Below are 57,671 nucleotides of genomic sequence, written 5' to 3' on the forward strand. Positions count from 1 at the left end.
CGTGAAGTCAGGCCGCTTTGAACAGCTCGTAGCGCTCCAGCAGTCGGTCGGTATCCGGACGTTCACGCCGCGATCGAGGTAGGACCATCAGTGGCTTTCCGTGATGGTCCTGCAGCCCGTGGCGCAACATCGGCCCATCGATCTCCGCCAGCAAGCGGTGGTGGATCTCCACGGTGTGGTCGGGGCGGATGCCGAGGATGTTCTGGTCGTAGGCCGCATGGTGGAGCTTACAGAGCGCCAGCCCGTTGGTGATGACGGCGTCACCGTTCGGTTGGGAGTCGGGAATGATGTGTGCGGCGTCCAGGAGCTCACGGTGGTTGAGCGAACAGACAGCGCAGCGCGTCTCGTACGCCAGCATGACCTGACTCGCGAAGAGCGGTTGGTGCAGGCGGCGCCGGGTCATCGCGACGAGGTGCTGCCGCAGTGCCGCTTCGACCGTGCTCCCCGGCTGGATCTTCCGCTGCGCTTCCGTGAGCGCCAGGACGAATTGCGCTTGCGCCGGTTCCTCGGCAATCAGATACACAGGGAAGATGGCCTGGAAGATGCCGGGGCGGATCCCGCAGAACCATAACAGGGGCGCCTGCTGGTGCATCGCCGCGCGAAGACCGGCGTTCTCTGCGGCGCCGCCCTCATCCCGTCGCAGTTTGTAGCGGTGCAGCCCGTCAGGGCCTTCCGAGTCGTCGTAGGGTCGCCAGGCTGCGCCTTCCGGTGCTGCGGTCAGGATGCTCAGTGCCGCCGACCACCCGCGCGGCTTGCGGATTCCCCGTCCGGCGTCAACCAAGGGGAAGCGGCTGCCGTCGACCTCGAAGTCGTCCCTCAGTTGGACACGGCTGACCGGCACCGTCCCGTCAAGAGTCACCTTGCTCAGCCAGTCCAGTGCGGCTGCTCTGATGTGCTCCTCGCGAACTCCGTCAACCACCAGCTGAGCCTGCCTTCGAGCTGGCTCACCCACAACCACATCGCTCTCGTGGCGTGTCGTCCCACCGTCCGCAAGCTAGCTTGCGTGCCGCCCATGCGGCGCGCGGGCCGCATGTTTGGTCTGCCATGCTCGAGCCCGTGCATGACAGACCGATCCTGGGGCTCTTCGCGGGGATCGGGGGTCTTGAGCTCGGTCTCCGGCAGGCTGGCTTACGAGGTCCCACCGAGTTGTACGAGCGATGGGTCCCAGCGCGCGCAGTCCTGTCGCATCAGTTGCCTGAGGCGAAGCTGAGTCGGGACGTCACGGAGCTCAGCGGCTTCGACGAAGCCGCGATCGTCACGGCGGGCTTCCCGTGCACCGACCTCTCCCAAGCAGGGCGAACCACTGGGCTGGACGGCGAGGCCTCAGGGTTGATCCGCCGCATCCTCCAGCTGTTGGCGCAGTCCAGCCCCGAGTGGGTCCTCATCGAGAATGTCCCGAACATGCTCCGTCTGGGCCGAGGAAGCGCCATCCAGGAGATCACGGCGAGTCTTGAGGCAGCCGGTTATGCCTGGGCCTACCGAACGATCGATTCTCGTTCGTTCGGATTGGCACAGCGCCGCAAACGCGTATACCTGCTGGCCTCAGCAGTTCACGACCCGGCAGCGGTTCTCTTCAGGGAGGACGATCCCTCGGAGGAACCAGACGGGGCCGCCCGCGGGGCATGGCGAGACAGCGCCTATGGCTTTTACTCGACCGAGGGCAACCGCGGCGTCGGTTGGGCTGTTGACGCTGTACCGACGCTCAAAGGTTCGACGACGGTCAGCATCGCCAGTCCTCCCGCCGTATGGGTTCCTGGACATGAGTCCGGGCGACGGATCGTGCGGCCTTCGATCGAGGCAGCGGAGGTGCTCCAAGGTTTCCCGGCTGGCTGGACTGAGTCAGCGCCTCCGCGGGACCGCTGGAAGCTGGTCGGCAACGCAGTGAGCGTCCCCGTGGCTGCGTGGATCGGTGAGGGCCTGCTGAGCACAAGCAAGGCCGAGGCGGCGATCGACGGGTACGACAAGTCTCCTCACGTGCCGGGTTCATCGTGGCCCCGTGCAGCGGCGCATGTGGACGGCAAGATCTGGGACGTCGCCGTATCCGAGTGGCCACGCTCTCCCACCGGTGAGAACCGGCACCTGGTGACCGTGCTCGATCGCTACGGCAGCGAGCCGCTGTCCTATCGGGCGACGAGGGGCTTCCGAGACCGTCTGAAGCGGAGCAACCTCAGGCACAAGGCCGAGTTCATGGCTGCGCTCGACGAGCACGTGATGCTCACGGCGCGCTGACCTCGTCCGAACTGGGCGTACCGCTGTGCACGACGGCGAGGACGCTCGCTGTGACGTCCGGAGGCGGCTCGTGCTCCCAGAACCGCAACACCGTCCAACCCAGATCGTGGAGTTGGGCAGTGACATCAGCGTCGCGGGCTCGGTTGGCGGCGATCTTCTCCGCCCACCAAACAGCGTTGGCCTTGGGAGACGTGCCGTGCAACGGACAGCCGTGCCAGAAGCAGCCATCGATGTAGATGGCGACCTGCGCCCGGGTGAAGGCGATGTCGATGGTCCGTCTGCGCTGACCCGGAACTGGCCAGGCCACCCGGTAACGGAGTCCAGCCGCGTGCAGCAGGCGGCGCACGGCCATCTCCGGTCCGTTGTCGCGCTTCCGGACGGCGCTCATCCGCCGCGACATCTCGGAGCTGGACGACCCGGGGTGCGGGCCGGGCTGGGGAGTCCTTGCCGGCACGCATACCAGCCTCGCACGCCGACGCACCTGAATCCGCTACTTCCGCAGCTGACTCGGTCAGGCGGTGTAGTCCACCAGGTAGTCGCACTCACGCAGACGGTCGAGGTGGGACTTGATCGACTTGGCCACGGCAGCGTCTCGTAGGAGGACGCCGCACTCCAGGTTCGCCTCGGCAGCCGCCGCGGAGAAGTTCGCGCTCGTCACCAGCGCTGCCAGGCCATCGACCATCACCAGCTTGGCGTGCTGGACGGCCCACTCGCCGTCGTTGGGTTCGCGCAACGTCCAGATGCGAGCTCCGCCGAGCTTCGCGGCGAGCGCCGCAGCGATTTGTCCTTGCTGTTTGCGGTCGACGACGACAGTGACCTTCACGCCCCGCTCGAGCGCCTGGCGCAACGCCGTGACGTATGCGGAGCCCATCCCTGCCGAGTAGGTCGCGGCGTAGACGTACGTCTGTGCCTCGTTGATCAACGAGGACACAGCGAGCGTCGTGTGCCCCTCGCTGTTGGGGAGACTCGGTGACGTCCAAACGAGCTGCGGTCGCACCGCCTGAGCCACACCACCGAGCGCCTCGAGGACGACGCACACGGCGCCGACATCGCCACCGAGATCCGTGAGGACCGCCTCAAGGAGCTCGTGAGCGCGGGCCCGCCGCGACGGGTGCACACCGCGGACGGCTTGGTGCAGCAGCCCATGACCGAGCACCAGGTTCGCCTTGAGCTTTCGAGCCTCCTCTTTCGTCACGAAAGCCCCGAGCTCGGCCGCCGCCGTCACCACGCTCCGTCCGGCAGCAGGACGGAGAACAGCCCGGGCGTGGCGACGCTGTCATCGGCGACCAGGTCGAAGACCATCCGCCGGTCGAGGAAGCGGTTCGTCCGCTCGCAACTCGTCTCGCTGACGAAGAGGCAGAAGTGGCATGCGGCGCCGTGGAGGAAGTCCTCCTTGCCACGGGGCGCTCGGTGGGAACAGATGGGGTCCGACGAGCACCGGGTGCCTCGGCCAAGGGCGCTCAGCACCACGGCCCGAAGTTTCTCCGGTTTGGCCAGCTCCACGAGGCCACCGAGCGTCCCCTCGCTGTCCGAGGACGTGGTGCTGATCAGGAGGCCGGCCGCCGGCGGGACGTCGCCGTTCTCGGGCCAGGCAAAAATCCGCTCGGTGAGGCTGGCTGAGCCGTAACCGCTGGACATGGCCATCTCCCGGATGAGCAGGTGCGACAGCGTGTGGATCGCCCAGTACCGCGGTGAGGGGAAACGCCCGTCAGGATTAATCTCGGCGGCGGTCTTGCTGGTCCGTCGTAGGAAGTTCAGTCGATGTGCCTCGCGGTAGCGCTGCCACACCGGACGGACCAGCACGTCGGCTTCCCACGCAGCGACGCGCTCCTCATCGAACTGCAGGAAGACGCCCTCGCCACGATCTTCGGTCGCCGGAACCCACGCCGGAGCACCCGTGCGGGTCAAGGGTGCGACGCGATCTGACGCGTCGTCGATGCGGTCGAAGGCATCGATCCGGGTGAAGCCGATGAAAGCGTTCACCTTCTTGAGCCGTTCAACCGCTACAACACCCGTCACCAGCGGCTCCAGCTCTTCGGCGACCTTCCGTGACGCCGCCTTGAAATCGGAAGAACCGCTGTACTTCGTGAACTTCGACCGGTCGCTCAGCACGGTCCACTCGGGTGCTAATAGGGTCTGAGGATCACGACGAGCAGCTGCCTGATCGGTGTGGGCCTCTTCAATCGCCTGACCAGTGGCGATCTGGAAGGCATCCCAGAGGACGACGTTTTCGACGTCCTCCAGGCCCGCGAGGCCGTTCATACCAGCGAGGAGCTTCAGCGAGTCCATGCCCTCGGGGCCGTGGATGGCCTGCAAGACCGGCTTCGGCAGAGACTTGATGGCCGGAGCCAGTTCGGATGCCGATGCCTGGTCCTCCCGAGGAAGGGAGAGGGCGCTCACGGTATTCGAGAACCACTGGTTGGCGGCGCCGAGGAGCATGAGGCGGCCCTGCTCTTGGCACTTGAAGAACGCGTCGAGGTGGGGGTGTCGTCCGCGACAGCGAGGCAGCTTGGTGTCAGCTCCGCGGGCGGTCGCTTCCAGCATGCCGCGCTTCTGCTTGCACGCCTGGCAGGTCATCCGGACATCCGGACCTAGGTTGCTCTTCCACTCCTGCATCCGTAGGCGCGGCCGGGCAGCGGCGGGGCACTTCTCACCGCGGTGCACCCAGGCGACGTAGGGGAACTCGTCGAGGTGACCCTTCTGACAGGCGATGAGGTAGCGGGCCGGTACGGCCGTGCGGTCACGGGGCTTGCGCTTGGTGGCGCCCTCTTCGGACCACCCGCTGCACTTGACGTGTACGAACTCCGCCTTGTCCGGCCGGAACGGGTTGGTGTTCCGGTACTCGAAGCTGACGCCGTCCGACACCTGCCCGAGCAGACCGCAGCCCGTGCACCGGAGCCACTGCGGAAAGATCCGACCAGGGATGCCTAGGTCCGTCGCCGAGTTTTGCTGACCGATCTCAGCGGACGCCCACGGGGGCTTGCGAAGCTCCTGCACCGTCTTGCCGAGATGGGCCTGGACGACCTGCAGCAAGCGGGGTTCGACGATCGTCTCCGGAGGCGTCGGGCGCCGCCGGTAGATGCGTTCCCAGTCGTCCAACCCGTGCGGCATGACTGACAGGTGCGGCAGGTCGACCGTCGAGCCGATGCCTTGCGTATAGAGCAGCGCGGACGGTCGGACGGCGCCGACCTTGGCCCGGTTCTTCGGCTTGTTGTCCTCGACGTCCGCGATCGGGTCGAGTTCCTGCTCCACGCTCGCCAACACCGGCTCGGGTGATGCCCCGGAGAGGTCGGAGACCCCCGTCGCGTCGTCCGACACGGTGGTCATGCGTCCTCCTCTACAGGTGGCGTGAAGTCCCATCCCGGCGCATCGACGGGCTCCTTCGCGGCGAGCCGGTCCGGGCTGGGGCTGACGAGCAGGTTGATCTCCGGCTGCACCTCGCGCATCGAGTTCGCGACCACGAACACCTTCTCCGAAGCAGTCGTGGCCCGGACCTCAGGGCTGATGAGCAGGGGGCGGGTGAGCTGGTTCTTGTCGGTTGACCGCTCATACACCAGCCCACCCGACTCCTCCTTGGCCCGGCCGAACCAGCGGTCCTTCCGCTGGATCAGCTTGGCTCGGACGCGCTCGTCGAAGTCGGGCTCGAGGTAGGCCCGCGAGGCTCGCTCCGTCAGGCGCTCGATGACCTCGTCCAGACGCTGGCTCTCGTCGAGGATCCGGCCGGCGCCCAGCTCCGGAGACAGCGAGTCGGGCCGGCCGACGTCCATCACCCGCGCTGCGCTGACGAGTACGCCCATGAGCCCGCGCTCCAGGGCAGCCTCCGAGAACGGCGTCACGCTGAGCGCCTCCACCTGGGCGTAGAAGGTCTCGTGGTAGTGCCGGAACTGTTCGAAGTGCGCCATGTCGCGCGGCCTCGCCCAGTTGGCGAGCGACACGACCAGACCGGGCTTCGAGGCATCGCGTCCCACGCGGGACGACGCCTGGATGTACTCGGCGGTGTTCTTCGGCTGCCCCACCACCAGCATGAGGCCCAAGCGCGGCACGTCGACGCCGACCTGCAGCATCGACGTGGCGAGCACGAAGTCGTATGGCCGCCGGTCGTACCCGCCCTTAACCTTCCCGTCCTGCATCGCCTTGCCGAACGCGGCCTTGCCGGCCGTGCTCCAGCGCTCCGGGTCGAACTCCAGGGCCAGCCCATCCAGCGTCGCGCCGATCTCGGACGCGGAGATCCGGGATGTCAGCTCGCCGATGGCAAGGCGCGAGAAGTCCGTCGTCCGGCGCGGGAACGGCTCCGTCTTGCCCGACACACGCGTGGTGACGTCATCGTCGAGATACCGACGCATGCCGGCCAGCTCACGGGTCGCGCTGAAGTAGGCGACCGAGGTCATGTACGGGTCGGCTGCCTTGCCGTGCTCGTCGAGCAGCTTCTGCCCGGCGAGCAAGAGGACCTCCGCGATGCGGATCTCGGCGAGCGTGAGCCGGATGCCGTGCGCGGCGACACCCACGTACTTCCGTCCGGGCAGGTCCTCGGTGACCGCCAGCTCCTGGGAGAAGTACGTGTGCCGGACGTCGAGCACCTGGGGCGGGAAGACGTCGACGCTGCGCCCGTACAAGTTGCGGACCTGCTCGTCGGCCTTCCGCACCGTCGCCGTGGAGGCGACGATCAGCGGTAGGACCGCCTGGCCGGCGTGGGACCACGAGCAGAGCACGTCGACGACGTTCTCGAAGACGCCGACCGCTGTGCCCAGCGCTCCGGTGATCAGGTGCAGCTCGTCCTGGATGATCAGGTCCGGAGGCCGCAGGCGCGGCACCGGCCGGACCTCCACGGCCGGGTAGGCGACGCCTCCCTTCGTGACCGCGTTGTGCTTCTGGCCCTTGCAGGAGTCGCCGCGGGCGTCGGGGTGGCGGTAGCCGTGCCGCTCGCAGTGCTCGGCGACGTAGCCGAAGAGGCTCGCGGCCTCCCCCTCGCGCGCCAGCCGTGCGAACTTGTCGACGGTGGCGAGCAAGAACGTGGGCGGATGGCGATAGATCTCCTCGTCGACGGTGAGGATGGGCAGCCCCTCGTCCCCCGGTCCTCGCCCGGAGAAGGGGCACTCCTCCGCGTCGTCACCGCAGTAGACGTGGATCCGCTGCGTGGTGGCTACCGCCTCGACGTCGCTCTTCGGATCGATCGGCGTCCCGCACCAAGGGCAACGCTTGATCTGCAGCACGGTGAGGCCGTGGGCCCTGCCGTCCTCGGACTTGGCCAGCTGCACCTGCGCCTGTGCTTCAGCGAAACGCTTCGGGCTGACGCTGCTACCGACCCACAACCCGATTCGAAAGGGCTCGCTGCCCCATGTCGCCTCGTCTTCCTGGCGAATCAGCTCGGTAGCGCAGACCAGTGCTGCGGCGCGCTGGAACTGCTGGGAGGTCAGGAGACGAAGGGTGTAGCGCATGAGGACGGCGACGCCGTCACCGCCGTCGAGCCTTTCGTCCTTGCCCTGGAGGGAACCCTGCAGCCGCCGTATCGCGAACGTGAATGCGGCCAGGCCGAGATATGCCTCCGTCTTGCCGCCACCGGTAGGGAAAAAGAGGAGCTCGACGCGGGCGTCGGCGCCGCTGCGGTGGGGCTCGGACGGGTTCACGAGCGAGGGCAGCTGCATCAGGATAAAGGCGAGCTGGAATGGTCGCCACGAGGCGGCCTTGTCACCGTCAGTTTCCACCTCGGCCAGGGCCTCGGCCACGGTGACGCCGGCCTTCGCAGCCCTCTTGGCGGCGAGCTGGGAACGGATGCGTTGGTCGCGCATCGCGCGGTTCATGAACCGGAACGCCTTTAGGGTGTCCGGGTCGCTCTCCAGGAGCGCGAGGCCGGCCTCCAGTCTGGATGCAGCGATGCGCGCGTCGCCGATCGCTTCGGACGCCGTCTCCTTGAGGTGGTCGGGCAGGGAACCAGCCGTCTTCGCCTGGTCCTCGTCTAGCCACGTGACGTACCCGGAGACCATCGGCTCGAGTGCCTGGCGGATGTCGCCGGCCTCGATATCGGCCAGGACGCGCATCGCAGTCACGGTCTGACCGGCAGTGCCCGCGACTGTCTGGGGGACGTCGGCCGTCGGCAGCCACGTGGTCATGACCTTGGTGGCCCGTCGTTGGTCGCCCGCTTCCTCCCAGTCGACGGAGCAGGTGCGGCCGACCGCGTACTCGAGCTTGTGCTTGTACTGCAGGTCCAAGCGGCGCCGTTCTGGGTCTTGCTCCTGGTAGCTCGGCTCGGAGACATCGCGGCTGGGCAGGAAGCAGGCGGAACCGTCCATCGCCTCGACGCGGAGCTCCGTCTGGAACAACCAGTCACCGGGCGGCGCGTCGACTCCCGTCACCCGGTCGTTGCTCAGTGCTAGCTCGACGATCAGACGATCGCCCAGTGGGAAGACCTCCACCCGGAGGCTGACGTCCTGCTCAAGCTCGATGACCCCGCTGCGGCGGGTCGTCGTACCCGCGATGATCAGTTCCTTCGTGACCTCGACGGGCGTCCGCCGAAACCAGGTCCGCTTACGTTCGGTCTCCTCATTCAGGCGCTGAAAGCTCTCGTACCGCCCCCACGACGCCGAAACGGCGAGTGTCTTCTCGCCCTCCTGAACCTGGAAGCGCAGTCCCATCAAGGACGGATGCGTCAGCGCCCCCCTGGGGCCGCTGTCCTCTTCGTCGTCCGAATCCGCGGTGGCGACGTCCTCGTCGGTCGGCACGGGGACACCGGGTTGACCAGGATGTTTTGGGTCCGCATCGCTGACGGCCTGCACCGGAGCGCCATTGACTCCCTGACTCTCGACGTCGTCAGCGTCAAAACTCAGACGCGCCAGGGACGGATCGATGGTGACCGGTGCGAGACCACCAACAGCGTAAGTGGCCCGGGGACTAGCCGGTATCTCCTCGTTGCAATCGCCCCTCGGCCCCAGCAATTCCTGTCGAATGAGGTCAAGCAGTTCCCCACGGACTGCTGTGGATGTGGAACGGGTCATCAGAAGGCCTTTAGAGCATTCGAAGGAGTATTACCTGCTGCGTCAGCGCGACGATGGTTTTCTTCAAGCAGTCGGTCCAGGATTTCATCCCGGATCGCCGGGTTCACAGTGAACCTGCGAATCTGACGATATGAGTGGAACCCATGACTGGGGTTCAAGTCCGTCCAACCATAGGCGAGTGCGACCGCGCGGTCGATGTCAACATGTAGCTGCCGAAGCAGGCCGATGGAGCCGCCCTCTTCAACGGCAGGATCGTTGATCCTGTTGTACAGGGATGTCAAGCCAATGCCGTCATCGTGCATGATCGCTTCCCGTTCCCGATGCAATTCTTCGCCGAGACGAGTGAGTTCCGGGGTGGATGCCGGCCTCGGGAAGGTGTCGAAGATGTCGGATGGTGTATAGCGAATGTTTAGTCCGAGTGTGGAACCATGCTTGATAGCCCAGTTGAGGTGGGCGCCAGACGAAAGAATTGCGAGATCTGCGAAACTATCCGTGGCGAACACCACCAAGGCGTCACTGAAGACGACAGAGCTGGAAACACGCAAGGGCATGACGGGGTAGGAGTGTCGGGTAATGGCCAGGACGTACTGAGACCTGGAGATAGATTGATACAGGCCCGGACGTGCGTTCCAGAACTTCCACCACTCATCAACCATTCGAGGGTATTTGACCCTGTCCTTCTCAAGCCTGACAGGCTTGACTCGGTCCTCCAGAAGTGACCACACCTCTGGCCACTGCCGAGCCTCCTCTTCTGAGCGCTCTCCGAAGTCGATGATCCATCGCGAAGGTGATGCGTCGGGTCGCGAGTTCAAGTCGTCGCCGTTGAGGTATGGCTTCACTACTTCGGGAAAGCGAGCGAAGTCGCGTCCAGCGTATTCTGGCTGGTCCAAAACAAATCCAGAACCAAGTGCGAACGTTCCGATGTAGGCAACTTGTCGGTTCTCGATAAGACGTAGTGCTGAGCCGTGAACGCGGGACTGGGGCTCAAGCATCGACGAGATGGCCATACAGGGGACGCTGTTCGCCCATAGTTGGACACCCTGGTCAGGGGAGTCGTAGCCGCCCCAAACTGCAGCGTATTCGAGTGTTGCAGATTTCGCGGGCCAGCGGGCGCTCTGTATTGCGCGAGTAATCGTTAGCCCGCTGGCGACAAGGCGGTCCAGGCCGACTTGCCGCGTGTCGCCCTGGGCAATGGTACTGGTTGCGATGAGGCCAATTCTTCCCCCTTTGCGGAGTAGACCCCACGCTCGGAGAAAGAAATAGGCGACGAGATCGACGTTGCCTGAGGTCTGCTCCGCAACCTGATTAATGAGCCAATTCCGGAAGTCTGCCCCCAGTGCTGTCGAAATCTTTTTTCCGCCGAGAAATGGCGGATTCCCTACGATCGCATCGAATCCGCCATGCTCGATCATGACGTCAGGGGCTTCGAGTATCCAGTGAAGGGATTCCCACCGCTGGTAATCCGTCGCAACGGTGGGGGTCAGCCCTTGCTCGACGATGTGGTCAAGCGTGGAGGCTTCCCCGGCACTCGCGTCGGCCGGGAACGCGCGAATGAGAGCGCCTTCTAAGGCGGTGTACGCGTCTTCTAATGCGTTACCAGGTTTGCCGCCTAAGCGCAGTCCAGTAGCCACGATTCCGTCCGCGATAAGGCGCAGTTTAGCGGTGGCCTGCTCAGACTGCTCAAGCAGGCGACGTTTGCCATTGCGGGTGCGCTGCGGGTCGTCCTGGTCGACCGTCGTTGCGAGCTGGTGGCGGATGCGGGTCACCTCATCCAACACTGATTCGGCGTCGACGAAGGCGTTGAGCTGTCGGGCCTTCTTCGCCTTAGGGTCAATGTGTATATACCGGAGCTGGTCGATGGTGGTAATGCCCAGCAGTGAATTGCCGCGGAAGATCTTGTCGTCGACGAAGGAGAAAGGCTTGCTGGGATCGAGGGAAACAAGCCAGAGGGACAGCTTGCACATCTCGACGGCCATGCCGTTGATATCTGCGCCGTAGAGGCAGTGCGCGATGACCTCGCGGATCGCTCGGGTGCGGAGGCTGTCGTCGACGAGATCGCCGCCGATGATGCCCTCTGCGGTCCAGGCTTCGACGAGGCGATCGGCAAGGTAGCGGGCGGCGGCGACCAAGAACGCGCCGGAGCCGGCGGCGATGTCGGCGACCTTGAGGTCGAGAATCGCCGAGCTCGACTTCAATCGCCAGAAGTCCTCATCGTTGGTCTGCAGCGGCCCGGGCTCGTAGACCAATGGTTGGAGAGCGTGGAGCACGACCTCCTCGGCCAGCGACCGCGGCGTGTAGTGCGCGCCGGCGTTCTTCCGCGACGGCGTCTCGGACACGATGAGGCCACCGCGCGGGACGACGTACGGCAGGTCACGCAGGTCGCGGCGGGTGTAACTCGACCAGTCCACGAGTGCGGCGAGCAGATCTAGGTCGTGGCCGGCGACGGGCTTGAGGAGCCGTTTCATCTCCGCTTCGTCTACCGCGGCGTCGTAGAGCTTTGCGAGCCTGGACGCGGACACCAGTTTCGCTGCGGGCTGTGTTTCTTTGACCCAGTCGGTCAGCCGCATCGCGAAGTCTTTGGCTCCAGTCGACTCGTCGTAGACCCCGGCGAGGGTGTCGAGGTCGATCTCCGGCTCCTCGCCGTCCTTGCCGACCAGCCCGAGCACCACCTCGTGCTCGACCTCCCGGCAGGTGTAGCCGAGCAGGCCTTCGTAGATGTAGCCGATCTGTTCGACGTCGACGTCCCGGAACGATATGCGGCGCGCCTGGCCACCGACCTTTGCTACCTGCACTGACTTCAACACGTGCAGCATGGTGCGGTCCGACACTCGTAGACGGAGGCCGCCGTCGGGGCGTTCGTCCGCCATCCAGGGGAACCGCTGGGGGTCGAAGAGCGATCCGCCGTAGGCCGGCATCCGGACCTCGTCGAAATTGGCACCGCCGTAGAGGGCGGTGCTGACGGCGAGCAGCCGGTGCCAGACGTCGGAGGAGTGGTCGAGGTTCTCTTCGCCCTCCCGCTTCGCGCGAGCCTGCAGGTCGTCGAGCAGGTCGCTGATCCCGTAGGCGGCCCGGTACAGCTCCGGGGTCGGCAGCATCCCGCGCTCTTCGGCGAAGAGCAGGAAGACCACCCGCATCATCACCGTGACCGCGGCCTGGTAGATCTCGTCCGGGTCTTCGCAGAGCGGGTCGACCGACCCCTTGGCTCGCGCGGCGAGCCTGGCCTCGGAGAAAGACTGGACGAGCAACTCGACCGATTTGCGGACCTGGACGCCGAGCGCCTCGGTGATCTCCTCAGCCTCGAGCACGCTCCGCTCGAACAGGCGCGGCAGCCGGCGCTCGGGGTTTTTGTGGCGCAGCGTCGACGCGTTGACCAACGTTAAGAACGCATCGCGCAGCTGCGGCTCCTCGCGCCAGGTCAGGGCATCCACCACGCCCGAGCCGGTGGTGGTGCCCTCGCCGGTCCACACGAGCGCCCACCAGCGGCCGTCGGTCACCACACCGACCGCGACGTCCGCCTTGCGCAGCAGCGCGGCCATGCGGTCGACCTGGCTGGCCGACCAGCCGTCCAGACCCGCCGCATGGAGACTCTCCGTCGGAGGTACGACGCGGAGCAGGCACACCAGCTCGCCGTCCCGGCCACCGAGCCCACCGTCGGTTCGCACCGTGATCGTCTCGCCGGGGGACCGGACTACCAGATCACCCGAGAGGTCCACCGCCGCGATCCGATGGGGGCCCCACAGCGCGAGCTCGTCGAGGACGACGTCGATCCAGGAAGCGACGGCGCGGCCGTACTCCTCGACCGAACCGGACCGGGACCGGTCGAACGCCGTCTCCCAGGCGGCGTGATTTTCCTTGAACGCGACCAGTCGGTCATCGACGTCGCTGAGCCGGTCCATCCCGTCGGGCCAGATGTCCTTGAGGACGGGAAGGGAGAGGAAGGGCCCATCCGTCTCGACCTGGGCCAGCCAGTCCTGGTGCAGCTGTGACACGCTCGGCGGTCGACGTCTCATCGGACCGACACCCCCTGCTCCGCGTCGGCCGGGCTGATGGCGAAGAGGATCGCGGCGGGGAACGGCCACGGCTTGACGTCCTCGTAGCGGGTCTCGACCGCTCGCCGCTCGCGGCGGCGCTCCTCGTCGAGCTCGTCGAGCCGCACCCTCATCTGCCTTAGGTCCCTCTCCGACTGGCGCTGCTCCACGTCGAACAACATTGCTTCCGCGTCCTCCTGCAGCTTCTCGGCCTCGGCGATTGACTCGCGCAACGTCTGGCTGAACCGGGTGAAGATGGCATCGACCCGGGCGAGGTCCTCTTCGCGCCGCTTCACGAGCCGCGCTTCGACATCCCGCGTCCGCTTCTCCACCCGGGTCCGGATGGCCTCCTCCACGCGAGCTCGCAGTCCTGCTTCGTCGTCGTCCCAGGCTGTGCCGAGCTCTTTCTGGACGCCGTCCGGCGCCTCGGTCAACTCGTCGCCGTCCAGCGCTCGGGCCAGGAGCTCTTCGGCCTTCTCGACCCCGACCTGCTGCCGGCGGGCCAGTCGCGTACCGGCCAGGAAGACCTCCTCGTGCAGCCGGATGCCGCCGCGGCCGACGAGGACCAACCGGACCACCGCGGCGGCGAACGACTCATCCAGCCCCGGGACAACGACGGCGCTAACCCGGCTCAGGTCGGACTCCCCGCCCCACAAGGCCGATCGCAGCAGGCGCGTGGACCGCTGGAGCAGCGGGTGGCCGAGGTGGGCGTGGACGACGTCGGTGGTGCCGCGGGCGACGTCCTGGTCGAACGTGATGGGACGCAGCCGGTCTGGCTCCAGCCGGCTGGCGAGGCCCCGCGTCACCGGTTCCCAAGAGCGCGCCAGGTCGGGGAGCTCGAAGACGGCGTCGTCATCTTCTTCCGCGTGCGTTGGGATCAATGGGGGCTGCATGTCGAGCTCGAGTGCCGTCTCGACCACTCGACGGAGGTTCATCGGTCGGAGGTGCAGGCTCTCGCGGTCCTCGTGCAGCTGCGTCTCGAGGGCGGTCAGCTCGGCGTTCACCTGCCGCTGACCAAGGAGCATCTCGTTGATCGCTCGGTCGCCCTTGGGAACGTCCTTCTCCGAGCGGCTGGCCATGACGGAGCCGGCGAGCTTCCGCTGGATGTCCGGGGCGATAATCTCGTTCGCGGAACCCAGGTCGAGCTCCACCCGGGCGATCTTCGTCGCCACGAGCGCCAGGAAGTGGACGTCGGACGCCAGGCCGGACCGACCGCCGACCGGCTGGAAGTGCCGGATGTCGGGCTGGTGGTCCTGGCCGTAGCGGTCGACCCGACCGATGCGCTGCTCAAGCCGGTTGGGGTTGAACGGGATGTCGTAGTTGAACAGCCGATGGCAGTGCGACTGGAGGTCGATGCCCTCCCCGGCGGCGTCGGTCGCGAGCAGGACGCGCACCTTGGTCTTGCCGGGCGGCTCGTTGAACTCCGCGCGGGTGATCTCGCGCTGCTCGGGGTCGGTGGATCCATCGATGGTCGCAATGCGCTCGGCGTCGTAGCCGTGCTGCAGGAGGTTGTCCCGAATCCACGTCAGCGTGTCCACGTACTCGGTGAAGACGACGATGCGCTCGTCCAGCCAGTGATCACCCGCGAGCAGGACACCGTCCAGGTGCCGGACGAGCGCGGCCAGCCGGGAGTCTACGGTGCCGTCGAAGTCGTGGCCCCAATGGCTCAGCCAGCGGAGGTCCTCGACGTCCTCATCCGTGAGGGGCGGCAGCTTCCGCCGGGTGCTCGCGAGGGTGAGCAGCTCCGTCTGGTCCGACCTGCCCTCTTCGAGGTCGTCGGCGTCGACGCCCAGGACGTCGTCGTAGTCGCCAGACAGGTCCGCGTCGACGCCTCGCAACCGCGTCTGCAGGTAGACGTCGACGGTCCTGGCAAAGGCGACGGGGGAGGAGAAGAAGCGCTTCTTCAGCAGCAGTGTCGCCAAGTCGCGCGCCTGCTTGGCCGCGCCGCCGCCCGTGACCACCGCCTTGTCACGCCGGCGGGTGAAGGCAAGGAGGCGCTCGTACGCCTCCTCCTCTGAAGTGGCCGGCTCGAAGGGGAGGGCGGTGACCTGCCGCTCCTTGAACCCCTTGGCTTCCTTCAGGTCGCGCTTCAAGCGCCGGACCGCCACCTCGCGGAGCGCCGAGCGGTCGATGTGGGAGCCGCGGACGAAGCGCTGCGGGTCGATCATCTCCAGCAGAGCGGTGAACGACTCGACATAGCCGTTGTGCGGGGTGGCGCTGAGGAAGAGGCGGTGCTCGCTCTTCTCGGCGAGCTCGCGGACGGCGTGCGTGCGCTGTGAATCGACGGCGTAACCGCGGCGGGTGATGTTGAGCTTGTCGACGCGCTGCGGGCTAGAGGGCGCCACATGGTGGGCCTCGTCCACGACGAGGATGTCGTAGGCGAACCGGCGGGCGCCCTCGCGCTTCGCCGTCTGGGCGTACACGTCGCGCAGGAGGCGTTGAGCGCGCTGGCCAGGGAGCCAGGACATCGAGACGATGATCCGCGGGAAGAGCGTGAACGGGTTGGCGTGCAGCCCGTGGCTGCGCCGGACTTCGCGCATCGTCTCGGAGTTGATGATCGTGAAGTCGAGTCCGAACTTCTCGATCATCTCGTCCTGCCACTTCAGGGCGAGGCCCGCGGGGCAGACAATGATCGCTGTCCGGGCGCGGTGACGCAGGAACAGCTCCTGGACGACAAGGCCAGCCTCGATGGTCTTGCCGAGGCCGACGTCGTCGGCGAGGAGCAAGTTGGCCCGGGTCTCGCGCAGTGCTCGGCGTAGTGGTTCGAGCTGGTACGCCTCGACGTTCGCGCCGCTGCGGAAAGGCGCCTGGACGACCTGCGAGTCGGCCGAGGTGATGGCGCCCCACCGGAGCGCGTCGATGAAGGCCGCGAGTCGGCTGGGGTCGTCGAAGCGTTCCGGATCGAGCGTCATCGGCAGACCCAGCTCCGGCCTCAGCGAGCGACCCTGCTCAAGCTCCCAGACGACCTGGAGCTCCTCGCCGAGTCGGTCTTCGTCGAGGGACTGGAGGGTGACGGCATGCTGGAGGCCGGTCGTCGCGTCGTCGGCGCCGCTACGGGGGAGGCCCTGAACCCGTACGTCCGTGACCGCCCACGTCGCGCCTCGGACCATCGCAATCTGACCGGCTTCCGGCACGGAGCGGGTGTCCAGCTCAGGCGCGGCCTCCTCTGCGGACGGACGGACGGCGCTGTCTTCGATGACTGCCACGAACTGGACACTAGTTTCGGAACGCCGACGCGTCGTCCCTCGGGGTGAATGAGCGTGTCTTTGGGGCCACCGTGACTGGTGATCCATCTGAAGCCGTTGGCTGGTCGCGACGGTTACCCCTTTGGATCAGCTCGTCGCGCCGCAACAGTCATTGGTCCGGCCGGGGACCTACGCTCCGCCGTGCTCAGGCCTTCAACTCTCAGGAGCGATTCATGACTGCTGCACCGCCGCGTGTCGACGAAGACTCGAGCATCGCAAGGGCCGGCGAGAAGCTCGTCGAGCAGTTGCTCAAGGTGGGCCTCAACGGATTTGGCCCCTTCAAGAGCGCGGAGGAGAGCGCGGCTGAGGCGCTCAAGGGTCGGACGCCCGAGGAGGCCGTCAAGGCGCTAGTGCGCAACCACTGCGCCATTGCAGGCGCGCAAGGCTTCATCACGAACGTGGGTGGCCTTGTGACCCTGCCCATCGCCCTTCCGGCGAACATCGGGGCGGCCTACCTCGTCCAGACTCACCTGGCGGGTGCCATCGCTGCCGTGCACGGTCATGACCTGGACGCCGAAGCGGTGCGGTCGGCGATCCTTCTCTGTCTGGTCGGGAACGCGGGTACCGAGGTGGTAAAGCGATTCGGCATCAAGGTGAGCTCGAAGTTGACCATCACGATGATCGAGCGCATCCCCATCGAGGTCATCCGCCGCATCAACAAGCGTGTCGGATTCATGCTCATCGCCAAGTTCGGCACCAAACGTTCCGTGGTCACGCTGGCCAAGTGGGTTCCCATGGTGGGCGGGTTCATCGGAGGCGGTGTCGACACGGCGGCCACTTGGGCTGTTGGGGCGTACGCGCATCGCGCTTTCCAGCGATCGGATGGGGAGCCGGTAGGTGGCGCGGGTGCGGTGTGACATCTGCGGGCTGGAGCACGATCGGAGAACTCACCAAGCGCCGCGCATCCAAGAGCTCGATGCGGCCGCCCTACGGGCGGACCATGAGCGGCACCGGCGGAGCAAGGGGACTGCCCCCGGTTCGGTTGACTCCTTGCCTGTGAGGCTGCGGCCTCGCTGGAAGGATCAGCATCGTGCCCAAGCCGTATCCGGCGGAGTTCCGTCGTGACGTCATCGCTGTGGCCCGCAAGGGCGAGGCGTCGGTCGCTCAAGTGGCCAAGGACTTCGGCATTTCGGAGACCTGCCTGCAGCGCTGGCTGAAGATCGCCGACCGCGAGGACGGCCTCGCTCCGCCGACCTCGAGTGATCGTGGTGGGGGCGGGTCGACCGATGACTCGGCGGAGCTGCGGGAGCTGCGCCGGCGCAACAAGCTGCTCGAGCAGGAGAACGAGATCCTGCGTCGGGCGACGGCCTACTTCGCCCGCGACGTCCTCCCAAAATGATCTACCCGCTGGTCCGTGAACTCGCCGCCGAGAAGATCCCTGTCGCGGTGACCTGCCGGGTGCTCGGCTTCTCCAAGCAGGCCTTCTACAAGTGGCAGGCCAACCCGGTGAGCCAGCGCGATTGGGACGACGCGCACCTGATCAATGCCGCCTACGACATCCACCGCGACGACCCTGCCTTCGGCTACCGGTTCATCGCCGACCAGCTGCACGAACGCGGGCTGGTCGCCGGGGAGAACCGGGTCGCCCGGCTGTGCTCCCAGCAGCGGATCTGGTCGATCTTCGCCAAGAAGCGCGGCCTCAACCGCAAGGCCGGTCCGCCGGTGCACGACGACCTGGTCGACCGCCAGTTCACCGCCACCGCGCCCAACACCGTCTGGCTGACCGACATCACCGAGCACCCCACCGCCGAGGGCAAGCTCTACCTCTGCGCGATCAAGGACCTGCATTCGGGCCGGATCGTCGGCTACTCGATGGACGCCCGGATGACCGCCGCACTGGCGGTGACCGCGCTGCGCAACGCCATCGCCCTGCGGGCGCCGGCCGGCACGATCGTGCACTCGGACCGCGGCAGCCAGTTCCGCTCCACTGCATTCGTCACCGCGCTGAAGAACCATGGCCTGACCGGCTCGATGGGCCGGGTCGGCGCCTGCGGTGACAACGCCGCGATGGAGTCCTTCTTCGCCCTGCTGCAGCGCAACGTCCTGGACCGCCAGCGCTGGGCTACCCGGGAAGACCTGCGGTTGGCGATCATCACCTGGATCGAGAGGACCTATCACCGCCGACGGCGGCAGCGCCGCCTGGGACGACTCACCCCCATCGAATTCGAGACACTGACCCAGGCCGCTCACGCGGCCTGATAGCCCCTACCAAACCGGGTCAACTGAAGTGGGGGCAGTCCCCTGCCAATCCCGTGGGCTGATGCCGTACGCCTGCCGAAACCGCCGCGTGAAGTGGCTGGCGTCGGTGAATCCGCACGCCCGAGCGGTGGCAGCGATCGACCGTCGCCTGCCGGTGGGGGAGACCAGCTGCGCGCGGGCCTGCTCCAACCGCAACCCGATCACCTCCTGCTCCAGGCTCAATCCCGCATCGCTGAACAGCCGGTACAGCTGCCGCAGCGACACGTTGTGCGCTGCGGCGATGGTCGCTGGCGTCAGCGCCGGATCCGTGAGTTGCTGGCCGACGTAGGTGCGCACCCGGGTCAGCAGCGTCTCCTCGCGCACCGCCCCGCGGTTCCGCTCCCCGCCGGCGGCCGACACGATCAGCGCCCGCACCAACTCCGCAGTCGCCGACCCGAGGGCCAGAGCGCCGGCGTCGGCCGCGAGTTCCTCGGCTCGGCCGCACACCTCCTCCAGGTGCGTGCGCACCAGGCCGTGCAGCGGGCTGGCGCGCAGCCGCGGGACGGCCCGGCGGATGACGTCCACCGGCAGCGCGAGCTGCTCGTGCGGCACCATCAGCGACCGCGAGCCACCGCCCACCGAGCAGCCGAACGCGTACGGCGCCGTCAGGTCGACGAGCATCAGGTCGCGCCCCTGCACGAGCTGCTCGTGGTTCAGCTGCGCGTACTCGCCGGACCCGCGCGCCTGGTAGGCGATGGCGATGACGGCCGGGCCGTCCTGCTGCACGTGCCGCGGCGTGCGCACCAGCCCGAACGGTGACGCGTCGGTGGTGAACACCGCGGTCCGGCCCAGCGGCACGAGGTGCATCCGGGCGCGCACGCGTTCGGTTGGCGTCCGGTGCTCCACGCGGCAGGGCAGGGAGGCCTCCGCCATCGCCGCACGGAAGGCCTCGGCCCGGTCGGCGCGGGGCACGGTGCGCGTGTCGAGCAGCAGCATCGGCGGACCCCCGGGGTGTCACCGCCGAGCGTGGCAGAACCGCACACCTCGGAGAAGCGGTTCCGGCACGCACAGACCACAGTCCTGCACGCACAGCCGATCCGCCGCCGGTGCGCGCTGCCATGGTCCCTCGTATCTGCCGTCCACGAGCGAGGAGACCGCCATGACCGCGTCGCCGTCCGCCCCCGACACCATCGTCCTCATCCACGGTTTCTGGGTGACCCCGCGCAGCTGGGAGCACTGGAAGAGCCACTACGAGGCCCGCGGCTTCCGTGTGCTCACCCCCGCCTACCCCGGCTTCGAGGCGGAGGTCGAGGCGCTCAACGCCGACCCGACGCCCATCGCCCAGGTGACCCTGCCGCAGATCGTCGACCACCTCGCCGGCGTGATCGGCGCCCTCGACCGCCCACCGGTCCTCATCGGGCACTCCGCCGGCGGCACCATCACCCAGCTGCTGCTCGACCGCGGCCTCGGCGCGGTCGGCGTCGTCCTCAACTCCGCGCCCACCGAGGGCGTGCGGGTGCTGCCGCTGTCGCAGCTGCGCTCGACCTGGACGGCCTTCAAGAACCCGGCCAACCGGCACCGCGCCGTCCCGCTCACCGAGGAGCAGTGGCACTACGCCTTCACCAACACCTTCGACCCCGACGAGTCGCGACGGCTCTACGAGCGGTACGCCATCCCGGCGTCGGGCTCGATATTGTGGAGCTCGGTGCTGGCCAACATCATGCCCGGACCGCAGGACGCCCACGTCGACTACCGCAACGACGCCCGCCCGCCGCTGCTGTTCGTCTCCGGCAGCGAGGACCACATCATGCCGCCGTCGGTGCAGCGCTCCAACGCTGCGCACTACAAGGGCGACACCATCACGGAGGTCCGGGAGGAGCCCGGCTACCCGCACCTGCTGCCGGCCGCGCCCGGCTGGGAGCGCATCGCCGACGAGGTCCTCGACTGGGCGCTGGCCCACGCCGCCGGGCCACAGCCGGTGATCGGCGCGCAGTGAGGCTCACCCACGTCGGTGGGCCCACCCTGCTGATCGAGGTCGCCGGCTGGCGGATCCTCACCGACCCGACCTTCGATCCACCGGGACGGCGCTACGACTTCGGCTGGGGCACCGGCTCGCGCAAGGTCGCCGGCCCCGCGCTGCAACCGGCCGAGTTGCTCCCGGTCGACGTCGTCCTGCTCACCCACGACCACCACGCCGACAACCTGGACGACGCCGGACGCGCGTTCCTGCCCTCGGTGCCGGTGGTCGTGACGACGGCGTCCGGCGGGCGGCGGCTGGGGGCCCGTGGCCTCGCGCCCTGGGAGACGACCGTGTTGTCGGCCCCCGGGCGCCCGGACGTCGAGGTGACCGCCACGCCCGCGCGGCACGGTCCGCCGCTGAGCCGCCCGGTCGCCGGGGACGTCGTCGGCTTCTCCCTGCGCTGGGAAGGCCAGGACGACGGCGTGCTGTGGATCTCCGGTGACACCGTGCCCTTCGCCGGACTGCGCGAGGTAGCCGAGCGGCTGCGGGTCGACGTCGCCGTCCTGCACCTGGGTGGCGTGCGCTTCCCGGTCACCGGGCCGCTGCGGTACTCGATGACCGGCCGACAGGCGGCCCGGCTGACCGCGCAGCTCGACGCGCGGGTCGTCGTCCCGGTGCACTACGAGGGCTGGAGCCACTTCGTGCAGGACCGACCGGCGGTCGAGCGGGAGTTGGCGCAGGCCCCGGACGACGTCTGGCGGCGGTTCCGCTGGCTGCCTATGGGGGAACCGGTCGAGGTGGGACACCAGGAGGTCCCACCGGCGCTCGGGACTGTCCTGTAGCCATGATCGGGTGAGAGCACGGCCTGCCGCGGACAGGCCACCCGCCCGGGGGAAGCGCGCGATGGCCGGCCGGCGGTCCACTGTCGGCATGGACGCAGAAGACGTCGATCGTGGGACGCCTGGCGGTTCGCTGCTCCGGGAGCACCAGCAGCGGCGAGCTAGACACGAGGAGCAGGTGCGCAGTCGCCACCCACGCCTCGCGGGTCTCCTGCTGGCCCTGCACAACGACCCGGCAACCACGGCCAACTTGCGGCGCGGTGCGATCGGCGAGGCCAAGGTCGCTGAGCGGCTGGTCCGACGTTGTGGCGACGAGGTCGAGTTCCTCTTCAACCGGCGCCTGAGCGCGCGGGGGCGGGACGGCGACATCGACGTCCTGGCCGTCGCCGCGACCGGCGTGCACCTCGTGGACGTCAAGCACTACCAGCGGGCTCCGGTCCGCGTCCGGCGCACCGGCGGGCTGCTCACCGCGTCTAAGGAGCAGCTGCTGATCCGGGGGCGCGACTACTCGCGCCTCCTCGACTCGGTCCAGCGGCAGCACGAGGCCGTCCGCCCCGTCCTCGACCGGTCGCCGCACGGGGCGTCGGTCCCGATCCACCTGGCATTGTGCTTCGTGGACGCCGACCTCCCCCTCATCGCCGACCGGATCGGTGGTGTCGCGGTCCTCGGACCCAGGGACGCCGCTCGGCGGCTGCGCACGCCCGGTCCCCTGGGCCCCGCCGCCCGCCGTGAGCTCGTGCGCCATCTGGCCCGGGAGTTGCCGTCGGCGTGACCGAGGGGGCGATGCCGCTGACGGTTCCGCGGAACCGTCCCTGTTGCGCACCGCTCTGCGTCAGGTCGTGATGGTTGCGCCGGCTGCCGCCTGGGGAGCCGGTCGAGGTGGGGCCGGAGACGGTGCACCGGACGGCTGGTGTGGCAGCCGTAGGTCAGTCGGATCGTTTGGCACCCTGGGTCGGCTCGCCGCGACCGGCGACGCCGGAGAAGGGATGCTCGCGTGGACGCTGCGCCACCGTCACTGTTCGACGACGAGGTCGAGGCGGCGCCGGACCACGTCCGGCGGATCGCCGACACCGAGCGCCCGCCGGTGCCGCCGCGGCTCGAGCGCTGGACCAGCCTCTCCGCCTGCGTGCTGGACGCCGTGTGGAGCGTGGGCGCGGACCACGACCGCATCGTCGTCCCGCTGGTGCGACGGGTCCTCGAGCCTGTGGCGACGGGTCCGCTGCTCGCGGACTCCCCGTCCAGCGCCGACAGTCACCCGCTTCCGCGGCTGCTCACCCGCTTCCCGGACGAGCAGGCGCTGGAGGCTGCCGCGCAGAATCGGCAGCGGACGTCGACGCGTGGCGGCGTGACCAAGGCGGACGCCGCGCTGCGCTACGCGCGCACCCTCGTCACGCACGGGGTCCTCGGCGTCGAGGACCTGCCGCGGCTGCTGGCGGAACCGGCGCTGTGGTCGCGCCTCGACCGCGCGCTGAGTCGGGTCCCAGGTGAGGGCCAGCACGGGACACGGCGTAGCCACTTCTGGGCGCTCTGCGGCGTCGACGACCGGACCACGACTGAGTCGCCTTGGCGCCCTCGCCCGAATTTCGAATCGCCGTCCTGAGGCATCTGCCCCCTGTGAGTTAGGGCCGGGCGACTGACGCCCTCAGTGACGGCGAGGCCGCTTAGCGTGACGATGCTGTCCAAGATCGGTCGTTCCGGGGGAACAATGAGCCTGTTCGCTGTTGTAGCCGCACACAAGGTCGCCGCAACCGTCGCCACTGCATCGATGTTGTTGGGCGCGGGCGTTGTCTATGACGGGCTCTACGGATCCGCCATGGCGACAGTCACTGGGGTGGTGGACGGCGACACGATCGACGTGCTCTACAAGGGTGAAGTGGATCGCGTGCGACTGCTCAACGTGAACACGCCAGAGACGGTCGATCCCGACAAGCCAGTGGAGTGCATGGGTCCCGAGGCATCGGACTACCTGAAGAGCCGTCTGCCCGCCGGCACCGAGGTGCGCCTCGAGCGCGACAAGGAGACCAAGGACGGTTATGGCCGCTATCTGGCCGCGGTCTTCCTCGGCGACGAGCTGGTGAACGCCGAGATCGCCCGGCAGGGGCTCGGTGTGGCGATGTCGGTCGCACCGAACACCAAGTACCTGGCGCCCGTGCAGCAAGCCCAGGTGGAGGCGCAGCAGGCCGGTCGCGGCCTCTACTCGTCGGACGTCGACTGCACCGTGCCGGCGAAGGTCGGCCAGCTGGAGGAGTCCGCGACTGAGGTGCTGGCCGAGCAGCCGACCGCCACCGCAACCCTGGCCTCGTTCGACTGGCACGCCGACGACCTCGGCGCGGTGCTGGCCACGGCAGTCACGCTCAGGCAGCTGCTGGACGGCGACACGACCGCGTTCCCGCTGCTCCCGCACGCCGGTGCCGACGTGATCAGCCTGCAGGCCCGGGTGCGCGACGCCAGTGCCGAACTGGACCAGGCGGTCGATACGAACACCTCCGCACGTGCTGCGCAGCAGAAGCGACTCGACGACGCCGCTGAGGAGGCGGCCCGCAAGGCAGCCGAGGAGGCCGCCCGTAAGGCAGCCGAGGAGGCGGCTCGTGAGGCAGCCGAGGAGGCGGCTCGTGAGGCAGCCCAGGAAGCCGCGACCCGGCGCGCGGCAGAGCAGTCTGCCGCGGCTGCTGCTGAGGCCACACGTCGGTCGGCTTCAGCCGGTTCGTCGACGCGCTCCTCGACCGCCACCAAGACGGCGGCACCGACTCAGTCGTCCGGTGGATCAAGCTCCGGCTCAAGCGGCTACACCGGCTGCCGCAGCTACGCACCCGGCGGCAAGTCCTGGACCCCGATTCCGTGCCCGAGCCGTTGAGCGCTGCCTCCCCGGACAGTGGTCGAAGGCATGCGACTGTCGACCGCCATCCGCGTGTCGATGAAGGAGCCCCAGTGTCCCAGCTGTCGCAGCCCGCGGCCCCCCGTCCCGTTCGCGCGGGGAGCGACCGGATTCCATCGAGTTGGCGCCAGGAAGGTGGTTGGTACTTCGCCGTCGCACTCTTGAGCTTCGGCTTCTTGGCCGCCGTGCCCTTCTGGCACGCATACAGCCAACTGCGACGGCCCGTGCTGCGGACGTACGCGCTCGCTTACACCGCAGTGGACGCCTTCCTCGTGCTGTTGCTCGCCATCACACCCGACGCGCAAGCGCCCGGTGCCCAGGACAGCAGTCTGAGTGCGGTCGGGGGATTCACTGCCGTGGCCATGATGGTGGTGAGTGGTCTCCACTTGCGCTCGGTTCGGCGGGAGGTGTTCGAGACGCCGCGAGCGGAGCCGGTGACCAGCGATCCCGCCGTCGCGCGTGCCCTGGCAGCCCGTCAGCGGCGGGTGGAGGCACGAAGGCTGTGGAACAGCGACCGCTCCCTGGCCCGAGAGCTGGGCATCGGCCGACCCGACCTGGAACGAGGCTTTGACGACGGCGGGCTCTTCGACCTGAACGGTGCGCCGGCTGTCGTGCTCGCGCGAGTGTGCGGCATGACGATGCAGCAGGCAGAGCGGGTGGTCGAGGCGCGCACCAGTCGCGGAGGCTCTTACTTCAACCTCGGCGAGCTGTTCATCGATGTGCCGTTGTCGACGCCTCTTCAAGAGGTCATGAGCGAGCGCGCGCTCGTCTGAGCCATCCTGCCGCGGAGAGGTACCGGTGATGGGCTGGCTCTCAACTTCACGGTTCTCGCATACGCCGCCCGCCGTTGGCCGTGGCGCGGGCAGGGGTCACGCGAGTGCAGAGCTTTCTGACCGCAGGCGGGTTGCGGGCGGAGCTGTAGCAGGACGAGCGCGGTCGCTGGTGCGGCTCGTGGGACGGGAGAGGCAGAAACGGTCACAGACGTCTCGAAAAGCGGAGTAGTGCGCTCGCCGGCATCTAACGTCCGAGCGCTGCCGGACGAGCCGGCGGTCTCGAACGGGGGATTCCACTCATGTCCGCACTGGAAGAGCCGTCGGCCAAGCCGACGTACGCGCCGGCTCCGCAGCCGCCCATGCACTACGCGCCCCAGCAGGCTGAGCCGGCCAGCTACGGAATGCAGGCGCCCGGCGCCATGCAGCTTCACCCGATGCACGCTGGCGTGGCGCCGTACGGCCGCCCGCTCGGCCCGGTCGGCAAGGTGCGCAGCACCTGGGCCGTGATCGGCCTGACCATCATCACGCTGGGCCTGTACTCGCTCTACTACCACTTCGCGACCCACGAGGAGATGAAGCAGCACTCCGGTGAGGGAGTCGGTGGCGCCGTCGGCCTCGTGCTCGCCATCTTCACGCTCGGCCTTGTCACGCCGTTCGTCCTCCCCAACGAGGTCGGCAACCTCTACGCCCGGCAGGGACGGCCCCGTCCGGTCAGCGCGACGACCGGACTGTGGGTCCTGCTCGGCTCGTTCATCCTGATCGGCCCGCTGGTCTGGCTGATCAAGAGCAACGGTGCGCTCAACGCCTACTGGCGGAGCATGGGCGCCGTCTGACCTGCGCCTGATCGTTCGACGCCCCGCCCTCGACCACGAAGGCGGGGCGTCGTCGCTTGCTCCGTAGGAGTTGGTCCGGCGACACGGAGACGTCCAGCGGCATCGCACAGCTGACACCCACCCGGCACGGCGCAGCCCTAGCGTCCGCGGTCTTGAGCCGTTGACCAGGGGGATCTTCATGACCAGTGCGAAGAACGGCGTCACCTATGCCGTCGCAGACGACGGCTACCCAGGGACGTCGCCCGGCGGCTGCGCAAGCAGGGTCCGCTGGGTCCTGCTGCCCGTCACGAGCTCGTGCGGCACCTCGCCTCGCAGTTGCCGGCGGCCTGACCGGATCGGTCAGCGAGCGCTGGCGGTGATGTGGACACACGCTCGGGCGGGCCACTCGTCGCCGGGCGCGGTGAGTGGGCTGGCAGCAATCGCCCCCTTCACGCTCGCGGCCCCTCGAGGCGACGGTCTCCTCGCTCGTGGCGGCAGTTCGCAGCCTCCGTGACGGCGGACGGGATGGCAGGGTGCCGCGCGTGGACATGAAGCTCGAGCTCGTGCCGATCCCCGTCGCCGATGTCGACCTCGCCAAGGCGTTCTACGCCGACCGGCTCGGCTTCACCGCCGACGTCGACGTCCGGCCGGCGGACGGCGTCCGGGTCGTGCAGCTGACCCCGCCCGGGTCGGCCTGCTCGATCGGCTTCGGCACCGGCCTGCCGGTGTACGAGGCGCCGTCCGGGTCGGTCCGCGGGCTGCACCTGGTCGTCGCCGACATCGACGCGGCCCGCGCCGAGCTGGTCGGTCGTGGCGTCGAGGTCGGTGAGGTCACGGACGTCGGTGGGGGAGTGCGCTACGCCGGGTTCGCCGACCCCGACGGCAACGGGTGGACGCTGCAGGAGATGCCCTGGCGCACCGGCGACGCGTTCTGATGCGCACGGTGACGCCATGAGCCTGCAGATGCGCGCGCTCGAGGTCGCGCTGCGGCTGGCCTTCAAGCCGCGGATGGCCACCGCCGAGCGGGCGCGGAAGCGGCTCGCCGCCCCGAAGGGCAGCACCGAGCCGCCGGCCCGGCTGATGGCACGGCACGACGTGCGTACTCGCGACGTCGACGGCTTCCCGGTGCACTCCGTCCTGCCGCGCGGCCGGACGCCGCAGCGCGCCGTCCTCTACGTGCACGGCGGCTCCTACGTCAGCGCCATCGCGCCGCAGCACTGGGCGCTGATCGGTGCGCTCGCCGACGCCGGCGTCCGGGTCGAGGTGCCGCACTACGGGCTCGCCCCGCAGCACACCCACCGGGACGCCTATCCGTTCGTCACCGAGGTTCACCGGCAGCTGCTGGACCACGCGGACGACGTGACGATCGCCGGTGACTCCGCCGGCGGTGGGCTCGCGCTCGGCTTGGCGCAGACGCTGTCCGACGCCGGCCTGCCGCAGCCCGAGCGCATCGTGCCGCTCTCCCCGTGGCTGGACCTCACGCTCAGTCACCCCGACCTCCCCGCCGTCGAGGTGCACGACCCGTGGCTGTCATGCGCCGGGCTGCACGTAGCGGCTGAAGCGTGGGCAGGCGGTGACGACCCGACGCAGCCGCGGCTCAGCCCGGGCAACGGGCAGCTCGCCGGGCTCGCGCCGATCGACGTCTACGTCGGAACCCACGAGATCTGTCTGCCCGACGCCCGAGTGCTCATCGAACGGGCCACGGCGGCCGGTGTCCTCGGGCACGCGGAGGTCTGCGCGGGCGCCGTCCACGTGTACCCGCTGACCCCGACGCCGGAAGGCCGGGCGGCGGCCCGGCAGATCGTGCGGCGCATCGCCGGCTGAGCCGCGACCTCGCCGACTGGCCCGCACGCTGCCTGGAACTGTCGGACGCCCTTGGCATGGTGCGTCTCGGGTGATCCCAGAGCGGTGTCAGCGGGGGTGTGGGTTGGACGAACACGGAGTGGTCCGCGGGCAGGTGTGTCCGGCGTGCGGCCGGGAGGACGCCATCCGCGTCGTCCACGGCCTGCCGGACCCCGAGTTGGCCCGGGCCGCCGAGCGCGGACTGGTCGTGCTCGGCGGTTGCATGGTGATCGAGGACCAGGCGGCTCTCGTCTGTCGGACCTGCCGGCACGAGTGGGGGTCCTCCGACGACCCGACCACCGACGAGCAGGAGCTCGCCGCCCTCGTCGGTGTCCGCTACGAGGACGTGGTCCGGGCGGTCGGCACCGGCTGGCGGAGGGTGGACGTGGCGGACGGCGGGGTGACCTGGTTCGTCAGCGGACGGCCCGCCCAGGTCGCGCTCGGGGTCGGGGCGGGGATGGTCACCCTCGGCGCGGTCACCGCGGGTGGGTTGGGTGATGCGCGGGACAGTGGCCGCTCGTTCAGCCGAGACGACCTGCTGTGCTCCCCGGAGTGGCTGGCGCAGGTAGCGGAGGAGTTCGCACGTGCGCGCCGGCGCACCTTCCGCTGGTGCCCCACCTGCCGGGAGCCGCATCCTCCGGAGGAGTTCGCCGGGTACCGCGGGGTGTGCACGGGCTGCGCGGAGCGGCACCACGGACTCGGCGGATGAGCGAAGAACGGCGGCGCTGGGTGCCCGGCCTGCCGGCGCGTGCCGAGCGGGAGAGCGAGGGCCACCACCCGGCCGAGGAGTCCCCGCAGGGCCCGATCCCGACCGCGCCCGAGTTCCGGGCCATGCGCCCGATCCTGGGTCCGCCCTCGGGTGAACTGGCCCGCCGGGAGCTCAGGAGGTGAGCAGGTCCAGCGCCGCCTGGCCGTTGCGGCGCGCGTCGTCCGGGAGCAGCAGCCACGCCGCAGCCGTCGGGTCGGCCAGGTGCTCGCGCAGGTGCAGCAACCGGGAGCGGTCGCTGCCCGAGGGCGTGCGTTCCTCGAACGGGTCGACGCAGGCCAGCAGGACGGCGGCGTCCGTCAGGTGCCGGTCGCCGTCCCGGTTGTCCGCCTTGTGCGCTGCCGCCTTCAGGACCAGCGCGCCGAAGGCATCGGGCACGCTGAGCGTCGTCGGCGACCCGCTGATCTCCAGCTCGGCGGTCACCGTGCGCCGCAGCGCCTGGGTGCCGCCGGCCACCTGGACCAGGTCGTACCCGCGGAACCTCTCCAGTGCCCGCGGCGGCGCGTGGTCGGCCGCGACGATGTCGACGACGGAGCCGCTGCCCTCCGACGTCACCAGGTCGACGACGGCACCGGCGCGCACGAACCGGTGCGCCGTCCCCGTCCGGGCGTCGATGCTGGGCCGCAGCTCGTAGCCCAGGGCCTCCAGTGCCCTCGCCAGCTGGGTCGCCCGTCCACGCCCGGTCTCCACGTGCAGCAGGACGTCGACGTCGTCGGTGGGGCGCACCACCGGCAGGCCGGCGAGGACGCCGTGCAACTGGACCATCAGCCCACCGATCAGCGTCCACGCCTCCGCCGGGACTGCGGCGGCGAGCTCGGCCACGTCGGGCCACGGGCGACCCCAGCCACCGGCCGGGGTCGGCGGGCGAAGCGGCTCAGCCACGCAGCTGCGCCAGGGCACGGTCCAGCAGGCGAACGCCGGTCGAGCGCTCGCGGGCACCGGTCGAACCGGCGAGGTCGAGCCCAGCCAGCACCTGGCGCGGCCCGTGTGCGAGCGAGGTGACCTCGTCCATCGGGAGGTCGGTCGCGCGCAGGACGACGCTGCCGGTCGGGTCCGGATCCAGCCGGTAGCGCTGCACCAGCCGCGGCAGGGAGGCGCGGTCGAGGTAGCCGTCGAGCCGGTCGGCTGCGGCGCTGAGGCCGGCCAGGCCGTCGGTGGCGCCGGAGGGGACGAGCTCGGTGGCCAGTCGGCCGAGCGCCCGCGGGTGCGCGTGGAAGCGGTGCACCTCTGCCCGGTTGCGGGCGCGGACGGCCAGCTCGGCCCCGGTGCTCCCGACGAGGGCCGAGCGGAGCCGGGACCGCTGCGCCTGGCCCAGCCAGGGTGCCGACCGCCCCTCCAGCAGCGCGACCGCCGCCCAGGCGGTCGGCTCCTCCCACCCGCGCGTCCGGCCGTCCCCGCGCAGCGCCTGCCACTGGACCACCGAGCCGGCGTCGATGCGGTCGGGGCCCACCGCGACCAGGTCACCGCCGGCCACCAGGCGTTGCACGTGCCGCGCCGAGACGCCGATGCGGTCGGCGGCCTGCTGCGTCGTCATCAGCGGCATACGGACAATGTCGCTCCAACGACACTGTCTGTCAAGCACCTGAGGGCGGGACCCGTGGCCGACCCCGGCGAGCCAGGAGCAGACTCGCTGGTCCCGTGGACCCGGACACGAGGACGTTCCACCGGCGTTCCACAGCCGACACCTGAACGGGACGGCGCAGCCCTAGCGTCCGCGGCCACGAGCCGTTGACCAGGGAGATCTCCATGACGAGTGGCAAGAGCGGCGTCAGCTACGCCGCCGCAGACGACGGCTACTTCGAGAAGCGGGGCCTCAGCCGCACCGCCGGGTTCTGGGGACTGTGGGGGATGGGCGTCGCCGCCGTCATCTCCGGTGACTTCTCCGGCTGGAACTACGGCATCGCCGGCGCCGGCTGGGGCGGGTTCGCGATCGCCTGCGTCATCGTCACCGCGATGTACCTGGCGATGATCGCCAGCATCAGCGAGATGTCGGCTGCGATGCCGCACACCGGCGGCGCCTACTCCTTCGCCCGCGCCGCGATGGGGCCGTGGGGCGGGTTCATCACCGGCCTGGCCGAGACCATCGAGTACGTCGCCACCACCGGCGTCGTCGTCTACTTCTCCGCCACCTACGCCGACGCCATCACCGACGAGCTCTTCGGGCTGTCGATGCCCGCCTGGATCTGGTGGGTGATCCTCTACGCCGTCTTCCTCGCGGTGAACGTCTCCGGCGCCGAGCTGTCGTTCAAGGTCGCCACCGTCGTCGCCGTCCTGTCCCTCGGCGTCATCGCCGTCTTCGGGGTCATGGCGCTGCTCTCCGGGGCGCTGGACTTCGGCAGCCTCTTCGACATCGAGCCCGAGCCGGGCAACTCGACGTTCCTGCCCTACGGCTGGTGGCAGGTCGTCCTCGCGCTGCCGTTCGCGATGTGGCTGTTCCTGGGCATCGAGGAGCTGCCGCTCACCGCCGAGGAGGCGCACACCCCGGCCCGCGACATCCCCAAGGCCGGCATGCGCGGGATGTTCACGCTCATCGCGTCCGGCGCGGTCGTCGTCGTCCTCAACCCCGCCGTCACCGGGTCGGCCGCGATCGGGGAGTCCGGTGAGCCGCTGCTCGACGGGTTCCGCGCGATCCTGCCCAACAGCGACGTCGCCGCTGTCCTGTCTGCCTTCGCGCTGATCGGGCTGCTGGCCTCGCTGCAGGGGATCATGTACGCCTACGGCCGCAACATCTACTCGCTCTCCCGGGCCGGCTACTACCCGAAGGCGCTGTCGGTCACCGGCGCCCGCAAGACCCCGTGGGCGGCCCTGCTCGTCGGCGCCGTCATCGGCTTCATCGCGCTGCTCGCCGTCCAGTTCGGCGGGGACGGGGCGGGGAGCATCGTGCTCAACATCGCCGTCTGGGGCGCGGTCATCGCCTACGTGCTGCAGATGGTCAGCTACGTGCTCCTGCGCCGGAAGTTCCCCTCCGCCGACCGGCCCTACAAGAGCCCGGTCGGCGTCCCGGGTGCGGTGTTCGCCGGGGTCATCGCCACGCTGATCTTCATCGGGGTCATGACCAACGAGGACTACCGCCCGGCGATCGTCGCCATCCTCGTCGTCTTCGTGCTCGGGCTGATCGGCTTCGCGCTCTTCGGCCGGCACCGGCTCGTGCTCAGCCCCGAGGAGGAGTACGCGATGACCGGCGGCCTGCACAGCACGACGGACGACGAGGCCGCCGAGCCGGCGCGGACGCCGACGGCCTGACCCTCCCGCCACCGGGCGAGGACCACTCGGTCGTCGCCCGGTGGTGCCGCGGGGACGCGTGGGGCGGGGTGACGGGACAGCGCGGCCCGTTCCGCATGTCCTCGCAGGTCGACGCCGTGGACCGACACACGATGTGCCGGTTCGCAGCTCGACCAACGGGGGTCCGGTATGTCGTCACCACGTCCATCAGCTGTCGAGGAGCGCCTGGCGCTCTGGGCGCAGAAGAACCCGGCCAGCCCGGTCCGGGCAGTGGTCGACCACGCCAGGACCCTCGGCTACGCGGTCATCGCGCCGGACGGGGACGCGAAGTACCTGCGGCTGGTGCTGAACGGCTCGACCGGTCGGGGGACCACCCTCTACGTCGACAACTCCGGACTCACCGCCGCCGGTGCGTCGACGAAGGAGCGGGCGGCCACGATGCCGGGCGCCGTCGTGCGGACCAGGGACGTCCGGCTGCCGTTCGACGCCGCCGACCCGATGGCCGTGCTCGACTCCTTCCGCCGTGAGGCGACCGGCGTCCCGGTCGAGCCGGTGCAGCGGACGACGGTGCAGCAGGCAACGGTGCAGTACTCGCTGCCGCCGGTCAGGGCCGGTGCGCATGCCGCGCCCGCCACTCGGCGCCCGCCGGCGCTCCTGGTCGTCGCCGCCGTCGTCCTGCTCGTCGTCGTGATCGGCGCCGTCACCAGTGGGCTCTCCGGGGCGATGTCCGTGCTGGGCCTCGCCGCCCTCGTCGTCGGGGTCATCGCAGGTGTGCGCGGTGGTGCCCGCTGGGCACACATCGCCTCCCGCCGGGTCGGTGGGGTCGTGGCAGCCGTGGGCGCCGTCGCGCTGATGGCCGGGACGGCGACGGCCCCGCAACCCTCGACCGCGGTGGCCACCCCGACGCCCAGCCCGGCGGTCGCCTCACCCGGCCTCGACACCGAGGCCGCCACCATGGCTGCCGAGGCGCAGCTGCTCCTCGCCGAGACCGAGGAGTCGGCTCCCACCGCCTCGACCGGCGTCGCGACCGGGCTGCTCAGCGACAGCGCGGTCCAGTCCGCCGTCGAGGGTGCCCGGCCGACGACGGCGCTGGCCGCGCTGGCCGCCGTCCCGGTCAAGGGACGGGCGCCCAAGACCGGCTACGACCGCGACCAGTTCGGCGCCGCGTGGGCCGACGTCGACCGCAACGGCTGCGACACCCGCAACGACGTCCTCGCCCGCGACCTGACCGCGGAGACGTTCAAGCCGGGCACCCGCGACTGCGTCGTGCTCACCGGTCAGCTCGCCGACCCGTACTCCGGGACGGGCATCGGCTTCGTCCGCGGCCAGGACACCAGCGCCGCCGTGCAGATCGACCACGTCGTCGCGCTGTCCAACGCGTGGCAGACCGGCGCGCAGGGCCTCGACATCGCCCGGCGCACCGCCTTCGCCAACGACCCGCTCAACCTGCTCGCCGTCGACGGGCCGCTAAACATGCAGAAGGGCGACGGCGACGCCGCCACCTGGCTGCCGCCGGCCAAGGGCTACCGCTGCGCCTACGTCGCCCGCCAGGTCGCGGTCAAGGTGAGCTACGGGCTCTGGACCACGCAGGCCGAGCACAACGCCATCGCCACGGTGCTCGCCTCCTGCCCGGACGAGCCGCTGCCCGGCGGCGTCGTCGCAAACGTGCCCGCCCGGACGACGTCTGCGCCCGCCACCACCACTGCACCGGAGCCCGCTCCGGTCGCACCGAAGTCGAGCTCCCAGCCGGCTCCCGCTCCCAAGCCCGTCCCCGTGCCCGTCCCTGCGCCCGCGCCTGCTCCCGCTCCCGCGCCGGCCCCTGCGCCCGAGCCCGCGCCGGCCGACGTCCAGTACGCGAACTGCGACGCCGTCCGGGCAGCCGGCGCGGCGCCCATCCGTGCGGGGGACCCAGGCTGGCGGGAGAAGTTCGACGGAGACGGTGACGGGGTCGGTTGCGAGCCCAGGCGCTGACGGCCGAGCGTCCCGGGCCCGACCGCCCGGGACGCGGGACTCAGGGGTGCTGTGCGCCACACCCGGGACGGCATCGTCCAGCGAGATCAGCGGTCGACGCCACCCACGGTCGGTGACCGGTCCCTCCGAAGAGTGGCGCAGGCGTGACTGTCGGGTCTCGGATCTGTGGCAACCAGGCCCGCGGGTCGATGATCGTCCCGTGGACAAGTCAGTGGCGCCTGCGGTCGCGACCCCGCGCGTCATGGCGAGCGTCCTCAGCGTCTTCTACCTGGCCGGCGGGGTCGCCGGTCTGCTCGGCGCCTCGGGCGCGGTGGACGGCGCCGGGCGCACCGTGCTCTTCGCGCTGGCGATCACCGCCCTCCTCGCCGCTGCCGTCGTCGGCTGGTTCGGACCGTGCTGGCCGCGCGACCTCTTCCACCTGCCCGTCGTCCTGGCGGCTGGGCTCATCAGCATCGCCGTGCTCGCGGCACCGGACAGCCCCACCGCCGTCCTCGCCGCCGCGCTGATCACCCTCGTCGCCGTCGACGCCTGCTACTTCTTCCAGCTCCCGCTGGCCGTCACGCACCTGGCCGTGGCCCTGACCCTCGTGACCGCGGCGCTGTTCTCCCGCGACGACGTCGACCCGCGCACCGCTCTGGGCGTGGACGTCATCGTCTTCGCCCTGGCCTACGTCGCCCGCGCCCTGGTGCTCCGCGCCTCCGGTGCCAGCCGTGACCCGCTGACCGGGCTGCACAACCGGCTCGGCTTCGACGAGGCGCTCGACGAGCTGATGACCGGCGTCGCCCGCAACGGCGACCAGCTGTCCGCCGCGCTGCTGGACCTCGACCACTTCAAGCAGATCAACGACACCGCCGGGCACCAGGCCGGGGACCGCATGCTCTGCACGGTCGCCGACGTCTGGCGCGCCGAGCTGCCGGACGACGCCGTCCTCGCCCGGCACGGCGGTGACGAGTTCTCCCTGCTGCTGCCCGGGATGGGCGGCGACGACGCGCTGACCCTGGTGCGCCGGGTCAGCCTGCTGCACCCCGGTGTCGGGCTGTCCTGCGGCGTGGCCGAGCACCGGGCGGGGGAGACCGGCTCGCAGCTGATGCGCCGGGCCGACCGCGCGCTCTACGCCGCCAAGGCCGACGGCCGCGGCCGCGCCGCCCTCGACGGCGCGCACGCCGCCTCCTGACTCACCCGGTCGGGGCAGCACGAGCCTCCACGGGGGTCCGCACGGTCAAGCGGGACGGCGTCGGTGTCGACCACGGACAGGTGAACCTGCTGCGTGCACCCGAGGTCGCCACGCCCCGCGCGATGGCGGCCATGGTCGCCGTCTTCTACCTGGTCGGCGGTGTCGCCGGACTGCTCCTCACCTGGGGCGGGCACATGCAGGGGACGGCGCGGGCGGTCATGGTGAGCATGTCGCTCAGCGCGCTGCTGTCCGCGCTCGTCGTCGCCCGCTGGGGCAGCCGCTGGAGCCGCAACGTCTTCCACCTGCCGATCGGCTCGGCTGCGCTGCTCGTCGACACCGCCGTCCTGGTGGCCCCGGACGCCGGGACCGCGGTCGCCTCCGCCGCGCTCATCGCCTTCACCGTCATGGACGCCGTCCTGCTGTTCAAGTTCCACGTCGCTGCCGCGCACGTGCTGTTCGGGCTGACCGGCGTCACCGTCGCGCTGACCGTGCAGGGAGACGTCAGCCTGCCCACCGCACTCGCCCTGGACGCGGTGATCGTCGCGCTCGCCGTCGCCACCCGGGTGCTCGTGCTGCGCGCCGCCGACGCCGACCGCGACCCCCTCACCGGGCTGGCCAACCGGCGCGGGTTCGACGAGTCCTTGCAGCACCTGCTGGCCGACCTCTCGCGCAGCAGGGAGCCGCTGTCCGCGGCGCTGCTGGACATCGACCACTTCAAGGCCATCAACGACACCCGCGGCCACGAGGCAGGTGACGAGGTGCTGCGCCGGGTCGCCGACGAGTGGACCCGCGCGCTGCCGCCCCGCGCGGTGCTGGCCCGGCACGGCGGCGACGAGTTCGCCCTGCTGCTGCCCGGCTCCACCGGTCCGGCCGCTCTGGAGCTGGTGCGCCGGCTGTGCGCCGAGCACCCCGCCGTCCGGCTGTCGGTCGGCGTCGCCGAGCGCCGGGTCGGGGACAGCGCCGCACAGCTGATGCGCCGCGCCGACCAGGCGCTCTACGCCGCCAAGGCCGCCGGCCGCGGCCGGTGCGAGCTCGACTGCGCAGGCGCCGAGGACCCCGACCAGGAGCTGGCCCGTGATCTGGCGTCGGCGTTGGCCTTCGGCGAGGTCGTGGTGCACCTGCAGCCGATCGTCGAGCTGTGCTCCGGCACGGTGGTCGGCGTCGAGGCCCTGGCCCGCTGGACCCACTCCCGGCGCGGACCCGTCCCGCCCGACGTGTTCATCGGCGTCGCCGAGCGGCACGGGTTGATCGGCGCGCTCGGTGAACAGGTGCTCCTCGCGGCCTGCACCCAGCTGGCCGCGTTGCACCGCGACACCGGACGCCGGTTGCGCCTGGGCGTCAACGTCTCCGGCCTCGAGCTGTCCGACCCCGGCTACCCCGCGCGGATGGCCGCCGTCCTGGAGGAGACCGGCTGGCCGGCCGGAGAGGTCATCGTCGAGGTGACCGAGAGCCTGCTGGAGGCCGACTCCGCGGTCGCCGTCGCTGCGCTGCACACGCTGCGCGCCCAGGGCATCCGGGTCGCCCTCGACGACTTCGGCACCGGCTACTCCTCGTTCAGCCGGCTCGACACGCTGCCGGTCGACGTCCTGAAGGTCGACTCCTCCTTCATCGCCACGACCACCAGCTCGGTGCGCCGGGCCCAGATGCTGCGCAGCATCGTCGGCCTCGCCCAGGCGCTGGGGATGGACGTGGTCGCCGAGGGCGTCGAGACCGCCGAGCACGACGAACTGCTGCGCGGCATGGGCTGCACCTTCGGGCAGGGCTGGCTGTACGGCCGTCCGATGCCGCTGGCCCAGCTGGCCGCGACGCTCGCCACCCGCCCGCTCGTCAAGGCCGGCTGATCCGTCCGGCCGTCGGGACGACGTCAGCGATCCCTTCTGCGGCGGTCGTCCGATCGGGGCGACCGGCGTGCTGGTCCCCGGGCCGGGCAGCTCAGAGGTAGCCGCCGATGTCCGGGAGCCGGTCGGTCAGGTCTACGCGCTCCTCGCGCAGCGCGTACAGCTCCGCCAGCGTCGAGGCGCCGGTCGGGGCGGTCGCGGCAGCACCCAGCCACGCCTGCGCCTCCGGGTGGGTCAGCCGGGCGAACTCCACCCTGCTCAGGCAGCGGCCCGGGCGGGTGATCGCCGGGTGCAGGCTGCCGACGTCCTCGTTGGTGGTCAGCAGCACGACCACCCGCAGGCCGTGGCCGAGGATGCCGTCGCACAGGTTGAGCAGCCGGCCCAGCGACGCACCGGCGCGCAGCTTCGCGTCGGTGCGCAGGTACTCGTCGCAGTCCTCGGCCACCACCAGCCGCCACTGCTCGTCGTCGTCCTCACCGCGGTCGCCGTCGACGCCGGCGACCTCCAGCAGGTAGCCCGGGTCCTCGAACAACCGCTCCGGGTCTGTCACGTAGTGCGTCTGGCACCACGCCGACCACTCCCGGCTCAGTGCCCGCGCCGCCGTCGTCTTCCCCGTCCCGGGCTCGCCGTGCCAGAGCACCAGCCGGCCCGCCCGGCCCTCGACGTCCGGCATCCCCATCAGCGCACCCAGCGACGTCGCGGTGCGGGCGGCGTAGTTGCCGGCCACCTCCGACCAGCCGGGTGCGGTCACCTCGCGGGAGGACATCGAGCCGTCGCCGTCCTTCGACGCCGACCAGAACCGCATCCGCACCGTGCCCTCCGGCACCGCCACGGCAGCCCGCGTCGCCGCGACCACCTGGGCGACGACGGCCTCGACCGCGGCGGCCGTCGCGCCCGCCGCCCGCACCCGGGTCACGGCCCGCCGGCGCTCCAGCTCCAGGAGCACGCCGGGCAGCTCCACGCACAGCGTCGAGTGGTGGTCGAACCGCTGGTCGACCCGCAGCACCGCACCCTCCGGCACCAGCGCGGCCAGGTCCTCCACCCCGCCGGGCACCGACTCGGAGCGGTAGTACGGCAGCGCCCCGGTCCACTGCGCCTGCAGCATCAGCGCGGTGCCGACGTCCTCCACGTACTCCAGGGACAGCCGGGGCGCGACGGCGCTCGGCGGCGGACCCACGACGGGCAGCGTCACGGGTGGTCTCCCCTCGGGTCGGTGGGCACGGCCGGTGGACCGTACGTCCGGCCACCGACAGTTGCGAGCCGATTCCCGAGCGTCAGGCGGCGATGATCAGCGGGCCGGCGGGCTCGCGGGTCACCCTGCTGGCGCGCACGGCCGTGGCCAGCGCGCGCTCCAGGTACGGCACCAGCACCGGGTGCCGGCGCGGGTGGCCGAACACCGCCAGCGTGCGGGCGAACAGCTCGTCGCGGGTCATCCCCGCACCCGCCCGGCACAGCGCCACCATCGCGTTGCCGAGCTCCTCGGGCGCCACGTGCTCCAGCGGGCGCTCGTCGAAGCCGGCCTGCCGGCGGAAGCCGGTCCACGTCGCCGGGTCCACGCCCTCGGGCCAGCGGAACTCCGCCTCGGCGTCGGGCAGCAGCGCGAGCACCTCCGCCGTCCGCTCTGCGTTGACCCGGGCCACCCCGAACGCGGCCGCCGTCAGCTGCACCAGCCGGTCGCGGTGCACCGGGCCCTCGGCAGCGATCCCCGCCACCAGCACCCGCCGCACCTGCGCGGCGACCGCCGGGTCGTCCAGCTCGCGGAACGCCCGCGCGGACCCCGCCGACGGCGGCGTCCACGGCACGAACGGCCGTTCGCCGGCCAGCACGGCCGGGCCCACGGACGGCCGCGCGGTCGTCCGCACCGGCTCGGCCGGGGCCGTTGCCGGCCGCGGGACGTGGGCGGGCGGCGGGACGGGCACCCGCGGGACCTCCGGCCCGGGGTCCTCCTCGGCCGGCGACGGAACGGCTGCGGGCACCGCCTCGACGGCTGCGACCAGCCGGTCGAGCACGGCCTCCCGGTCGGCCAGCCACGCCGGCAGCCACACCCGCGCCACCGCCGGCCAGCCCAGCCGGTCGCGCAGCGCCTCGTCGGGCAGCCCGTCGGCGACCGTCGGCTGCGCCGCCCACGCGGGGCCGTCCAGCAGCACGGCCAGCACCGGGCGCTCGGGTGTCTCCGCGGGGGCCACGGTCAGGTCCAGCCGGGACGACGACAGCCCCACGTCGGTGCGCACCACCAGCCCGCGGGCCCGCAGCGCGGCGGCGACGTCCTCGCGGTGCGGGTCGGGTGCGGCCAGCGCCCGGGGCAGCGTCGCCGCCCCGATCAGCACGTCCAGCCAGGCGCGCAGGTGCCGCACGCCGGTCATCGCCGTCGCGTCGTCGCGCAGCTGCGCCGGGTCGAAAGAGGCGAAGACGACGACCTCCCGGCTCGCCCGGGCCACCGCCCCGGCCAGCCACCGCTCGCCGCCGGGCCGGCTCAGCGGACCGAAATCGGCGGGCAGGTCGCCGTCCGCGTCGGGGGCGCAGCCCAGCGAGAACAGCACGACCTCGGCCGCCGGGACGTCGGTGACCGGGGCGACGGTGACCTGCCCGGGCTCGGCGTGGTCGCGCAGCAGCTGCTCGATCAGCGCCCGCTGCGGCTCGGTGAGGGTGACGACGGTGACCGGGCGGCCGCTCCGGCGGCGCACCTCGGCGACCACCGCGTGCGCCTCGGCCGGGTTGGTGCCCTGCAGCTCGCCGGCCCCGCGCAGCACCGCCTCCGGCACCCGGCGCAGCGAGACGGCCGGGCCGGTGGGGGAGGGGAGCGTGGCCAGCAGCCCGGACAGGTACGTGCGGTCGGCGAAGGAGACGAGCGACTCGTCCCGGCTCGCGTGGTGCACGGTCAGGTCGCGGCGCGGCACGCCGGCAGCCAGGCACGCGGTGGCCAGGTCGCCGGGGGCGGCGGCCAGCGGGTCGCCGACGACCACCGCCGTCCGGGCGCGGCTGAGCGCGCCCAGGCCGGCCACGACCGGGAGCCCGCCGTCGACGACGACCAGGTCGAAGCCGTCCGCGCCGGGCGGGAGCAGCCGGGCGACCGCGTCCGGCGAGGCCAGCACCACCTGCCCGTCCCCGGGGACGACGGCGGCGCGCAGCGCCCGGGCGGCCGCGAGGTGGTCGCGCACCGCGGCGTCGAGGTCGGCGCCGGCGTCCGGGCCGCCTGCCGCGGAACGCTCGGCCAGCGACGTGACCGCCAGCCCCCGGTCGAAGGCCGCCGCCGCGTCGGCTGCGGCGACCCCGCCGGTGAGCAGCACGCCGCGCAGCTCGCTGAGCCCGGCGGCCTCCAGCAGCCGCAGCTGCTGCAGCAGGTCGCGCCAGCGCCCCAGCGACGGCAGCCCGAACTCCTCCATCGCGCGCTCGTCCTGGGTGGTCTCCCAGCGCGGCACGAAGCCGGTGCCGCACCACTGCGCCCACCGCTCCGGCGTGGGGCGCACCACCGCGAGCAGCCCGGCCAGCGCGTCGCGCAGCGCGGTCACGGTCGCGGCCGCGGCGGGGTCGTGCGGCGGGTCGGTGTCCAGGTAGCGGCGCAGCGCCGGGGTGAACGGCCGCGACCGGTCCATCGCGGCCCGCAGCTCCCGCAGCCGGGCCACCTGCCGCTCCACCAGCCCGGGGTCCAGCAGTGGGTTCCACGACCACGGCACGCGCAGCCCGGCGACGTCCCCGGCGTAGGTGGCCAGCTCGCGCATCGCCGTCTGCACCTCCAGCAGCGACGCGGTGAGCTCGGGCAGCTCCGCCGGGTCGACGGCCGCGTCCGGCAGCAGCACGGGGGCGATCAGCTCGCGGACCGCGGCCAGCCGCTTGGCCCGCCCGATCCGGCCGGACGCCGCGGCGGCGCGGGCGGACTCGGCGAGCTCCACCAGCGGCTGGTCGAGCGCCTCGGGCAGGGCGACGTCCAGGCCGGGGTGGGGGAGCGCGACGAACGCGGCGACCTCGGCGACCAGCTGGTCCACCGTCTCCGCCCAGTCCGGGAGCCCGGTGCGGTCCAGCTCGGCCAGCGGCACCGGGACGCCGGAGAGCACCGTGACCACCGCGTCGAGGTCCTCGGGCTGCATCGCGGCGGCGGCGACCCGGGCCAGCGGTCCGGCCGGGGGCAGCAGCGCGAGCGCCGCGTCGACGGCCACGACCGCGTCGGCCAGCACGACCGGGTCGAGTTCGGGGTCGTCGAGGAAGCCCCACGGGTGCCCCGGTCGCGGCCGGGTCGGGTCGGCCACCGCGGGCAGGCCGGCCAGCACCCGGCGGACGGCGGCGGTGGTGCGCGCCGACGCGGTGGCCACGAACGCCTCGGGCACCGGCAGCACCGGGGCGTCGGGCGCGCCGTGCAGCAGGGCGCCGTGCGCGCGGTACAGCGACAGCCCGGCCGAGTTCGGCGTGTGCAGCCGGGCGGCGTGCGCGGCGAGCACGCGGCGGGCGGCACCCAGGTCGGCGGTGGTGGTGGCGACGGCCGGCCGGGACGTGCGCGGGGTGGCCGCACCGGACAGGTCCTGCACCCGCCCGGCCAGGCCGGCGGTCCCGAGCCGGTCGGCCAGGGCCGCCAGCGCTGCCGGGCGCGCGGCGACGACCAGCACCCGCCGGCTCTCGGCCACGGCGGCCGCGGTCAGTGCGGCGACCGTCTGGACCGCGCCGGTGCCCGGGGCGGCGGACAGCACGGTCGTCTCCCCGGCCAGCGCCGTGGCCACCGCCCGCAGCTGCGCGCCGTCGGCCGGCAACGGCAGGGAGTCCGCCAGCGCCTCGAGGTCGGATGTCCCGGCGGTCGGCGGCTCGGCGTCGCGGGCCCACCCCGGCGCCGGGTGCAGCAGCGTCGAGACCAGCGGCGGGCGGCCCGGCTCGGCCACCGCCCGGACGGCGTCCTCGCGGGTGCGCAGCGCGGCGGCGGGCACCAGGGCGAGGTCCGCGGTCGGCTCGACCCGGTGCGGCAGGCCGGCCAGCGCCAGGGCCGAGCGGAGCGCGCCGAGGTCGGCGGCCAGGTCGGGCACCGTGCCGTCGGCGGGCACGTCGACGCCGAACCGGTCGCGCAGCTCGGCGAGCAGGCAGTCGTTGTAGGCGGGCGCCCCGCCCGGCGCGGCGGACACCCGGTGCGCGTCGCTGCCGGGCACGGGCGTGAGGACGACGGGCACCAGCAGCAGCGGGGACCGCACCGGCCGGCCCTCGCGCTCCCACGCCACCGATCCCAGGGCCAGGTGCAGCTCGGCGGCCCCGGTGCGCGCCACCGCGGCGCGCGCCCGGGCGGTGAGCTCCCGCAGCCGCGGCAGGTAGGCCACCTGCGGCAGGTCGGTGTAGATGCCGGCGTGCCGCTCCAGCAGCTCGGCCAGCTGGTGGGGCGGGAGGTCGCTGCCGGCGCGGATGCCCCGGGCGCGCTGGGCGGCGCCGAGCTGGTCGGCGGGCAGCAGGGTGAGCGCCGTCCCGGCGGCCAGCAGGTCCGCGAGCGTGGGCAGCCGCAGCGAGCGCACGCCCAGGGCGACGGTGCCGGGGCCGAGCTCCAGCAGCGCGTCGCGGACGCCGTCGGGCAGGGCGAGCGGGTCGGCGGGCGGCTGCGGCGCGGCCGGCCGGCGGTCGGGGCCGGGGGTCCGCAGCGGCAGCGGGTGCACGCCGTCGGCGCGGGCGCGGTGCACGTCGGTGACCCCGAGGACGCCGTGCCGGTCACCGGTCAGCCAGGTGGTGGCCGGGATGCGGTGCAGGTCGCCGAACGTGGCCGACGCGGCGCGGCTGGTGAGCATCGTGGTCTCGACCAGCTGCACCTCGCCGCGGTGCACCAGGTCGGCCAGGCCGGTCACCTCGGTGGTGGCGGTCTGATCAGCGCCGCGGTCGGTGCGCCAGTAGCCGAGGAAGGCGTGGTCGGCACAGATCCACAGCAGCGGCCGCAGGCCGGCGTGCTCGAGTGCGGCGGCCAGCACGACGACGGTGTCCAGGCTGCTGCCGATCCGGTCCTCGAGCACTTGGCTCGGGGTGCGCAGGGGCTGGGCGAGGGTGGCCCAGTCGGGGGTGGGGACGGCGGCCCGGATGCCGCGGCGGCGCATCGCCTCCACGATCGCGGCCGCCGTCTGGTCGACGCGTTCGGCGCTGGCCGCACCGGCGACCGAGGCGTCGCCGGTGCGCCAGTACAGCGTGTCGGTGGCCGCACCGACCAGGGCGGCGACGGCGGGGTCGCCCGGCTGCACGTGCGCGGCCAGCGTCTCCAGGGCCAGCGGGAGCGGGGCGGCCAGCCAGGAGCCGGCGGCCAGCACGGTCACCGGGCTGCCCGCCCGGCCGACCAGCTCGCCGTCGCACTCGGCGACCACCTCGACGGTGCCGATCCCCGGTGCGGTGCGCGCGGCGAGCACGCCGGCGTCCAGCAGCAGCGGGACGTCGGTCAGCGTGACCGTGCGGCCCGGCTCCAGGTCGCAGCGCAGTTCGACCGGGGCACCCAGCGGACCGTCGTCGGTGGTGACCGCGACGGTGACGCGGACGTCGCGCAGCGGACGGTCCCCGCCGGTGAGGGTCAGCCGGGTGACCACCGGGGCACCGAGCCGGGCCAGCACCTCCCCGACCACGGGCACGGCGGAGACCGTGACCGCCGTGCGGCCGGCTGCCGTCCCCTGCGGGACCGGCGGGGGGCCGGGGTGCGCGCCCATGCCGTCTGTCTACCCGCACCCCGCCGCGCGGGCCCGGACCCTGGGGCGCGCCTGTGACCGGTGGGACGGGTGGTCCGCAGGTGCGTCCCGTGCCGGGGTCGACCGCCGGGGCCGACGCCGGGCGGTGATGCTGGTCTCCGACCGCCCCGTCACCGGGAGGGCGCCGCGCGCGCATGGCAGGCTGGCGGTCGTGTCTGCCGCCACCTCCGGGTACGACGAGTCCACGAGCCCCCCCGGTCCGCAGGACGCCGACACCCCCCGTTCCGCCGAGCACGCCCGCCTCGCCGAGTCCTCCGACATGTCCGCGCCGTGGCGCATGTGGGGCCCCTACCTGGCCGGACGCCAGTGGGGGACCGTCCGCGAGGACTACTCCGCCGACGGCGACGCCTGGGCGTCCTTCCCCTTCGACCACGCCGTCGCCCGCGCCTACCGCTGGGGCGAGGACGGGCTGGGCGGCATCTGCGACCGCTACGGCTTCCTCAACTTCTCCGTCGCCATGTGGAACGGCAAGGACCCCGTCCTCAAGGAGCGGCTCTTCGGGCTGACCAACGCCGAGGGCAACCACGGCGAGGACGCCAAGGAGCACTGGTGGGCCATCGACGGCACCCCGACGCACTCCTGGATGCAGTGGCTCTACCGCTACCCGCAGGCCGAGTACCCGTACGCGGAGCTGCGCCGGGAGAACGCCGAGCGCACCCGCCTGGAGCGGGAGTACGAGCTGTCCGACACCGGCGTCCTGGACGAGGACCGGTTCTTCGACGTCCAGGTCACCTACGCCAAGAACGCCCCGGACGACGTCTGCATCGTCGTCTCGGCGACCAACCACGGGCCGGACGCCGCCCCGCTGCACCTGCTGCCGCAGGTCTGGTTCCGCAACACCTGGTCCTGGGGCCACGACAAGCGCCAGGGCACGCTCACCCAGCTGCTCGCCCCCACGCTCACCGTCAACGGGGTGGAGGCCGTCGAGGCCGAGCACGGTTACCTCGGCCGGTACGTGCTGGCCGCCGAGGGCACCCCCGAGGTGCTGTTCTGCGACAACGAGACCAACGCCGTCGCGCTGTTCGGCGCACGGAGCAACGCCTCCCGCTACCCCAAGGACGGCATCAACCGCCGCGTCGTCAACGGCGAGAAGACGGCGGTGAACCCGGCCGACACCGGCACCAAGGCCGCGTTCTGGTACCGCTGGGACGCCGTCGCGCCGGGGGAGACGGTGACGGTCAAGCTGCGGCTGCGCCCGGCCGAGCCCGACGCGGACATGTTCGGCGCGGCCTTCAACCGGGTGCTGCGCTCGCGCAAGACCGAGGCCGACGACTTCTACGCCAACGTCATCCACCCGGGCCTGTCCGACGACGACCGGCACGTCGCCCGCCGCGCCTATGCCGGGCTGCTGTGGACCAAGCAGCTGTACCGCTTCGACGTCGCCCAGTGGCTCGACGGCGACCCCGACGTCCCGGCGCCGGAGTCCCGGCGTGGCAAGGGCGGGCGGAACACCAGCTGGCGGCACCTGGCGCTGGCCGACGTCATCTCCATGCCCGACGAGTGGGAGTACCCGTGGTTCGCCGCGTGGGACACCGCCTTCCACACCCTGCCGCTGGCGCACGTCGACCCCGACTTCGCCAAGGAACAGCTCGTGCTCATGTGCCGCGAGTGGGCGATGCACCCCAACGGCCAGCTGCCGGCCTATGAATGGGCCTTCGGTGACGTGAACCCGCCGGTGCACGCCTGGGCCGCGTGGCACGTCTACCGGATCGACGGCTACCGCGACCGGGCGTTCCTCATCCGGGTGTTCACCAAGCTGCTGCTGAACTTCTCCTGGTGGGTCAACCGCAAGGACGCCGACGGCTCCAACGTGTTCGAGGGCGGCTTCCTCGGCATGGACAACATCGCGCTGTTCGACCGCTCCGCACCACTGCCCCCGGGCTACCGGCTGGAGCAGTCCGACGCGACCAGCTGGATGGCGTTCTACTGCCAGCAGATGCTCAAGATCGCCCTCGAGCTGTCGCGCGGCAACCAGGCCTGGGACGGTGTGGCCACCAAGTTCTTCGAGCACTTCCTCGCCATCGCGGAGGCGATGAACGCCTTCGGGTCGCAGGAGGTGAAGCTCTGGCACTCCGACGACGGGTTCTTCTACGACGTCCTCGTCGCCCCGGACGGGACGGCGGAGCCGCTGCGGGTGCGCTCGATGGTCGGGCTGCTGCCGATCCTGGGCGCCACCGACATCCCGGCGTGGGTCAGCACCCAGGTGCCCGACGTGGCCGAGCGGGTGCGGTGGCTGCAGAAGCGCCGTCCGCAGCTGATGGGCCCGCTGCGCAGCCGGTCGGCGCCCGAGGGCCGCAGGATCCTGCTGTCGCTGGTCGACAAGGAGCGGCTCGCTCGCATCCTGCAGCGGATGTTCGACACCGAGGAGTTCCTCTCCCCGTTCGGCATCCGCTCGCTGTCGAAGTCGACCGGGCAGGTGATCGCCAAGGTCGGCGGCCGGGACGCCTCCATCGAGTACGAGCCGGGGGAGTCGCGCACCGGGCTGTTCGGTGGCAACTCCAACTGGCGCGGACCGGTCTGGTTCCCGGTCAACGTGCTGCTGGCGGACAAGCTGCGCACGCTGGGCCGGCACTACGGCGACACGTTCACCATCGAGATCCCCACCGGGTCGGGCAACCACTGCACGCTGGTCGACGCCGCCGACCTCATCGACTCCAGCCTCGCCCGGCTGTTCCGCCCCGTCGACGGCAAGCGCCCGGCCGACGGCGACCGGATCGAGTCCAGCGACTCACCGCTGTGGCGGGAGCACCCGACGTTCAGCGAGTTCTTCGACGGCGACACCGGCGAGGGTCTGGGCGCCACGCACCAGACCGGCTGGACGGCGCTGGTCGCGCACCTGCTCAACCCGCGGCTCCCACCCGACCCCCGCTGGGCCGGCTGACCGCTCGACGTCATGGAGTCCCAGCGCTGCGCGGAGCGAGCGCTGGGACTCCGTCAGCCCACGCGGAAGACCGGCCAGCCGATCTCGGTGCGCCAGGCGGCCGGGTCGGGGGTGTCCCGCGGGCCGACGAGGTAGGTCTCCCGCACCGGGCCGGCGACGGCCAGCGCGTGCTCGACCACCCAGGCGCCCAGCTCGCCGTAGGTGACGTCGACGTCGTCGTGGTCGCCGGCGTGCGTGACCACGGCCAGCTCGACCGCCGGCAGCGTCAGCGGGTGCACCCGCCCGGCGCGCACGGGGCGCGCCGTCGGGCGGTGCACCACCACGTGCCCGGCGCCCGCGGTGAACAGCGCGTTGTCGTACAGCCCGCCGGGCGGCCCGGTCGGCTCGGGCACGGCGGCGTCCAGTTCCGCGACGGCGCCGGAGTACCAGCTGAGGACGTCGGTCAGCGCGACGTCCGCCGCCACCGCGGCCACCGGCGTCTCCGGCACGCGCCGCAGCTCGACGTCCAGGGCGGCCGGGGCGGGGTCCAGCAGCCGGCGCAGCGAGGCGACCGCGGACCGCGTGCGGTCGAGCTCGGCCTCCAGCCGGCGCAGGTGGTCGGCGACGAGCGTGCCGCGGGCCCGTGGGTCGGGGGAGTCGAGGATGCGCCGGACGTCGGCGAGTGGGACGTCGAGCTCGCGCATCCGGTGGATCACCTGCGCGGTCGGGATCTGCCCGGCGCCGTAGTACCGGTAGCCGCTGGCGGGGTCGACCCGGACCGGCTCCAGCAGCCCGGCGTCGTGGTACCGCCGCAGCGTGCGGACGCTGAGGTGGGTCAGCTGGGCGAACTCGCCGATCGTGAGCACCCTGGCACTGTGCACCTTCTCCCCGGGGGAGGGTCCAACCCCTTGACCCTGACCCGGCGGGACGGCGCACGGTGCAGGACATGACCGACATCGAGATCACCGACCTGCCCGCGACCGTGCGCAGCCACCTCGTCGCGCACACCGCCCGGGACACCGGGACCGCGCTCGCCGCCTTCACCGAGGACGCCGAGGTGACCGACGAGGGCCGCACCCACCGCGGCACCGAGGAGATCCGCGACTGGCTGGAGCACTCGTCCAGCGAGTACACGTTCACCACCGAGCTGACCGGCGCGCAGCGCACCGACGACGAGCACTGGGTCGTGACCAGCCACCTGGAGGGCGACTTCCCCGGCGGCGTGGTCGACCTGCAGTACCGCTTCACGCTGCGGGGCGACCGCATCGCCGTCCTCACCATCGCCCCCTGACCGGCCCGGTGGAGTCCCAGCGCTGCAGGATGCGAGCGCTGGGACTCCACTCAGGGGTCAGACGATGCGGCGGGCGGTGGTGTAGCCGTACATCCGGTCGACGTCGGCGATCCACACGACGTCACCGCGCGTCGGGGCGTGCACCATCTTCCCGTTGCCGAGGTAGATGCCCACGTGGCTGACCGGCTCGTAGAAGAAGACCAGGTCACCGGGGCGCAGGTCGGCCCGGGCGACGTACGTGCCCGCGGTCGCCTGGACCCGCGACGTGCGCGGCACCGAGATGCCGGCGGCCCGCGCGGCGAACTGGACGAGCCCCGAGCAGTCGAAGCCGCGGGTGGTGGAACCGCCCCAGACGTGGGGCTTGCCCCGCTGGCCGAGGGCGGCGTCGACGATCCGCTGGGCGGCGGCGTTGGGTGCCACGACGTGGCTGGGCGCCGACATGGGGGTCTGCGGGTGCGCGCATCGCATCGCCGGACGGCCTCCGGACGACCCAGACCGCACACGGTGCGTCATGGTCACGCGACTCGCCGTCACTGACCTGGGCAGCTCCCAGGCGGGTTGCCGACAACCCGGCCGCCCAGCGCCAGGAAGCCGGGACGCGATGCACCTGGTCATTGCGAGCCGGAAACGTCCAGTGATCGCTCGTTGACCATGATGCACCGGATGGAAGGAGCGCACAGAGCGCTCGCTGGGGCGGGTGAACGCGCAGCTCCCGTACAGCTGTGCTGCCTAGTATCGGGACCGAGAGCCGGGTCGGCAGGTGTCGGAGCGGCCCGCGCAACCGATCAGAGGAGATCCAGGTGGCAGTCAGCCTCAGCAAGGGCGGGAACGTCTCACTCACCAAGGAGGCCCCCGGGCTGAAGACGGTGATCGTCGGTCTCGGCTGGGACGCGCGCACGACGGACGGCAAGCCCTTCGACCTCGACGCCTCCGCGATCGGCCTCGGCGCGGACGGCAAGGCGCCCTCCGACGAGCACTTCGTCTTCTTCAACAACCTGCGCAGCCCCGACGGCGCCATCGAGCACACCGGCGACAACCTCACCGGTGAGGGCGGCGGCGACGACGAGCAGATCAAGGTCGACCTCGCCGGCGCCCCGACCACCCTGGACCGCGTGGTCTTCCCCGTCTCGGTCTACGAGGCCGACGAGCGCGGGCAGAGCTTCGGCCAGGTGCGCAACGCGTTCATCCGGGTGGTCAACGCCGCCGACAACCGCGAGATCGCCCGCTACGACCTCTCCGAGGACGCCTCCACCGAGACCGCCATGGTCTTCGGCGAGCTCTACCGCAACGGCGCCGACTGGAAGTTCCGCGCCGTGGGCCAGGGCTACTCGGCGGGCCTCGGCGGGATCGCCCGCGACTTCGGCATCAACGTCTGACCTCCCCGGCCGCGCCCGGGAGCGCGGCGGCGACAGCACGGGCCGGCGGCGGGCACCCGCCGCCGGCCTCCCGCGCCACCTCGAAGGAGCACGTCATGGGCGTCAGCCTGGCCAAGGGCGGCAACGTCTCGCTGACCAAGGAGGCCCCCGGCCTCACCACGGCCGTGGTGGGCCTGGGCTGGGACGCCCGGACGACGTCCGGTTCGGCGTTCGACCTCGACGCCTCCGCGCTGCTGGTCAACAGCGTGGGCCGGGTGCTGTCCGACGAGCACTTCGTGTTCTTCAACAACCTGGCCTCGCCCGACGGCTCGGTGGAGCACACCGGTGACAACACCACCGGCCTCGGGGACGGCGACGACGAGGCGATCCGGGTCGGCCTGGCCACCGTGCCCGCCGACGTCGACAAGATCGTCTTCGCGGTCTCCATCTACGAGGCGGACGCCCGGCGGCAGTCCTTCGGGCAGGTGCGCAACGCCTACATCCGGGTGGTGAACGCCGACGACGGCGTGGAGCTCGCCCGCTACGACCTGTCCGAGGACGCCTCCACCGAGACGGCGATGATCTTCGGCGAGGTGTACCGGCGCGGTGCGGAGTGGAAGTTCCGGGCCGTCGGGCAGGGCTACCAGTCCGGACTTGCAGGCATCGCCACGGAGTTCGGCGTCAACGTCGGGTGAGCCGGGGCGCCGCGGCTGGGCAGCGGCGCCGGTGGTTGGTTGGATGGGCCGCGCGCGCACCGCGCCTGCGGGGAGCGGCGCGCCAGCGCCTGGACGGCGGAGGGACACCGAGTGCCGATCGACTACACCAAGCGGCCGCAGCAGCAGGCCGCACCCGAGGTGACGGCACCTGAGGCGGTGGCACCGAGGAAGGTGACGCTGACCAAGGCCTCGCCCACCGTGTCGCTGACCAAGTCCGGCGGTGGCGGCGGGGTGCTGCGGGTCAACCTGAACTGGACCTCCCGGCCCTCCTCCGGCGGCTTCCTGCGCAAGCGCGAGCCGGACGTCGACCTCGACCTGGGCTGCCTGTACGAGCTCACCGACGGGAAGAAGGGCGTCGTCCAGGCGCTGGGCAACGCCTTCTCCGTCACCGCGCCGGGTGCGGCCTCGCCGACTATCTGGCTCGACGGCGACGACCGGTCGGGCAGCAACTCGGCCGGGGAGAACCTGCACGTCGACCTGGCCCAGTCGGCGGCCATCCGGCGGGTGCTGGTGTTCGCCTACATCTACAAGGGCTCGGCCAACTGGGCCGCCGCCGACGGCCTGGTCACCCTCACCCCGGTGTCCGGGCCCTCTATCGAGGTGCGCCTGGACGAGCCCCGAGACGGCGCCCGCACCTGCGCCATCGCCCTGCTCACCCCCAGCGGCGGCGACCTCGCCGTCCGCCGGGAGGTCCGCTACGTCGACGGCACCCAGGCCCAGCTCGACGCCGCCTACGACTGGGGCATCCGCTGGGGCGTGGGCCGCAAGTGAGGCGGTCTCGGGAACCCCTGACGCCCCGCCGTACGTCTGACCGGCCGGACCCCGACCTGCACCGCACACCACCCACGAAGGAGTGGCACAGATGAGCGTCAACCTGAGCAAGGGCCAGAAGGTCTCCCTGTCCAAGCGGGACGGCGGCTCGCTGACCCGCGTCCGCATGGGCCTGGGCTGGGACGCGGTCAAGAAGAAGGGCTTCTTCGGCGGCGGCAAGGCCCAGTCGGTCGACCTCGATGCCTCCGCGCTGCTGCTGGACGCCGGCGGCAACCTGGTCGACCAGGTCTGGTTCCGCCAGCTGCGCAGCTCCGACGGCTCGGTCCTGCACACCGGCGACAACCGCACCGGCGCCGGCGACGGCGACGACGAGGCGATCCAGGTCGACCTCTCCCGCGTGCCCGCCTCGGTGACCAACGTCGTGTTCACGGTGAACTCCTTCACCGGCCAGGACTTCTCCTCGATCGCCAACGCCTTCTGCCGGCTGATCGACGAGACCACCGAGACCGAGATCGCCCGCTACGAGCTCACCGGCTCCGGCTCGCACAACGCGCAGATCATGGCCCGGGTGACCCGCGACGGCGCCGGCTGGTCGATGACCGCGCTCGGTGTGCCGGCGTCCGGGCGTACGTTCCGGGACCTCATGCCCGCCGTCTCCAGCGCTCTGTGATCCGCCCACCCGCCTCACCCCGCTGACCCGCCCACCCCGCTGACCCGCCCACCCCGGTAGCCACCGACCGATCCGCAGGAGGAACCCCGTGTCCGAACTGGACCTGAGCGCGTCGTCGGCGACCCCGACGGCGACCCCGGCGGCCGCGCCGGCCGCGGGCGCGCTCGTGCTCGCCCCGCCTGCGCCGGTCGTGGTCGTCGCCCCGGAGGCGGCCGCCGGCGCCGTCCCGATCGAGGACGGCAAGGCCGTCGAGCTGCGCAGCCGGGCGGAGGCCTTCGTCGCCGACCTGGTGTCGCTGGACTCCAAGTCGCCGGCGTTCGCCGAGAAGGTCGCCTCCATCACCAACATGGGCGACAAGGAGATGCGCTCCTCGGCGGCGGTGTCCAACCGCATGCTGGAGCGCCCCGCTGCGGCGATGGGCAAGGGCGGCAAGGCCGTCGACGCCCAGACCCGGGTCTCCAACACCCTGGTCGACCTGCGCACCACCGTCACCGACCTGGACCCCAACCGGGCCGACCTGACCGGGGTCAAGAAGGTGCTCAAGTGGATCCCGGGCGGTGACAAGGTCGACCGGTACTTCGCCAAGTACCAGTCGGCGCAGTCGCACCTGGACTCGATCATCAAGGCGCTGGACTCCGGCCAGGACGACCTGCGCAAGGACAACGCGGCCATCGAGACCGAGAAGACCAACATGTGGGCCCTGATGGGCAAGCTGCGGGAGTACAACGAGCTCGCCGCCGCCCTCGACGCCGCCCTCGAGCAGCGGGTCGCCGAGCTGGAGGTCGCCGGCCGCACCGAGGACGCGAACACCGTGCGGTCCGACGCGCTGTTCCCCGTGCGCCAGCGCCGGCAGGACATCCAGACCCAGATGGCCGTGGCGGTGCAGGGCTACATGGCCCTGGACCTCATCCGGCGCAACAACCTGGAGCTCATCCGCGGCGTCGACCGGGCGCAGACCACCACGATCGCGGCGCTGCGCACCGCGGTGATCGTGTCGCAGGCGCTGAGCCGCCAGAAGCTGGTGCTCGACCAGATCAACGCGCTGAACACGGTGACGTCGAACCTGATCGAGTCCACCTCGGAGCAGCTGCGCATCCAGGGCGGGGCGATCAACCAGCAGGCGGCGTCGGCGACCATCGACGTGGCCAAGCTGCAGGCCGCCTTCGACAACGTGTTCGCCACCATGGACGCCGTCGACGCCTTCCGCGCGCAGGCCGTCGACTCGATGGCGGCGACCGTGCAGGCGCTCGAGGGCCAGATCCAGCGGGCGCAGCCCTACCTGGAGCGCACCCGCCGGAACGAGATCACCGGCGGGTGAGCGCACTGCCGGGCACGGGGTGCGGGGGGAGGGGCGACGGTGGCGTGGTTCAAGCGGCCTGAGGCCGCGACCCGCGTCGTCGCCGCCGTCGACCCCGAGCCCGAGGACGGCCCGGCGGCGCTGCGGGCGGCGCTCACGTCGGTCGACCGGCTGGTCAACTCCTCCGCCGGCCGGCTGCCGCTGACCGCGGTGGTCACCGCGCGGCGGGTCACCGATGCGCTCCGCGACGTCGTGGACGGCGCCGAGGTGCGGCCCCTGGACGTCTACGCGGCGATCTCGGTGAAGGCGACGGCGACGGACTACCTGCCCACCACGGTGCGCAGCTACCTGGCCGTCGACGAGGACCTGGTCGACACCCCGCGGGCCAGCGGCCGCACCCCGGCGCAGTCGCTGATGGAGCAGCTGGAGGCGCTGGAGGCGTCCGCACTCGCCGTGCGCGACGCCGCCCAGCACTCCGACGTCGACGCGCTGATGACCCAGGGCAGCTTCCTGCGCACCAAGTTCACCCGATCCGACCTCGAGCTGTGAAGGACGTCTGATGGCGGCGATGAGCCGCGGCGCCAACGTGGCCCTGACCCGTGAGATCCCCGGCCTGACCCGGATCGTCGTCGGCGTCTCCTGGAACGCCGGGGCCGAGCGGGTGCTGCAGGACAACCTGGTGCTCGCCACCGTGCTCTGCGACGCCGACAGCAAGGCGCTCTCCCCGGAGCACGTCGTCTTCTTCAACCAGCTCACCTCGCCGGAGGAGTCGGTCGCGCAGGTGGAGACCGCGCTGGCCGGCGACGACGAGCAGGTGGAGATCGACCTGTCCGGCGTCCCGGCCGAGGTCAACCGCCTGGTCGTCGTGCTGTACCTCAACGACGGGACGGCGCAGCGGCGGACGCTCGGGCAGCTGCGCGAGCTGACCGTCGTGGTGCGGGAGGCCGCGGGCAGCCGGGAGCTCGTGCGCTCGGAGAACCTCGCCAGCGTGCTGTCGGGGGAGACCGCGCTCGTGCTCGGCGAGGTCTACCGGCACCAGCGCGACTGGAAGTTCCGGGTGCTGGGCGCCGGCTACACCAGCGGGATCGCCGGGATCGCCGCCGACTACGGGCTGCCGCTGTGACCGGGGGCCGGCCGTGATCGGCCAGCCGCCGGCGTCCGCGCCGCCGCGCCCGGACCTGGGGTGGCTGCGGCACCGCACCCTGCGGCCGGTCCCGGGGACAGCCCCGGCGCCCGAGCCGCCGCGGCCCGCGGCTCCCCCCGCACCGTCGCCCGCCCGGTCGAGCGGGCTGGACCTGTCCGAGCCGTCGCCGCCCGCGCGGTCCTCGTCGGCCGGACTGGACCTGTCAGAGCAGTCGTCCGGGCTGGACCTGTCCACGCCCGCGCCGGCCCGCCGCGCGCCGGCGCCGTCACTGGACCTGTCCTCGCCGCTGGACCTCTCCGGCCCGCCGGCTGCAGCCCCGCCCGCCGCAGCGCCGCCGGCCGCGGCTCGCCGTCCGTCGTCCTCGCTCGACCTCGGGGACCCGCTGGACCTCACCGGCCCAGCTGCGGCGCCCAGTCCCCGCGCGTCCGACCCGCTGAGCCTCGGGCCGACCCCGGTGCGCTCGCCGGATGCGCCCCCGGCGCCGGTGCGCGCGCCTGCCGCGGCCGCACCGCCGGTCCGCCGGACGGTGCCCCGGCTCGCCCCGGGCGGGCGGGTGATCCTCACCCGCCGCGACCCGACGGTGACCCTGACCCGGGTGCAGTCCGGCGTCGGCACGCTGACGATCGAGGCGATCGTGTCGGCGGCGGTCGGCGACGTCCGGATCGGGGCGCTGTACGCCCTCGCCGACGGCACCTCCGGCCTCGTCCAGCTGGCCACCGGCATCGGCACCGCACCGCCGCACTCCCGCCGTCCGGTGGTCACCGGGGCGCGCGCCGCCCACGAGAGGCTGACGGTCGACCTGCGGCAGACGCGCGCGCTGCGCCGGCTGCTGGTCCACGTGTTCTCCGAGTCCGGCCGCGAGCTCGACTGGGGCGGCACGCTGCGGGTCACCACCTTCGGCGGCGCGCGGGTCGAGGTGCCGCTGGACGTCGGGCAGCACGCCGGGCCGGTCGCGGTGCTCTCGCTGTACGCGATCGACGGGGAGTTCGTGCTGCGCGCCGAGGCGGAGCCGATCACCGGCGCCGTCCGGGAGGTGGCCGCGGCCTACGGCTACGACCGGATCACCTGGGCCGACGGCGCCACCCCGGTGCTGTGAGCCCGCCGGGAACAGCCTGCTGAGCCCGCGCGGCACCGACGTCCGCTCGCCCGTCCCGTCCGCCACCGGAGCACCCGGTGGTCTCCCTCCCGAGGTCCTCATGCGCCACTTCGACAACCTGACCGGCGCCGACGAGGGGCGGCTGTTCGCCCTGCCGCCGCAGCCCTTCACCGCCGCCGACGACCCGGCCGTGCTCGGCCTGGCCCTCGGCGCGACCCTCTACAGCCCGGCCACCCGGCCCGCGCTGGCGACGGACGTCGCCCGCAACCGGGCCGCCGGCGTGCTCAGTGCCGTGCTCTGCCTGGAGGACGCGATCGCCGACGCCGACGTCCCCGCGGCCGAGCAGAACGTCGTCGCCCAGCTGCACGAGCTCGCCGCCACCGCCCCCGACGGGCCGCTGCTGTTCATCCGGGTGCGGTCGCCGGAGCAGGTGCCGGCGATCGTGGCCGGGCTGGGCAGCGACCTCAACGTCCTCACCGGCTTCGTGCTGCCCAAGTTCACCGCGACCACGGGCCCGGCGTTCCTCGCCGAGGTGGTGGCCGCCAGCGAGCGCACCGGCCGGCTGCTGCGGGTGATGCCGGTGGTGGAGTCGCCGGAGGTCGCCCACCTGGAGACCCGGGCCGCGGCGCTGCTCGGCATCCGCGACCTGCTCGCCGCCCACCGGGAGCACGTCCTCGCGGTGCGGATCGGCGCCACCGACCTGTCGGCGACCTACGGTCTGCGGCGCAGCCGCGAGCTCACCGTCTACGACGTGCGGGTGCTGGCCGACACCATCGCCGACATCGTCAACGTCCTCGGCCGCGCCGACGGCACCGGCCACGTGATCACCGGTGCGGTCTGGGAGTACTTCTCCAGCCCCGAGCGGCTCTTCAAGCCCCAGCTCCGGCAGACCCCGTTCGACGAGCACCAGGAGCGCGCGCTGCGCACCGAGCTCATCCGCCGCGACCTCGACGGCCTGATCCGCGAGGTGGTCCTCGACCGGGCCAACGGGCTGAGCGGCAAGACCGTCATCCACCCCTCGCACGTCGCCGCGGTGCACGCGCTGTCGGTGGTCACGCACGAGGAGCACAGCGACGCGGTCGCGGTCCTCGGCACCGGCGCCGCCGGCGGGGTGGCCGCGTCGGCGTTCCGCAACAAGATGAACGAGTCCAAGCCGCACACCGCCTGGGCGCTGCAGACGCTGCGTCGGGCCCAGGTCTTCGGCGTCGCCCACCCGACGACGTCCTTCGTCGACCTGCTGGGCGCCGCCCTGTGACGGTGTGGAGCGGGCAGTGGACCGCCGACCGGCTCGGCGCCCGGCTCACCACCACCGCAGGCGTCGGCGGCCTGGTCGCCGAGGACCTCGTCGGCATGGCGCTGCGCCGCAACCCGCGGCGGGCGCACCTGCTGGTCAGCCGGGTGCTGGGCAAGCACGTGCCGACCGACCCCCGGCTCGTGCACGGCACCGGCCGGCTGCTCGGCGCCCTCGTCGCGGACCGGCTCACCGGCGCGCCCACCGGCCTCGGCGAGGAGGGCGGCGCGCTGGTCGCCGCTGCGCTGCGCGGCACCGACGGCACGGCGTCGTCCCGGCTGCTGGCCGCCGTCGACACGCACCGGAGCACCGCGATTGCGGACGCGCTGGTGCTCGGCTACGCCGAGACCGCCACCGGCCTCGGGCACTCCGTGGCCGACCAGCTCCGCGCCCCGTACCTGCACTCCACCCGGCGGCCGGTGCCCGGGGTGACCCCGGTCGGGGCGTTCGAGGAGCAGCACTCGCACGCCACCAGCCACCTGCTGCTGCCCGAGGACGCCGGCCTGCTGGCCGGCCCACGCCCGCTGGTGCTGGTCGACGACGAGCTGTCCACCGGCGCGACGGTCATGGACACGATCCGCGCCCTGCAGGCGGTCGCCCCGCGGCAGCGGTACCTGGTCGCCGCACTGGTCGACCTCCGCACCGCCGCCGACCGCGCTGCGCTGGCCGCGTTCGCCGACCGCGCCGGCGTGCAGGTCGAGGTGGTCGCACTGGTCACCGGGGAGGTCGCGCTGCCCGCTGACGCGCTGGCCCGGGGTGCGGCCCTCGTGGAGCAGCACGGGCGGCCCCTGGTCGCCGTCGCGGCCGGCCCGGTCGAGGTCCGGACGGCGACCGGCTGGCCCGACGGCGTCCGCGACGGGGGGCGGCACGGCTTCGCCGACGCCGAGCGCCCCGCCTTCGACGCCGCGGTGGCCGCTGTGGCCCGGCAGCTGCTGCCCGGCCTGCCCCGGACGGCGGGGGAGCGGCTGCTGGTGCTCGGCACCGAGGAGCTCATGTACCTGCCCACCCGGCTGGCCGCCGAGCTGTCCGCGCTGCTGGCCGACGACGGCGTGGAGGTGCTCTTCAGCAGCACCACCCGCTCACCGGTGGTGCCGGTCGACGAGCCCGGCTGCGCGATCCGCACGGCCCTGGCCTTCCCCGCCTCCGACGACCCCGCCGACGGCCCGGGGCCGCGGTTCGCCTACAACGTCGCGCCGGCCGCCTGCGGCGCACCGTTCGACGCGGTGCTGCTGGTGGTCGACGACGCGCACACGGGCCGGGACGCCGAGCTCCGGGCCCGGCTCGCCGCGGTGGTGGCGGGGCCGGTCACCGTGCTCACCGTGCCCAGCTCCCGCCCGGGCGCCCGGTGACGGGCACGCTGCCGGCGCCGCTGCACGGACCGGCGTTCGGCTCCTACCGCGCCGAGGAGGTCAGCTGGCTGCTCACCGACCTCTCCGGGGCCGACCTGGAGGCGCCGGTCGAGGAGCGCGAGGAGGCGGTCCAGTCCGGTACCGCCCACTACTCGGAGTCGCTGCCGGTCGAGTACCAGCCCGGGCCGGCGTACCAGCAGCTGTTCGACCGGGCGCTCACCGCCTCGGCCGGGACGCTCGCGCACGCCGTCGGGCTGGTCACCGAGCTGGTGCTCACCGAGCGGGCGCGGCCGCCGGTGCTGGTGTCCCTGGCCCGGGCCGGCACCCCGGTGGGCATCCTGATGCGCCGCTGGGCCCGGGCCGCCCACGGTCTGGACCTGCCGCACGCGGCGATCTCGATCCTGCGCGGG

45 protein-coding genes (1 of these 45 running past the window's edge) are annotated in these 57,671 nt (G+C 71.8%); 31 read left to right on the forward strand and 14 right to left on the reverse strand.

All coding sequences use genetic code 11. The features are described from left to right. Positions 1-7: 7 nt before the first annotated feature. A complete protein-coding gene (locus GCU67_RS22635; RefSeq protein ID WP_163609077.1) occupies positions 8-919 on the reverse strand; it encodes an HNH endonuclease in 912 nt (303 codons plus the stop codon). Positions 920-1,044: 125 nt separating this feature from the next. Here GCU67_RS22635 and GCU67_RS00765 point away from each other — a divergent pair, with 125 nt between their 5' ends. Then, positions 1,045-2,229: a DNA cytosine methyltransferase gene (locus tag GCU67_RS00765; RefSeq protein ID WP_211660540.1), complete on the forward strand. Its 1,185-nt coding sequence runs from the start codon at positions 1,045-1,047 to the stop codon at positions 2,227-2,229. On the opposite strand, the gene GCU67_RS00770 is transcribed toward GCU67_RS00765, so the two are convergent. The 6 genes from GCU67_RS00770 to drmD all read right to left on the reverse strand — a co-directional run bounded on the left by GCU67_RS00770 (position 2,216) and on the right by drmD (position 16,452). Beyond that, positions 2,216-2,629 carry a very short patch repair endonuclease gene (locus GCU67_RS00770; protein ID WP_163609079.1) on the reverse strand — a complete coding sequence of 138 codons (414 nt, stop codon included), beginning with the start codon at positions 2,627-2,629 and terminating at the stop codon, positions 2,216-2,218. The two genes, GCU67_RS00765 and GCU67_RS00770, sit on opposite strands and share 14 nt — an antisense overlap. 111 nt (positions 2,630-2,740) lie before the next feature. Then, complete coding sequence (gene drmC / locus GCU67_RS00775; protein ID WP_163609081.1) at positions 2,741-3,457, reverse strand: DISARM system phospholipase D-like protein DrmC; 717 nt, start codon at positions 3,455-3,457, stop codon at positions 2,741-2,743. Then, positions 3,451-5,556, reverse strand: a complete 2,106-nt coding sequence (drmB, locus tag GCU67_RS00780; protein ID WP_163609082.1) for a DUF1998 domain-containing protein — start codon at positions 5,554-5,556, stop codon at positions 3,451-3,453. Before drmB ends, drmC begins: the two co-directional genes overlap by 7 nt. Next, positions 5,553-9,218: a DISARM system helicase DrmA gene (gene drmA / locus GCU67_RS00785; RefSeq protein ID WP_163609083.1), complete on the reverse strand. Its 3,666-nt coding sequence runs from the start codon at positions 9,216-9,218 to the stop codon at positions 5,553-5,555. The genes drmB and drmA overlap by 4 nt, the downstream gene beginning before the upstream one ends. After that, positions 9,218-13,207, reverse strand: coding sequence for an Eco57I restriction-modification methylase domain-containing protein (locus GCU67_RS00790; protein WP_211660541.1), 3,990 nt, complete (start codon positions 13,205-13,207; stop codon positions 9,218-9,220). Before GCU67_RS00790 ends, drmA begins: the two co-directional genes overlap by 1 nt. A gap of 17 nt (positions 13,208-13,224) precedes the next feature. Continuing rightward, positions 13,225-16,452 carry a DISARM system SNF2-like helicase DrmD gene (drmD, locus tag GCU67_RS00795; RefSeq protein WP_211660542.1) on the reverse strand — a complete coding sequence of 1,076 codons (3,228 nt, stop codon included), beginning with the start codon at positions 16,450-16,452 and terminating at the stop codon, positions 13,225-13,227. Positions 16,453-16,664: 212 nt separating this feature from the next. Here drmD and GCU67_RS00800 point away from each other — a divergent pair, with 212 nt between their 5' ends. Together GCU67_RS00800 and GCU67_RS00805 are read left to right on the forward strand one after the other, a co-directional pair. Beyond that, on the forward strand, positions 16,665-17,348 hold the full coding sequence (locus GCU67_RS00800) for an EcsC family protein (RefSeq protein WP_163609089.1): 684 nt from the start codon (positions 16,665-16,667) through the stop codon (positions 17,346-17,348). 173 nt (positions 17,349-17,521) lie between these two features. Then, positions 17,522-18,690, forward strand: a protein-coding gene (locus tag GCU67_RS00805; RefSeq protein ID WP_163609091.1) for an IS3 family transposase whose coding sequence is annotated in 2 segments (ribosomal slippage) — positions 17,522-17,819 and positions 17,819-18,690 — 1,170 coding nt in all. Because the reading frame shifts where the segments join, the coding sequence is not laid out codon by codon here. 6 nt (positions 18,691-18,696) lie between these two features. Here GCU67_RS00805 and GCU67_RS00810 read toward each other — a convergent pair. Then, entirely contained in the window at positions 18,697-19,665 is a 969-nt protein-coding gene (locus GCU67_RS00810) for a helix-turn-helix domain-containing protein (RefSeq protein ID WP_163609093.1), read from the reverse strand. A gap of 163 nt (positions 19,666-19,828) precedes the next feature. Between GCU67_RS00810 and GCU67_RS00815 the strand changes: the two genes are divergently transcribed. The 11 genes from GCU67_RS00815 (at position 19,829) to GCU67_RS00865 (ending at position 28,661) form a co-directional block, all read left to right on the forward strand. Beyond that, on the forward strand, positions 19,829-20,665 hold the full coding sequence (locus GCU67_RS00815) for an alpha/beta hydrolase (RefSeq protein WP_163609094.1): 837 nt from the start codon (positions 19,829-19,831) through the stop codon (positions 20,663-20,665). Next, positions 20,662-21,471 carry an MBL fold metallo-hydrolase gene (locus tag GCU67_RS00820; protein ID WP_163609096.1) on the forward strand — a complete coding sequence of 270 codons (810 nt, stop codon included), beginning with the start codon at positions 20,662-20,664 and terminating at the stop codon, positions 21,469-21,471. Before GCU67_RS00815 ends, GCU67_RS00820 begins: the two co-directional genes overlap by 4 nt. Before the next feature lie 88 nt (positions 21,472-21,559). Continuing rightward, complete coding sequence (locus GCU67_RS00825) at positions 21,560-22,240, forward strand: nuclease-related domain-containing protein (protein ID WP_163609098.1); 681 nt, start codon at positions 21,560-21,562, stop codon at positions 22,238-22,240. Between the two features lie 222 nt (positions 22,241-22,462). Then, a complete protein-coding gene (locus tag GCU67_RS00830; RefSeq protein WP_163609100.1) occupies positions 22,463-23,068 on the forward strand; it encodes a hypothetical protein in 606 nt (201 codons plus the stop codon). Positions 23,069-23,140: 72 nt separating this feature from the next. Further along, positions 23,141-24,322, forward strand: a complete 1,182-nt coding sequence (locus tag GCU67_RS00835; RefSeq protein WP_163609102.1) for a thermonuclease family protein — start codon at positions 23,141-23,143, stop codon at positions 24,320-24,322. A 74-nt stretch (positions 24,323-24,396) separates the two neighbouring features. Further along, positions 24,397-25,116 carry a helix-hairpin-helix domain-containing protein gene (locus GCU67_RS00840; RefSeq protein WP_163609104.1) on the forward strand — a complete coding sequence of 240 codons (720 nt, stop codon included), beginning with the start codon at positions 24,397-24,399 and terminating at the stop codon, positions 25,114-25,116. 299 nt (positions 25,117-25,415) lie between these two features. Next, positions 25,416-25,949, forward strand: coding sequence for a DUF4234 domain-containing protein (locus tag GCU67_RS00845; RefSeq protein ID WP_246214387.1), 534 nt, complete (start codon positions 25,416-25,418; stop codon positions 25,947-25,949). Positions 25,950-26,476: 527 nt separating this feature from the next. Next, positions 26,477-26,863, forward strand: coding sequence for a VOC family protein (locus GCU67_RS00850; protein WP_211660550.1), 387 nt, complete (start codon positions 26,477-26,479; stop codon positions 26,861-26,863). Between the two features lie 16 nt (positions 26,864-26,879). Beyond that, positions 26,880-27,752, forward strand: a complete 873-nt coding sequence (locus GCU67_RS00855) for an alpha/beta hydrolase fold domain-containing protein (protein ID WP_211660543.1) — start codon at positions 26,880-26,882, stop codon at positions 27,750-27,752. A 103-nt stretch (positions 27,753-27,855) separates the two neighbouring features. Further along, entirely contained in the window at positions 27,856-28,479 is a 624-nt protein-coding gene (locus GCU67_RS00860; RefSeq protein ID WP_211660544.1) for a hypothetical protein, read from the forward strand. Continuing rightward, the gene (locus GCU67_RS00865; RefSeq protein ID WP_163609107.1) at positions 28,476-28,661 is read left to right on the forward strand and encodes a hypothetical protein; all 186 of its coding nucleotides are present in this window, start codon (positions 28,476-28,478) and stop codon (positions 28,659-28,661) included. The genes GCU67_RS00860 and GCU67_RS00865 overlap by 4 nt, the downstream gene beginning before the upstream one ends. Here the strand turns inward: GCU67_RS00865 and GCU67_RS00870 are convergent. Next, complete coding sequence (locus GCU67_RS00870) at positions 28,651-29,418, reverse strand: hypothetical protein (protein WP_163609108.1); 768 nt, start codon at positions 29,416-29,418, stop codon at positions 28,651-28,653. The genes GCU67_RS00865 and GCU67_RS00870 overlap by 11 nt on opposite strands. Then, positions 29,411-30,070 (reverse strand): hypothetical protein, encoded by a 660-nt coding sequence (locus tag GCU67_RS00875; protein WP_163609109.1) that lies wholly within the window; start codon positions 30,068-30,070, stop codon positions 29,411-29,413. Before GCU67_RS00875 ends, GCU67_RS00870 begins: the two co-directional genes overlap by 8 nt. Before the next feature lie 212 nt (positions 30,071-30,282). Here GCU67_RS00875 and GCU67_RS00880 point away from each other — a divergent pair, with 212 nt between their 5' ends. The 4 genes from GCU67_RS00880 to GCU67_RS00895 all read left to right on the forward strand — a co-directional run bounded on the left by GCU67_RS00880 (position 30,283) and on the right by GCU67_RS00895 (position 36,744). Continuing rightward, positions 30,283-31,779, forward strand: a complete 1,497-nt coding sequence (locus GCU67_RS00880; protein WP_163609110.1) for an amino acid permease — start codon at positions 30,283-30,285, stop codon at positions 31,777-31,779. 168 nt (positions 31,780-31,947) lie between these two features. Beyond that, positions 31,948-33,729 (forward strand): GmrSD restriction endonuclease domain-containing protein, encoded by a 1,782-nt coding sequence (locus GCU67_RS21540; protein WP_246214389.1) that lies wholly within the window; start codon positions 31,948-31,950, stop codon positions 33,727-33,729. A gap of 199 nt (positions 33,730-33,928) precedes the next feature. Next, positions 33,929-34,903 carry a diguanylate cyclase domain-containing protein gene (locus tag GCU67_RS00890; protein ID WP_163609112.1) on the forward strand — a complete coding sequence of 325 codons (975 nt, stop codon included), beginning with the start codon at positions 33,929-33,931 and terminating at the stop codon, positions 34,901-34,903. A gap of 80 nt (positions 34,904-34,983) precedes the next feature. After that, positions 34,984-36,744 (forward strand): EAL domain-containing protein, encoded by a 1,761-nt coding sequence (locus tag GCU67_RS00895; RefSeq protein ID WP_163609113.1) that lies wholly within the window; start codon positions 34,984-34,986, stop codon positions 36,742-36,744. Between the two features lie 91 nt (positions 36,745-36,835). On the opposite strand, the gene GCU67_RS00900 is transcribed toward GCU67_RS00895, so the two are convergent. Both GCU67_RS00900 and GCU67_RS00905 read right to left on the reverse strand, forming a co-directional pair. Further along, positions 36,836-37,933, reverse strand: a complete 1,098-nt coding sequence (locus GCU67_RS00900) for a DUF5925 domain-containing protein (RefSeq protein WP_338104690.1) — start codon at positions 37,931-37,933, stop codon at positions 36,836-36,838. Between the two features lie 82 nt (positions 37,934-38,015). After that, a complete protein-coding gene (locus GCU67_RS00905) occupies positions 38,016-43,382 on the reverse strand; it encodes a DUF4011 domain-containing protein (protein ID WP_163609115.1) in 5,367 nt (1,788 codons plus the stop codon). Between the two features lie 190 nt (positions 43,383-43,572). Here GCU67_RS00905 and GCU67_RS00910 point away from each other — a divergent pair, with 190 nt between their 5' ends. Beyond that, positions 43,573-46,302 (forward strand): MGH1-like glycoside hydrolase domain-containing protein, encoded by a 2,730-nt coding sequence (locus GCU67_RS00910; RefSeq protein WP_163609117.1) that lies wholly within the window; start codon positions 43,573-43,575, stop codon positions 46,300-46,302. Positions 46,303-46,355: 53 nt separating this feature from the next. Here the strand turns inward: GCU67_RS00910 and GCU67_RS00915 are convergent, their stop codons facing one another. Beyond that, positions 46,356-47,147 (reverse strand): MerR family transcriptional regulator, encoded by a 792-nt coding sequence (locus GCU67_RS00915; protein WP_163609119.1) that lies wholly within the window; start codon positions 47,145-47,147, stop codon positions 46,356-46,358. 80 nt (positions 47,148-47,227) lie between these two features. Between GCU67_RS00915 and GCU67_RS00920 the strand changes: the two genes are divergently transcribed. Continuing rightward, positions 47,228-47,572 carry a nuclear transport factor 2 family protein gene (locus tag GCU67_RS00920; protein ID WP_163609121.1) on the forward strand — a complete coding sequence of 115 codons (345 nt, stop codon included), beginning with the start codon at positions 47,228-47,230 and terminating at the stop codon, positions 47,570-47,572. A 57-nt stretch (positions 47,573-47,629) separates the two neighbouring features. Here the strand turns inward: GCU67_RS00920 and GCU67_RS00925 are convergent, their stop codons facing one another. Next, positions 47,630-48,013 carry a C40 family peptidase gene (locus GCU67_RS00925; protein ID WP_246214394.1) on the reverse strand — a complete coding sequence of 128 codons (384 nt, stop codon included), beginning with the start codon at positions 48,011-48,013 and terminating at the stop codon, positions 47,630-47,632. A 359-nt stretch (positions 48,014-48,372) separates the two neighbouring features. Between GCU67_RS00925 and GCU67_RS00930 the strand changes: the two genes are divergently transcribed. The 11 genes from GCU67_RS00930 to GCU67_RS21115 form a co-directional block, all read left to right on the forward strand. Then, positions 48,373-48,948, forward strand: a complete 576-nt coding sequence (locus GCU67_RS00930) for a TerD family protein (protein ID WP_163609125.1) — start codon at positions 48,373-48,375, stop codon at positions 48,946-48,948. A gap of 95 nt (positions 48,949-49,043) precedes the next feature. After that, entirely contained in the window at positions 49,044-49,622 is a 579-nt protein-coding gene (locus GCU67_RS00935) for a TerD family protein (protein ID WP_163609127.1), read from the forward strand. 111 nt (positions 49,623-49,733) lie between these two features. Next, the gene (locus GCU67_RS00940; protein ID WP_163609129.1) at positions 49,734-50,414 is read left to right on the forward strand and encodes a TerD family protein; all 681 of its coding nucleotides are present in this window, start codon (positions 49,734-49,736) and stop codon (positions 50,412-50,414) included. 91 nt (positions 50,415-50,505) lie between these two features. Then, positions 50,506-51,084: a TerD family protein gene (locus GCU67_RS00945; RefSeq protein WP_163609131.1), complete on the forward strand. Its 579-nt coding sequence runs from the start codon at positions 50,506-50,508 to the stop codon at positions 51,082-51,084. Positions 51,085-51,172: 88 nt separating this feature from the next. Beyond that, positions 51,173-52,402, forward strand: coding sequence for a toxic anion resistance protein (locus GCU67_RS00950; RefSeq protein WP_163609133.1), 1,230 nt, complete (start codon positions 51,173-51,175; stop codon positions 52,400-52,402). A 39-nt stretch (positions 52,403-52,441) separates the two neighbouring features. Then, positions 52,442-52,930, forward strand: a complete 489-nt coding sequence (locus tag GCU67_RS00955; protein ID WP_163609135.1) for a hypothetical protein — start codon at positions 52,442-52,444, stop codon at positions 52,928-52,930. 10 nt (positions 52,931-52,940) lie between these two features. Continuing rightward, entirely contained in the window at positions 52,941-53,504 is a 564-nt protein-coding gene (locus tag GCU67_RS00960) for a TerD family protein (protein WP_163609136.1), read from the forward strand. Positions 53,505-53,517: 13 nt separating this feature from the next. After that, on the forward strand, positions 53,518-54,621 hold the full coding sequence (locus GCU67_RS00965; RefSeq protein WP_163609138.1) for a hypothetical protein: 1,104 nt from the start codon (positions 53,518-53,520) through the stop codon (positions 54,619-54,621). Between the two features lie 100 nt (positions 54,622-54,721). Then, positions 54,722-55,876, forward strand: a complete 1,155-nt coding sequence (locus GCU67_RS00970; RefSeq protein WP_163609140.1) for an HpcH/HpaI aldolase/citrate lyase family protein — start codon at positions 54,722-54,724, stop codon at positions 55,874-55,876. Beyond that, the gene (locus GCU67_RS21110; RefSeq protein WP_211660545.1) at positions 55,873-57,261 is read left to right on the forward strand and encodes a phosphoribosyltransferase domain-containing protein; all 1,389 of its coding nucleotides are present in this window, start codon (positions 55,873-55,875) and stop codon (positions 57,259-57,261) included. Before GCU67_RS00970 ends, GCU67_RS21110 begins: the two co-directional genes overlap by 4 nt. Continuing rightward, on the forward strand, positions 57,258-57,671 hold the start of the coding sequence (locus GCU67_RS21115) for a cysteine protease StiP family protein (protein WP_211660546.1). The gene runs 723 nt beyond the window's last position; the window shows 414 of its 1,137 coding nt (coding positions 1-414); it begins with the start codon at positions 57,258-57,260; its stop codon lies off the right edge, out of view. Before GCU67_RS21110 ends, GCU67_RS21115 begins: the two co-directional genes overlap by 4 nt.

This window comes from Modestobacter muralis (assembly GCF_010682105.1).
Lineage (GTDB): Bacteria > Actinomycetota > Actinomycetes > Mycobacteriales > Geodermatophilaceae > Modestobacter > Modestobacter muralis.

Coding starts and splice junctions, on each gene's coding strand:
- GCU67_RS00765 (WP_211660540.1), top strand. CDS start 1,045: ATGCTCGAGCCCGTGCATGACAGACCGATCCTGGGGCTCTTCGCGGGG.
- GCU67_RS00770 (WP_163609079.1), bottom strand. CDS start 2,629: ATGTCGCGGCGGATGAGCGCCGTCCGGAAGCGCGACAACGGACCGGAG.
- drmB (WP_163609082.1), bottom strand. CDS start 5,556: ATGACCACCGTGTCGGACGACGCGACGGGGGTCTCCGACCTCTCCGGG.
- drmA (WP_163609083.1), bottom strand. CDS start 9,218: ATGACCCGTTCCACATCCACAGCAGTCCGTGGGGAACTGCTTGACCTC.
- GCU67_RS00800 (WP_163609089.1), top strand. CDS start 16,665: ATGACTGCTGCACCGCCGCGTGTCGACGAAGACTCGAGCATCGCAAGG.
- GCU67_RS00810 (WP_163609093.1), bottom strand. CDS start 19,665: ATGCTGCTGCTCGACACGCGCACCGTGCCCCGCGCCGACCGGGCCGAG.
- GCU67_RS00815 (WP_163609094.1), top strand. CDS start 19,829: ATGACCGCGTCGCCGTCCGCCCCCGACACCATCGTCCTCATCCACGGT.
- GCU67_RS00825 (WP_163609098.1), top strand. CDS start 21,560: ATGGACGCAGAAGACGTCGATCGTGGGACGCCTGGCGGTTCGCTGCTC.
- GCU67_RS00835 (WP_163609102.1), top strand. CDS start 23,141: ATGCTGTCCAAGATCGGTCGTTCCGGGGGAACAATGAGCCTGTTCGCT.
- GCU67_RS00845 (WP_246214387.1), top strand. CDS start 25,416: ATGTCCGCACTGGAAGAGCCGTCGGCCAAGCCGACGTACGCGCCGGCT.
- GCU67_RS00850 (WP_211660550.1), top strand. CDS start 26,477: ATGAAGCTCGAGCTCGTGCCGATCCCCGTCGCCGATGTCGACCTCGCC.
- GCU67_RS00855 (WP_211660543.1), top strand. CDS start 26,880: ATGAGCCTGCAGATGCGCGCGCTCGAGGTCGCGCTGCGGCTGGCCTTC.
- GCU67_RS00865 (WP_163609107.1), top strand. CDS start 28,476: ATGAGCGAAGAACGGCGGCGCTGGGTGCCCGGCCTGCCGGCGCGTGCC.
- GCU67_RS00875 (WP_163609109.1), bottom strand. CDS start 30,070: ATGACGACGCAGCAGGCCGCCGACCGCATCGGCGTCTCGGCGCGGCAC.
- GCU67_RS00880 (WP_163609110.1), top strand. CDS start 30,283: ATGACGAGTGGCAAGAGCGGCGTCAGCTACGCCGCCGCAGACGACGGC.
- GCU67_RS21540 (WP_246214389.1), top strand. CDS start 31,948: ATGTCGTCACCACGTCCATCAGCTGTCGAGGAGCGCCTGGCGCTCTGG.
- GCU67_RS00905 (WP_163609115.1), bottom strand. CDS start 43,382: ATGGGCGCGCACCCCGGCCCCCCGCCGGTCCCGCAGGGGACGGCAGCC.
- GCU67_RS00920 (WP_163609121.1), top strand. CDS start 47,228: ATGACCGACATCGAGATCACCGACCTGCCCGCGACCGTGCGCAGCCAC.
- GCU67_RS00925 (WP_246214394.1), bottom strand. CDS start 48,013: ATGTCGGCGCCCAGCCACGTCGTGGCACCCAACGCCGCCGCCCAGCGG.
- GCU67_RS00935 (WP_163609127.1), top strand. CDS start 49,044: ATGGGCGTCAGCCTGGCCAAGGGCGGCAACGTCTCGCTGACCAAGGAG.
- GCU67_RS00945 (WP_163609131.1), top strand. CDS start 50,506: ATGAGCGTCAACCTGAGCAAGGGCCAGAAGGTCTCCCTGTCCAAGCGG.
- GCU67_RS00960 (WP_163609136.1), top strand. CDS start 52,941: ATGGCGGCGATGAGCCGCGGCGCCAACGTGGCCCTGACCCGTGAGATC.
- GCU67_RS00970 (WP_163609140.1), top strand. CDS start 54,722: ATGCGCCACTTCGACAACCTGACCGGCGCCGACGAGGGGCGGCTGTTC.